The 51,764-nt window shown below is 61.1% G+C and carries 71 protein-coding genes and 3 tRNA genes (2 of these 74 running past the window's edge); 62 read left to right on the top strand and 12 right to left on the bottom strand.

The genetic code is table 11. The annotated features are described in order from the left end of the window. The 5 genes from ACO08C_RS13170 to ACO08C_RS13190 all read left to right on the top strand — a co-directional run. Positions 1 to 585: the 3' end of an amidohydrolase gene (locus ACO08C_RS13170; protein ID WP_421786223.1), read on the top strand. 741 nt of this gene lie to the left of the window's left edge; only the last 585 of its 1,326 coding nucleotides appear in the window; its start codon lies beyond the left edge, outside the window; its stop codon occupies positions 583 to 585. Between the two features lie 2 nt (positions 586 to 587). Continuing rightward, the gene (locus tag ACO08C_RS13175) at positions 588 to 986 is read left to right on the top strand and encodes a RidA family protein (protein ID WP_421786225.1); all 399 of its coding nucleotides are present in this window, start codon (positions 588 to 590) and stop codon (positions 984 to 986) included. Beyond that, positions 986 to 1,396, top strand: a complete 411-nt coding sequence (locus ACO08C_RS13180; protein WP_421786226.1) for an avidin/streptavidin family protein — start codon at positions 986 to 988, stop codon at positions 1,394 to 1,396. Before ACO08C_RS13175 ends, ACO08C_RS13180 begins: the two co-directional genes overlap by 1 nt. Before the next feature lie 33 nt (positions 1,397 to 1,429). Beyond that, positions 1,430 to 2,641, top strand: coding sequence for a DUF819 family protein (locus ACO08C_RS13185; protein WP_421786228.1), 1,212 nt, complete (start codon positions 1,430 to 1,432; stop codon positions 2,639 to 2,641). 70 nt (positions 2,642 to 2,711) lie between these two features. Continuing rightward, the gene (locus ACO08C_RS13190; protein ID WP_421786229.1) at positions 2,712 to 3,143 is read left to right on the top strand and encodes a hypothetical protein; all 432 of its coding nucleotides are present in this window, start codon (positions 2,712 to 2,714) and stop codon (positions 3,141 to 3,143) included. Here ACO08C_RS13190 and ACO08C_RS13195 read toward each other — a convergent pair. Genes ACO08C_RS13195 through ACO08C_RS13205 form a run of 3 tightly spaced genes read right to left on the bottom strand, consistent with a single transcriptional unit; the run spans position 3,140 to position 5,010 of the window. Beyond that, positions 3,140 to 3,499 carry a GFA family protein gene (locus ACO08C_RS13195; protein ID WP_421786231.1) on the bottom strand — a complete coding sequence of 120 codons (360 nt, stop codon included), beginning with the start codon at positions 3,497 to 3,499 and terminating at the stop codon, positions 3,140 to 3,142. The two genes, ACO08C_RS13190 and ACO08C_RS13195, sit on opposite strands and share 4 nt — an antisense overlap. A 2-nt stretch (positions 3,500 to 3,501) precedes the next feature. Then, entirely contained in the window at positions 3,502 to 4,167 is a 666-nt protein-coding gene (locus ACO08C_RS13200) for a Fe2+-dependent dioxygenase (protein ID WP_421788727.1), read from the bottom strand. Between the two features lie 51 nt (positions 4,168 to 4,218). Beyond that, positions 4,219 to 5,010: a TrmH family RNA methyltransferase gene (locus ACO08C_RS13205; protein ID WP_421786232.1), complete on the bottom strand. Its 792-nt coding sequence runs from the start codon at positions 5,008 to 5,010 to the stop codon at positions 4,219 to 4,221. Positions 5,011 to 5,147: 137 nt separating this feature from the next. Between ACO08C_RS13205 and ACO08C_RS13210 the strand changes: the two genes are divergently transcribed. The 31 genes from ACO08C_RS13210 to ACO08C_RS13360 all read left to right on the top strand — a co-directional run bounded on the left by ACO08C_RS13210 (position 5,148) and on the right by ACO08C_RS13360 (position 22,809). After that, positions 5,148 to 5,233 (top strand) — tRNA-Tyr (locus tag ACO08C_RS13210). Positions 5,234 to 5,633: 400 nt separating this feature from the next. Continuing rightward, positions 5,634 to 5,707 (top strand) — tRNA-Gly (locus ACO08C_RS13215). Between the two features lie 170 nt (positions 5,708 to 5,877). Then, positions 5,878 to 7,053 carry an elongation factor Tu gene (tuf, locus tag ACO08C_RS13220; RefSeq protein WP_421786234.1) on the top strand — a complete coding sequence of 392 codons (1,176 nt, stop codon included), beginning with the start codon at positions 5,878 to 5,880 and terminating at the stop codon, positions 7,051 to 7,053. Between the two features lie 300 nt (positions 7,054 to 7,353). Next, positions 7,354 to 7,668, top strand: a complete 315-nt coding sequence (gene rpsJ, locus ACO08C_RS13225) for a 30S ribosomal protein S10 (RefSeq protein ID WP_109260630.1) — start codon at positions 7,354 to 7,356, stop codon at positions 7,666 to 7,668. A 3-nt stretch (positions 7,669 to 7,671) separates the two neighbouring features. Beyond that, complete coding sequence (gene rplC, locus ACO08C_RS13230; protein ID WP_421786235.1) at positions 7,672 to 8,478, top strand: 50S ribosomal protein L3; 807 nt, start codon at positions 7,672 to 7,674, stop codon at positions 8,476 to 8,478. Continuing rightward, complete coding sequence (gene rplD, locus ACO08C_RS13235; RefSeq protein ID WP_421786236.1) at positions 8,475 to 9,113, top strand: 50S ribosomal protein L4; 639 nt, start codon at positions 8,475 to 8,477, stop codon at positions 9,111 to 9,113. Before rplC ends, rplD begins: the two co-directional genes overlap by 4 nt. After that, complete coding sequence (locus tag ACO08C_RS13240) at positions 9,113 to 9,418, top strand: 50S ribosomal protein L23 (RefSeq protein ID WP_421786237.1); 306 nt, start codon at positions 9,113 to 9,115, stop codon at positions 9,416 to 9,418. Before rplD ends, ACO08C_RS13240 begins: the two co-directional genes overlap by 1 nt. A 4-nt stretch (positions 9,419 to 9,422) precedes the next feature. Then, the gene (gene rplB, locus ACO08C_RS13245) at positions 9,423 to 10,262 is read left to right on the top strand and encodes a 50S ribosomal protein L2 (RefSeq protein WP_421786239.1); all 840 of its coding nucleotides are present in this window, start codon (positions 9,423 to 9,425) and stop codon (positions 10,260 to 10,262) included. Positions 10,263 to 10,277: 15 nt separating this feature from the next. Then, positions 10,278 to 10,556 (top strand): 30S ribosomal protein S19, encoded by a 279-nt coding sequence (gene rpsS, locus ACO08C_RS13250; protein ID WP_421786240.1) that lies wholly within the window; start codon positions 10,278 to 10,280, stop codon positions 10,554 to 10,556. Between the two features lie 2 nt (positions 10,557 to 10,558). Next, entirely contained in the window at positions 10,559 to 10,960 is a 402-nt protein-coding gene (gene rplV, locus ACO08C_RS13255) for a 50S ribosomal protein L22 (RefSeq protein ID WP_421786242.1), read from the top strand. After that, positions 10,960 to 11,670, top strand: a complete 711-nt coding sequence (rpsC, locus tag ACO08C_RS13260; protein ID WP_421786243.1) for a 30S ribosomal protein S3 — start codon at positions 10,960 to 10,962, stop codon at positions 11,668 to 11,670. Before rplV ends, rpsC begins: the two co-directional genes overlap by 1 nt. A gap of 27 nt (positions 11,671 to 11,697) precedes the next feature. Then, entirely contained in the window at positions 11,698 to 12,111 is a 414-nt protein-coding gene (rplP, locus tag ACO08C_RS13265; RefSeq protein ID WP_421786245.1) for a 50S ribosomal protein L16, read from the top strand. Positions 12,112 to 12,122: 11 nt separating this feature from the next. Then, the gene (gene rpmC / locus ACO08C_RS13270) at positions 12,123 to 12,329 is read left to right on the top strand and encodes a 50S ribosomal protein L29 (protein ID WP_420431926.1); all 207 of its coding nucleotides are present in this window, start codon (positions 12,123 to 12,125) and stop codon (positions 12,327 to 12,329) included. Between the two features lie 3 nt (positions 12,330 to 12,332). Beyond that, a complete protein-coding gene (gene rpsQ / locus ACO08C_RS13275) occupies positions 12,333 to 12,575 on the top strand; it encodes a 30S ribosomal protein S17 (RefSeq protein ID WP_421786247.1) in 243 nt (80 codons plus the stop codon). 27 nt (positions 12,576 to 12,602) lie between these two features. Continuing rightward, positions 12,603 to 12,971 carry a 50S ribosomal protein L14 gene (gene rplN, locus ACO08C_RS13280; RefSeq protein ID WP_421786248.1) on the top strand — a complete coding sequence of 123 codons (369 nt, stop codon included), beginning with the start codon at positions 12,603 to 12,605 and terminating at the stop codon, positions 12,969 to 12,971. A gap of 2 nt (positions 12,972 to 12,973) precedes the next feature. Then, complete coding sequence (rplX, locus tag ACO08C_RS13285) at positions 12,974 to 13,288, top strand: 50S ribosomal protein L24 (RefSeq protein ID WP_421786249.1); 315 nt, start codon at positions 12,974 to 12,976, stop codon at positions 13,286 to 13,288. Beyond that, positions 13,281 to 13,841: a 50S ribosomal protein L5 gene (gene rplE, locus ACO08C_RS13290; protein ID WP_421786251.1), complete on the top strand. Its 561-nt coding sequence runs from the start codon at positions 13,281 to 13,283 to the stop codon at positions 13,839 to 13,841. Before rplX ends, rplE begins: the two co-directional genes overlap by 8 nt. Before the next feature lie 49 nt (positions 13,842 to 13,890). Next, entirely contained in the window at positions 13,891 to 14,196 is a 306-nt protein-coding gene (gene rpsN / locus ACO08C_RS13295) for a 30S ribosomal protein S14 (protein ID WP_421786252.1), read from the top strand. 17 nt (positions 14,197 to 14,213) lie between these two features. Then, entirely contained in the window at positions 14,214 to 14,612 is a 399-nt protein-coding gene (gene rpsH / locus ACO08C_RS13300; RefSeq protein ID WP_421786253.1) for a 30S ribosomal protein S8, read from the top strand. Positions 14,613 to 14,624: 12 nt separating this feature from the next. Next, positions 14,625 to 15,158: a 50S ribosomal protein L6 gene (gene rplF / locus ACO08C_RS13305; RefSeq protein WP_421786254.1), complete on the top strand. Its 534-nt coding sequence runs from the start codon at positions 14,625 to 14,627 to the stop codon at positions 15,156 to 15,158. Positions 15,159 to 15,169: 11 nt separating this feature from the next. Next, positions 15,170 to 15,523, top strand: coding sequence for a 50S ribosomal protein L18 (gene rplR, locus ACO08C_RS13310; RefSeq protein WP_421786255.1), 354 nt, complete (start codon positions 15,170 to 15,172; stop codon positions 15,521 to 15,523). Positions 15,524 to 15,534: 11 nt separating this feature from the next. After that, on the top strand, positions 15,535 to 16,119 hold the full coding sequence (gene rpsE / locus ACO08C_RS13315) for a 30S ribosomal protein S5 (protein WP_421786256.1): 585 nt from the start codon (positions 15,535 to 15,537) through the stop codon (positions 16,117 to 16,119). Between the two features lie 3 nt (positions 16,120 to 16,122). After that, entirely contained in the window at positions 16,123 to 16,311 is a 189-nt protein-coding gene (rpmD, locus tag ACO08C_RS13320; RefSeq protein WP_421786257.1) for a 50S ribosomal protein L30, read from the top strand. A 34-nt stretch (positions 16,312 to 16,345) separates the two neighbouring features. Beyond that, positions 16,346 to 16,837 (top strand): 50S ribosomal protein L15, encoded by a 492-nt coding sequence (gene rplO, locus ACO08C_RS13325; protein WP_421786258.1) that lies wholly within the window; start codon positions 16,346 to 16,348, stop codon positions 16,835 to 16,837. Between the two features lie 25 nt (positions 16,838 to 16,862). Further along, positions 16,863 to 18,215: a preprotein translocase subunit SecY gene (gene secY, locus ACO08C_RS13330; protein ID WP_421786259.1), complete on the top strand. Its 1,353-nt coding sequence runs from the start codon at positions 16,863 to 16,865 to the stop codon at positions 18,213 to 18,215. Next, positions 18,212 to 18,775: an adenylate kinase gene (locus tag ACO08C_RS13335; protein ID WP_421786260.1), complete on the top strand. Its 564-nt coding sequence runs from the start codon at positions 18,212 to 18,214 to the stop codon at positions 18,773 to 18,775. The genes secY and ACO08C_RS13335 overlap by 4 nt, the downstream gene beginning before the upstream one ends. A gap of 148 nt (positions 18,776 to 18,923) precedes the next feature. Further along, positions 18,924 to 19,292, top strand: coding sequence for a 30S ribosomal protein S13 (gene rpsM / locus ACO08C_RS13340; protein ID WP_420431950.1), 369 nt, complete (start codon positions 18,924 to 18,926; stop codon positions 19,290 to 19,292). A gap of 12 nt (positions 19,293 to 19,304) precedes the next feature. Further along, positions 19,305 to 19,694 carry a 30S ribosomal protein S11 gene (gene rpsK / locus ACO08C_RS13345; protein ID WP_330197856.1) on the top strand — a complete coding sequence of 130 codons (390 nt, stop codon included), beginning with the start codon at positions 19,305 to 19,307 and terminating at the stop codon, positions 19,692 to 19,694. 87 nt (positions 19,695 to 19,781) lie between these two features. Next, positions 19,782 to 20,801 carry a DNA-directed RNA polymerase subunit alpha gene (locus ACO08C_RS13350; protein ID WP_421786263.1) on the top strand — a complete coding sequence of 340 codons (1,020 nt, stop codon included), beginning with the start codon at positions 19,782 to 19,784 and terminating at the stop codon, positions 20,799 to 20,801. A 50-nt stretch (positions 20,802 to 20,851) separates the two neighbouring features. Then, the gene (rplQ, locus tag ACO08C_RS13355; protein ID WP_421786264.1) at positions 20,852 to 21,274 is read left to right on the top strand and encodes a 50S ribosomal protein L17; all 423 of its coding nucleotides are present in this window, start codon (positions 20,852 to 20,854) and stop codon (positions 21,272 to 21,274) included. 95 nt (positions 21,275 to 21,369) lie between these two features. Next, positions 21,370 to 22,809, top strand: a complete 1,440-nt coding sequence (locus ACO08C_RS13360; protein WP_421786265.1) for a Do family serine endopeptidase — start codon at positions 21,370 to 21,372, stop codon at positions 22,807 to 22,809. Here ACO08C_RS13360 and ACO08C_RS13365 read toward each other — a convergent pair. Then, positions 22,806 to 23,213, bottom strand: a complete 408-nt coding sequence (locus tag ACO08C_RS13365; RefSeq protein WP_421786266.1) for a VOC family protein — start codon at positions 23,211 to 23,213, stop codon at positions 22,806 to 22,808. The two genes, ACO08C_RS13360 and ACO08C_RS13365, sit on opposite strands and share 4 nt — an antisense overlap. 36 nt (positions 23,214 to 23,249) lie before the next feature. Between ACO08C_RS13365 and ACO08C_RS13370 the strand changes: the two genes are divergently transcribed. Beyond that, positions 23,250 to 24,557 (top strand): replication-associated recombination protein A, encoded by a 1,308-nt coding sequence (locus ACO08C_RS13370; protein ID WP_421786267.1) that lies wholly within the window; start codon positions 23,250 to 23,252, stop codon positions 24,555 to 24,557. Here ACO08C_RS13370 and ACO08C_RS13375 read toward each other — a convergent pair. Next, the gene (locus tag ACO08C_RS13375; RefSeq protein ID WP_421786269.1) at positions 24,554 to 25,678 is read right to left on the bottom strand and encodes a DUF6624 domain-containing protein; all 1,125 of its coding nucleotides are present in this window, start codon (positions 25,676 to 25,678) and stop codon (positions 24,554 to 24,556) included. The genes ACO08C_RS13370 and ACO08C_RS13375 overlap by 4 nt on opposite strands. A 70-nt stretch (positions 25,679 to 25,748) precedes the next feature. Between ACO08C_RS13375 and ACO08C_RS13380 the strand changes: the two genes are divergently transcribed. The 7 genes from ACO08C_RS13380 to ACO08C_RS13410 all read left to right on the top strand — a co-directional run bounded on the left by ACO08C_RS13380 (position 25,749) and on the right by ACO08C_RS13410 (position 31,713). Next, complete coding sequence (locus ACO08C_RS13380; RefSeq protein ID WP_421786271.1) at positions 25,749 to 26,573, top strand: PIG-L deacetylase family protein; 825 nt, start codon at positions 25,749 to 25,751, stop codon at positions 26,571 to 26,573. A 64-nt stretch (positions 26,574 to 26,637) separates the two neighbouring features. Continuing rightward, entirely contained in the window at positions 26,638 to 27,015 is a 378-nt protein-coding gene (locus tag ACO08C_RS13385) for a TonB-dependent receptor (protein ID WP_421786272.1), read from the top strand. Between the two features lie 305 nt (positions 27,016 to 27,320). Further along, entirely contained in the window at positions 27,321 to 27,704 is a 384-nt protein-coding gene (gene crcB, locus ACO08C_RS13390) for a fluoride efflux transporter CrcB (protein WP_421786273.1), read from the top strand. Further along, a complete protein-coding gene (locus tag ACO08C_RS13395) occupies positions 27,701 to 28,684 on the top strand; it encodes an RluA family pseudouridine synthase (RefSeq protein ID WP_421786274.1) in 984 nt (327 codons plus the stop codon). Before crcB ends, ACO08C_RS13395 begins: the two co-directional genes overlap by 4 nt. Continuing rightward, complete coding sequence (locus ACO08C_RS13400; protein WP_421786275.1) at positions 28,681 to 29,367, top strand: HAD-IA family hydrolase; 687 nt, start codon at positions 28,681 to 28,683, stop codon at positions 29,365 to 29,367. The genes ACO08C_RS13395 and ACO08C_RS13400 overlap by 4 nt, the downstream gene beginning before the upstream one ends. An 8-nt stretch (positions 29,368 to 29,375) precedes the next feature. Beyond that, a complete protein-coding gene (locus ACO08C_RS13405) occupies positions 29,376 to 30,104 on the top strand; it encodes an ATP12 family chaperone protein (RefSeq protein ID WP_421786276.1) in 729 nt (242 codons plus the stop codon). Positions 30,105 to 30,180: 76 nt separating this feature from the next. Next, the gene (locus ACO08C_RS13410; protein WP_421786277.1) at positions 30,181 to 31,713 is read left to right on the top strand and encodes an acyl-CoA carboxylase subunit beta; all 1,533 of its coding nucleotides are present in this window, start codon (positions 30,181 to 30,183) and stop codon (positions 31,711 to 31,713) included. A gap of 6 nt (positions 31,714 to 31,719) precedes the next feature. Here ACO08C_RS13410 and ACO08C_RS13415 read toward each other — a convergent pair whose 3' ends face one another. From ACO08C_RS13415 to ACO08C_RS13425, 3 genes are all read right to left on the bottom strand, one after another. Beyond that, positions 31,720 to 32,067: a hypothetical protein gene (locus ACO08C_RS13415; RefSeq protein ID WP_421786279.1), complete on the bottom strand. Its 348-nt coding sequence runs from the start codon at positions 32,065 to 32,067 to the stop codon at positions 31,720 to 31,722. A 167-nt stretch (positions 32,068 to 32,234) separates the two neighbouring features. Continuing rightward, a complete protein-coding gene (locus ACO08C_RS13420) occupies positions 32,235 to 32,528 on the bottom strand; it encodes a GIY-YIG nuclease family protein (protein ID WP_421786281.1) in 294 nt (97 codons plus the stop codon). 75 nt (positions 32,529 to 32,603) lie between these two features. Further along, positions 32,604 to 33,485 (bottom strand): fatty acid desaturase family protein, encoded by an 882-nt coding sequence (locus ACO08C_RS13425; RefSeq protein ID WP_421786283.1) that lies wholly within the window; start codon positions 33,483 to 33,485, stop codon positions 32,604 to 32,606. A 111-nt stretch (positions 33,486 to 33,596) separates the two neighbouring features. On the opposite strand from ACO08C_RS13425, the gene ACO08C_RS13430 reads away from it, so the two are divergent. Further along, positions 33,597 to 34,556 carry a YncE family protein gene (locus ACO08C_RS13430; protein WP_421786284.1) on the top strand — a complete coding sequence of 320 codons (960 nt, stop codon included), beginning with the start codon at positions 33,597 to 33,599 and terminating at the stop codon, positions 34,554 to 34,556. Here ACO08C_RS13430 and ACO08C_RS13435 read toward each other — a convergent pair. Beyond that, positions 34,553 to 35,404, bottom strand: a complete 852-nt coding sequence (locus ACO08C_RS13435) for a hypothetical protein (protein ID WP_421786285.1) — start codon at positions 35,402 to 35,404, stop codon at positions 34,553 to 34,555. The two genes, ACO08C_RS13430 and ACO08C_RS13435, sit on opposite strands and share 4 nt — an antisense overlap. 70 nt (positions 35,405 to 35,474) lie before the next feature. Between ACO08C_RS13435 and ACO08C_RS13440 the strand changes: the two genes are divergently transcribed. From ACO08C_RS13440 to ACO08C_RS13460, 5 genes are all read left to right on the top strand, one after another. Beyond that, the gene (locus ACO08C_RS13440) at positions 35,475 to 35,930 is read left to right on the top strand and encodes an ion channel (RefSeq protein WP_421786286.1); all 456 of its coding nucleotides are present in this window, start codon (positions 35,475 to 35,477) and stop codon (positions 35,928 to 35,930) included. A 79-nt stretch (positions 35,931 to 36,009) separates the two neighbouring features. Further along, the gene (locus ACO08C_RS13445; RefSeq protein ID WP_421786287.1) at positions 36,010 to 38,034 is read left to right on the top strand and encodes an acetyl-CoA carboxylase biotin carboxylase subunit; all 2,025 of its coding nucleotides are present in this window, start codon (positions 36,010 to 36,012) and stop codon (positions 38,032 to 38,034) included. A 93-nt stretch (positions 38,035 to 38,127) separates the two neighbouring features. Then, positions 38,128 to 38,664: a hypothetical protein gene (locus tag ACO08C_RS13450; protein WP_421786288.1), complete on the top strand. Its 537-nt coding sequence runs from the start codon at positions 38,128 to 38,130 to the stop codon at positions 38,662 to 38,664. Positions 38,665 to 38,747: 83 nt separating this feature from the next. Continuing rightward, positions 38,748 to 39,239 carry a DUF805 domain-containing protein gene (locus ACO08C_RS13455; protein ID WP_421786289.1) on the top strand — a complete coding sequence of 164 codons (492 nt, stop codon included), beginning with the start codon at positions 38,748 to 38,750 and terminating at the stop codon, positions 39,237 to 39,239. A gap of 22 nt (positions 39,240 to 39,261) precedes the next feature. Then, positions 39,262 to 39,852 carry a DUF805 domain-containing protein gene (locus tag ACO08C_RS13460; protein WP_421786290.1) on the top strand — a complete coding sequence of 197 codons (591 nt, stop codon included), beginning with the start codon at positions 39,262 to 39,264 and terminating at the stop codon, positions 39,850 to 39,852. Here the strand turns inward: ACO08C_RS13460 and lipB are convergent. Further along, on the bottom strand, positions 39,849 to 40,541 hold the full coding sequence (gene lipB / locus ACO08C_RS13465; protein WP_421786292.1) for a lipoyl(octanoyl) transferase LipB: 693 nt from the start codon (positions 40,539 to 40,541) through the stop codon (positions 39,849 to 39,851). The genes ACO08C_RS13460 and lipB overlap by 4 nt on opposite strands. A gap of 89 nt (positions 40,542 to 40,630) precedes the next feature. On the opposite strand from lipB, the gene ACO08C_RS13470 reads away from it, so the two are divergent. Further along, positions 40,631 to 40,882, top strand: a complete 252-nt coding sequence (locus tag ACO08C_RS13470; RefSeq protein WP_421786293.1) for a FliM/FliN family flagellar motor switch protein — start codon at positions 40,631 to 40,633, stop codon at positions 40,880 to 40,882. Between the two features lie 65 nt (positions 40,883 to 40,947). Beyond that, a tRNA-Leu gene (locus ACO08C_RS13475) sits at positions 40,948 to 41,034 on the top strand. A gap of 74 nt (positions 41,035 to 41,108) precedes the next feature. Here the strand turns inward: ACO08C_RS13475 and ACO08C_RS13480 are convergent. Next, a complete protein-coding gene (locus tag ACO08C_RS13480; protein WP_421786294.1) occupies positions 41,109 to 42,083 on the bottom strand; it encodes a hypothetical protein in 975 nt (324 codons plus the stop codon). Between the two features lie 157 nt (positions 42,084 to 42,240). Here ACO08C_RS13480 and purT point away from each other — a divergent pair, with 157 nt between their 5' ends. From purT to ACO08C_RS13530, 10 genes are all read left to right on the top strand, one after another. Next, positions 42,241 to 43,422 carry a formate-dependent phosphoribosylglycinamide formyltransferase gene (purT, locus tag ACO08C_RS13485; protein ID WP_421786295.1) on the top strand — a complete coding sequence of 394 codons (1,182 nt, stop codon included), beginning with the start codon at positions 42,241 to 42,243 and terminating at the stop codon, positions 43,420 to 43,422. 72 nt (positions 43,423 to 43,494) lie between these two features. Continuing rightward, on the top strand, positions 43,495 to 44,883 hold the full coding sequence (gene mgtE, locus ACO08C_RS13490; RefSeq protein ID WP_421786297.1) for a magnesium transporter: 1,389 nt from the start codon (positions 43,495 to 43,497) through the stop codon (positions 44,881 to 44,883). Positions 44,884 to 44,928: 45 nt separating this feature from the next. Beyond that, entirely contained in the window at positions 44,929 to 45,930 is a 1,002-nt protein-coding gene (locus ACO08C_RS13495) for a Kelch repeat-containing protein (protein ID WP_421786298.1), read from the top strand. Between the two features lie 73 nt (positions 45,931 to 46,003). Next, complete coding sequence (locus tag ACO08C_RS13500; protein ID WP_421786299.1) at positions 46,004 to 47,293, top strand: lysozyme; 1,290 nt, start codon at positions 46,004 to 46,006, stop codon at positions 47,291 to 47,293. A gap of 50 nt (positions 47,294 to 47,343) precedes the next feature. Then, positions 47,344 to 48,516, top strand: a complete 1,173-nt coding sequence (locus ACO08C_RS13505) for an isovaleryl-CoA dehydrogenase (RefSeq protein WP_421786301.1) — start codon at positions 47,344 to 47,346, stop codon at positions 48,514 to 48,516. Positions 48,517 to 48,573: 57 nt separating this feature from the next. Then, positions 48,574 to 48,996, top strand: coding sequence for an AbrB/MazE/SpoVT family DNA-binding domain-containing protein (locus ACO08C_RS13510; protein WP_421786302.1), 423 nt, complete (start codon positions 48,574 to 48,576; stop codon positions 48,994 to 48,996). Then, positions 48,989 to 49,375 carry a PIN domain-containing protein gene (locus tag ACO08C_RS13515; RefSeq protein ID WP_421786303.1) on the top strand — a complete coding sequence of 129 codons (387 nt, stop codon included), beginning with the start codon at positions 48,989 to 48,991 and terminating at the stop codon, positions 49,373 to 49,375. The genes ACO08C_RS13510 and ACO08C_RS13515 overlap by 8 nt, the downstream gene beginning before the upstream one ends. A 25-nt stretch (positions 49,376 to 49,400) precedes the next feature. Beyond that, complete coding sequence (locus ACO08C_RS13520) at positions 49,401 to 49,787, top strand: VOC family protein (RefSeq protein ID WP_421786304.1); 387 nt, start codon at positions 49,401 to 49,403, stop codon at positions 49,785 to 49,787. 8 nt (positions 49,788 to 49,795) lie between these two features. Further along, positions 49,796 to 50,278, top strand: a complete 483-nt coding sequence (locus ACO08C_RS13525; RefSeq protein WP_421786305.1) for a hypothetical protein — start codon at positions 49,796 to 49,798, stop codon at positions 50,276 to 50,278. Between the two features lie 31 nt (positions 50,279 to 50,309). Continuing rightward, positions 50,310 to 51,014 (top strand): flavodoxin family protein, encoded by a 705-nt coding sequence (locus ACO08C_RS13530; RefSeq protein ID WP_421786306.1) that lies wholly within the window; start codon positions 50,310 to 50,312, stop codon positions 51,012 to 51,014. 3 nt (positions 51,015 to 51,017) lie between these two features. Here ACO08C_RS13530 and ACO08C_RS13535 read toward each other — a convergent pair whose 3' ends face one another. Continuing rightward, positions 51,018 to 51,764, bottom strand: the 3' end of a protein-coding gene (locus ACO08C_RS13535) for a patatin-like phospholipase family protein (protein WP_421786308.1). The gene runs 987 nt beyond the window's last position; the window shows 747 of its 1,734 coding nt (coding positions 988-1,734); its start codon lies beyond the right edge, outside the window; the stop codon is at positions 51,018 to 51,020.

Raw genomic sequence — 51,764 nt, forward strand, 5'->3', positions numbered from 1 at the left:
CTCCAGACTCTCGTCAGCCGCGAGATGAATCCGCTGGAATCCGGGGTCGTGACCGTCGGTGCGATCAACGGTGGAACGAAGCACAATATCATTCCGGATGAAGTGCACCTGCAGATCACGGTACGTTCCTATTCAGACGCCAACCGGGAGCTCCTGCTTTCAGGTATAGAACGCATCGCACACGGCCAGGCGGCCTCGGCAGGAATTCCCGAAGATCTGTGGCCAACGGTGGAGGTGGAAGAGCCGTATACGCCCGCCACATATAACGATCCGGAGCTGGCGGAATATGGTGCGGGTGTCCTCCGCGAGCGGTTCGGAAACGTAGCCGTGCGGGAGCTCGATCCGGTGATGGGCGGCGAGGATTTCTCGCGCTATGGCCGGACGGAACATGACATTCCGATCTTCATGTTCTGGGTCGGCGGCACCCCGGAAGACGTGCTGGTCGATTACCAATCGCGCGGCCTATCGGCACCGGGGAATCACTCCGCCCTGTTCGCGCCAGATGCCGAAACCTCGATCACCATGGCGACTGAAGGCATGACGGCTATTGCTCTGGATTACCTGCAGGCCAGTGGCGCTCAATAGCCATGGTCGAACGAATCTATTCGGGCGCGGTTTGGGAAAACCGTGTCGGCTATCGCCGCGCCATCAAGGATGGCCCGCACATCTGGGTGTCCGGCACTGTCGCCGTCGACGAAGACGGTCAAGTATACGCGCCGGGCGACATGGAAGCGCAGACAAGGCGCTGCCTGGAGATCATTGAAAAAGCTCTGGAAAAGCTAGGCGCATCGATGCGCAACGTACGCCGTACGCGCGTGTTTGTGACCGATATGAGCCCGGAGGCCCAGGCCGCCTTCGCGCGGGCTCACTCGGAGGTATTCCGCGATTTTCCGCCGGCATCGGCGCTTTATGGGATTTCGGCACTGGCGGCACCGGAATTCCTGGTCGAGATCGAGGCGGATGCCTATCTGGGCGGGGGCAAGTGATGCGGTTATTGGCGTTTATTGTTCTGGTTTTTACGACGCCCGTGGCGGCCAGCGACCTGCCGGTGCCATCGGTTTGGGAGAATCAATCCGGGTCCGTGTTGTATCTCGATAGCATCGATTCTGACGGCCGCTTTACCGGGCGCTATGTCAATGGCGCGGCGGGCTATCGTTGCCAAGGGATTGAATACGCGGTGAGCGGCCGGGCATTCGATCCGTTGATAAGTTTTACTGTGGTCTGGGCTGCCGAAGCGGAAACCTGTCATAGCATCACCAGCTGGACGGGAAGCTTCGATGGTCAGGCGATCGATAGCGAATGGTCGCTGGTGCGCTGGTCCGATACGGGAGCTGAAACCGATTCCGGCGGTTTTGCGCGCTATGCCGGCGAAAGCCGTTTTGAGCGCCGCGACTAGCCGGCAGACAGTCCAGCAATGTAAGGAAAAACAATGGATTCTCTGATACCTGCCGACAATCATTTCGCGGTCATGGGCGGATTGTTCGTCATCGCGGGACTTGGCTTTCTAGCGGAGAAGACGCGTATTGGCGCGGTATTGACCGGCGCTGTTGTCGCGATCTTCCTGGCGATCTTTTTCTCCAATTTGCCGGTGCCTCTGGCGAGTGGAAACGGTTGGCGTTGGGGAACGTTGATACCGCAATCCGGTGCTGCCTACAGCTTTGTTTTTTCGTATTTTGTACCGCTCCTGATCCCGCTCTTCCTGATGAAGGCAGACATGCGCAAAATCCTGTTCGAAACAGGCCGCATGACGGGCGCTTTTCTGCTAGCAGCTTTCGCCACCGTGGTCGGTGCGATTGTCGCTTTTACCCTGTTCGATTTCGGCGAGCTTGAGGCCGCATTGGCGGGATTGTTCACGGCCACCTATATTGGCGGTTCCGTCAATTATGCCGCTTTGGCCGACATTACGGGTCTCGCCGCAAACGAGCCGAGCCTGGTTTCGGCGGCGACTGCTGTCGACAATCTGTTTTCGGGCGTTTTCCTGGCCTTCCTGGCGGTCATGCCAGGCCTTTATTTCATCGCCTCGCGCTTCGTCGAGAAGGATCATTCCGAAGGCACTGTCGCAGAAACGGAAAAAGGGCGGGCAACGGCGTTAACCCTCACGATCACGCTCGCTTATGCGCTGGTCCTGGTTGCGATCGCTGACTTCCTGACGGGCCAGCTAGCCCTTCTGCTCGGCATGCTGGGCATTGAGGACGCCGCGCGCGCTGCCGGCAATTGGCGCTATGGTATTCTGACGATTATCACGCTGATACCCGCGACTTTCCTGTCGAAGCAAATGTCCAAACTGCATGGTGGATATGAGCTGGGGGTCGGCTTGGCCTTTGTGTTCTTCGCCGCCATTGCTGCCGGCGCCAACATTCCCTCGCTGATCAGCGAAGCCCCGCTATTGCTGGCCCTGGTTGCGGTGGTGCTCGGCGTGCACGCCATCGTTCTGTTCAGCCTGGGATCGCTGTTACGCTTCTCGCTACCCGAGCTGATCACCGCTTCCAACGCAGCTGTGCTGGGCGCCACAACCGCACCGGCGCTGGCCGCCGCGAAGGGGTGGAAAGAGCTTATCACACCGGGGGTTCTGGTCGGCGTGCTGGGCTACGTCATTGGCACGCTGATCGCTACGGCAGTTTATCAATTCTGGCCCGGCTAAGGGGCGATTCGCCGCAGAGGCGAGTTTCGGCTAATCTGACGGCTGCGAGGGGAAATTGGGGAGGTTTCCTATGCTCAAGAATATTGCCGTCATCTTGCTGATGATTATTGCCACTGTCGCGGCCGACGCCCAGCAGCGTACTGCTGTTCGGACCGCCGTCCAGGTGCAAAACGACACGCGCTTCACATCTGAATTCCAGCAGGCCATGGAATCTGGAAACTATGGCCACGCTGCGACGCTCGTCAGATCGGGCAATGCAACGCGTGGCAGCGGGCTTGCGACCGGTCGCCGGACGTATGAACCGGTCAGGGCTTCAGCGGCGACATCATCTGCCACCAGCCTCACCGCCAATACGCCACCGCCAGACACAGCCGACTATACCTGCAATGGCGGGAATTGCGCCTGCGCCGGTGCGTCGGATTGCGTGGCCATGGCGCCAATTTGCGAGGAAGGCACGATCGGCTGCAATGATTACGGTTGCACGTGCAAGGAGGCCGATTAGGGCTTCGGGCGAGCGAATGGCAATGCGTCATCGGTGAAGACGTCGCGCGTAGGCGTGAAGGCGTCGGGTACATCGAACGCACCAATCAGGATGTGGGTTTCGCCGGGCCACTTCGCGCCCTGGTAGGTGAGGGGGGACCCGCAGTCGCGACAGTATCCGTGCTCAACGCCTGCTGAACTTGCAAAATTGGATCGCTCGCCCGTCCAGACGATCTGCTCATTGCGAAACCCGATCCAAGTGGAATAAGCAGCACCGGTCGCGCGGCGGCAATCACGGCCATGACAATTGTCTACAAATCGCAGCTCGCCGGATGTTTCGAAACGAACCGCCCCGCATTGGCAGCCGCCGCGTGCCATGTTTATTCACCGTCCCACAGGCGGCGCAAATTGTTGCGCAAGTATTCGAGCCGGGTGCGATTCTCCCAGCTGACATTGAAGCCCTCTTCGGCAATCACTTCGCCCAGCTCGTAGAGAATGTCGCGCTTCACGTGGTCCTTGATCAGGCTCTCGATGAAAGCGATGGCCACAATCCGTTCGCCTTTGGTAACGGGCTTCACCTCGTGATAGGTGGTCGACGGATAAAGCACAGCGGAACCCGGCTTGCCTTTGACCGTCACTTCACCATCGCCGAGGTGTGCAACCAGTTCACCCCCCTCATACGTGTCCGGATCGGCGAGGAATATCGTGCACGAAACATCGGACCGCACGGGATGCGGCTGGACGGGTATAATGGCGGCATCCGAATGCACACCGTAATTCATGCCTGGCTTGTAGCGGGAAATCATCAGTGGCGTCATGCGTGCCGGAATCACCGCATCATTGAAGACACGATGTTGGGAAAGGGCTTGCATGAGGATGCGACTGGTTTCCTGAAACCGCGGATCGGCAAAATCAATTTGAAGGTTGTTTTTCGCTTTATTGTGTGGATTGGATGCGCGACCGTCGGCGAAGCGGGCTTCGTCCGCTATTTTCAAAATTTGCGCGACTTGTCCGCGGCTCAATAGGTCTTCGATGATGCGAAACATGGCAGGGCCCCCCAGTCTTTTAACCGAGGCGACCACAGCTGCGCGGTTGCGTCAAACCTTGCGATCGGACCGTGCAGCGAATGCGGCGTAGAGCACAATCGCGGCGGCAGTCGAGATATTGAGGCTTTCGATCGCGCCGGTCGTCGGGATCGATACCAGAAGATCGCAGTTGTCTGCGACGCGCGGGCGCAATCCCTTGTCTTCGGCGCCCATAACGATGACCAGGCCCGGGCCACCATGTTCGCGGATCGCGTCGGGCAGGGGCCTCGGGCCATCGCCTGACAACCCGATTACAAAACGGCCTGCCTTGCGCAATTCGATCAATGCGTCGGCGATATTCGTCACACGCACATGGCGGACCGTTTCGGTCGCGCCCACCGACGCCTTGGCGGTTGCACCAAACAGAGGCGGCGCCTTGCGGTCTTGTAAAATGATCGCCCGGGCACCAAATGCCGCGGCTGAACGGAAAACAGCGCCAACATTATGTGGGTCGGTGACCGAATCGAGAACGATCAGTACGCCATGTGTCGCATCCGCGACCGCTTTCAACGGCTCGGCGGCGGGTGCCGTTGTTCGGAGCGCGAAACCTTGATGGACGGCGCCATCCGGGAGAACCGCGGATATGGACGCCGGCTTCGCGTCTTCGAACGGCGTACCGGCGGGTATTTCGCGTTGGGCATTTAGCGTCAGCAAAAGCCGGCGGGATTCGCGGCGTGGATTTGCCAAAGCTGCCAGTACAGCGTGCCGTCCCCAGATCCAGCCTTCATTGGCTTCCGCAGGATTGCGTGAAGACGTTGATTTGGCTGTCCTATTTGACCGGTTGCGTGTATTGGGCTTCGTCACTATATTCCGCGCTCCCTTGACCGAGGGCTCCCTTGTCGTCGCGTGGTTACTGCAATCCGTTGCGGATTGACACAGACGGCATATTGCGTCGGCGTTTTATCTGCGGATAAGACGCGTGTCGTGCCTCGAATGCGCCTGGAGGGGTGGTCGAGTGGTTAAAGGCACCAGACTGTAAATCTGGCGACGAGAGTCTACGCTGGTTCGAATCCAGCCCCCTCCACCATTCGCACGCGGTTCGCTGCAGGCAGCCAATTTGATCCCGGGGATCAAATTTGGTTGGTCAATGTAATTCGTTCCTGAGGTTCGGACCCCGGATACCCATTCCCCGCTCTTAGCCGGACTAGCCAGCCTTCGCTGCGGGCCGGTGATCGCAATTGCCCGCCCATGCGGGTTCGGATTGCTTCCCCGGAGCGTCAGCGGAGGCGGACCTCGCGTCACAAACGTCCCTGTCTGTTACATAGTATTGAAGCCCAACCAGCTTTCGCTCGTCGTTCCGACCAGAAATCCGGTCTTGTTTTGCTGCCGCATTGCGGACAAACAACAGAGCGGGCGGAGACGCTGCATTGAGAGGTGTTAGGCCTCTCGACCTTTGTTGCAAGCCCCGCTAGATAAGCCGGCGCGGCGCGGGTATAGCTCAATGGTAGAGCAGCAGCCTTCCAAGCTGAATATGCGGGTTCGATTCCCGCTACCCGCTCCATCTCCAGCCCATGCGACAACGATGACCGAAGCGGCCAGCGGCGCTACTTGCAGTTCGCATCCGGCTGCCCCCTTGCCTTTGTTCACAGGTGAGTCTATCCCCCGCGCTCATCAATAAACGCGCTGAATTCGGGTGCGTTATTTCCGGTCATACCAAGAGGAAGTAAGAACATGGCCAAGGAGAAGTTTGAGCGGACGAAGCCGCACGCGAACATTGGCACGATTGGTCACGTTGACCACGGCAAGACGACGCTGACGGCTGCGATCACGAAGCAGTTCGGTGAGTTCAAGGCGTATGATCAGATTGATGCGGCGCCTGAGGAGAAGGCTCGCGGGATCACGATCTCGACGGCGCACGTGGAATACGAGACGGATGCGCGTCACTATGCGCACGTCGACTGCCCGGGTCACGCTGACTATGTGAAGAACATGATCACGGGTGCGGCCCAGATGGACGGGGCGATTTTGGTGGTGAACGCGGCGGACGGCCCGATGCCGCAGACGCGCGAGCACATTCTTCTGGCCCGTCAGGTTGGCGTTCCGGCTCTGGTGGTGTTCCTCAACAAGGTCGACCAGGTTGACGATGAGGAGCTTCTGGAGCTGGTGGAGATGGAGGTGCGCGAGCTTCTGTCGTCCTATGACTTCCCGGGTGACGACATTCCGATCATCGCCGGTTCGGCTCTGGCGGCGCTGGAAGGCCGGGATCCGGAGATTGGCGAGCAGAAGATCGCCGAGCTGATGGCGGCTGTGGACGAGTACATCCCGACGCCGGAGCGTCCGGTGGACCAGGACTTCCTGATGCCGATCGAGGACGTGTTCTCGATTTCGGGCCGGGGGACGGTTGTGACCGGCCGGATCGAGCGCGGTGTTGTGAAGGTCGGCGAAGAGATCGAGATCGTGGGTATCCGCGACACGGTGAAGACGACGTGCACGGGCGTTGAGATGTTCCGCAAGCTCCTGGATCAGGGCCAGGCGGGCGACAATGTCGGTGTTCTGTTGCGCGGTATCGACCGTGAGGGTGTTGAGCGCGGTCAGGTTCTGGCCAAGCCGGGTTCGATCACGCCGCACGCGAAGTTCGAGGCGGAAGCCTACATCCTGACGAAGGAAGAGGGCGGGCGTCACACGCCGTTCTTCACGAACTACCGCCCGCAATTCTACTTCCGGACGACGGATGTGACCGGTGTGGTGACCCTGAAAGAGGGCACCGAGATGGTGATGCCGGGCGACAATGCGGAGCTCAATGTCGAGCTGATCACGCCGATCGCCATGGACCAGGGCCTGCGGTTTGCTATCCGTGAGGGTGGCCGAACCGTCGGCGCCGGCGTCGTCTCCAAAATCATCGAATAGGAAGATCCCTGTTCTGACGATTGAAGGGGCGCTCTCGGGCGCCCCTTTTTCGTACGGGCCTCCGTTTGCCGGAACGGGTTGCAGAAACTGTCATGAAAAGCGGAATTTCTGTTCCGAATTACGCTTACAGGTGTTGACGGAAGCGACTCATACCGGTAGACGACGCCCCTCGTGAATGAACTGGCGGTGCCGACTGGCAGACGCAGTTCCATGAAGCGAACAAAATGGTTTCAAGCGCGCCGATCGGTGGCCGGGAGTGTCCACCTGTCTGTGCGCCTTTAATTGTGTGGACGAACTACGATGGCACAGCAGAATATTCGCATTCGCCTCAAAGCGTTCGATCACCGCGTGCTGGATACGTCCGCGCGCGAGATCGTCTCGACGGCGAAGCGCACCGGCGCCAATGTGCGCGGTCCCATCCCGCTGCCGACCCGGATGGAGCGTTTTACCGTTCTTCGTGGTCCGCACATTGACAAGAAGTCGCGCGAACAGTTCGAAATCCGGACTCACAAGCGCCTTCTCGACATCGTCGATCCCACACCGCAAACGGTTGACGCGCTGATGAAGCTCGACCTGTCGGCTGGTGTGGACGTCGAGATCAAGCTGGGAGCCTAAGTCATGCGCACGGGCCTGATTGCCAAAAAGGTCGGGATGACCCGCGTGTTTGCCGAAGACGGCGCGCACATCCCGGTGACCGTTCTCCAACTCGACAATTGCCAGGTCGTGTCGCAACGCACGGCTGATCGTGACGGCTATGTCGCGCTCCAGCTGGGTGCCGGCAAGGCGAAGGCCAAGCGCACCTCGAAGGCGATGCGCGGCCACTTCGCCAAAGCGCAAGTCGAGCCGAAAAAGCGCGTCGTCGAGTTCCGCGTATCGGAAGACAATCTGATTGAGCCGGGCTCCGAGCTGACGGCCGAGCACTTCGTGCCGGGTCAGAAAGTCGATGTGGCGGGAAAGAGCATCGGTAAGGGTTTTGCCGGCGCCATGAAACGCTGGAATTTCGGCGGTCTGCGGGCTTCGCACGGCGTTTCGATCTCGCACCGCTCGCACGGTTCGACCGGTCAGTGTCAGGACCCGGGCAAGGTATTCAAGGGCAAGAAGATGGCCGGCCATTATGGTGATGCGCGGATCACGCTGCAGAACCTGGAAGTAGTGCGCGTCGATGCCGAAGACGGTTACATCCTGGTCCGGGGTTCCGTTCCGGGTGCGTCGGGCTCTTGGGTGGAGATCCGCGACGCGGTGAAGGGCGCCGGCGATGCCGAGCTGCCGATGCCGGGCGCGATCCGCAAGGTTGAAGACAGTGAGCCGGACAATGTGCCGCCGGCGTCTCCGGAAGCCGACATGGCCGCTGAAGGCGGTTTGCCGAATGGCGATGCTCCGGAAGCCGAAGGTGCAGCCAAGGCTGATGAGGAGTCCAAATCATGAAGGTCGAGGTAAAGACCCTCGCCGCGAAGGATGCGGGCGCGCTGGACCTTGACGATGCCGTCTTTGGTATTGGCGAGGTTCGTGCCGACCTCCTGCAGCGTGTGGTGAAGTGGCAGCTGGCGCGTCGCCAGGCTGGTACCCACAAAGCGCTGGAGCGCAATGAAGTGTCCCGCACCGGCAAGAAGTACGGCCGGCAGAAGGGATCGGGCGGTGCCCGTCACGGCAATCGCCGCGCACCGATCTTCGTCGGTGGTGGCAAGGCCCACGGACCGCGGGTCCGGAGCCATGCGCACGATCTGCCGAAGAAGGTGCGGTCGCTGGCCCTGAAACATGCGCTGTCGTCGAAGGCCGGTTCGGAATCCCTCATCGTCGTTGACGAGGCCGTGCTAAAGGATGCCAAGACGAAGTCTGCCAAGGACGCGCTGGCCAAGCTGAAGCTGAGCAATGCGCTGATCATTGACGGCGAGTCGGTCAACGAGAATTTCGCTAAGGCTGCCCAGAACCTGCCGCACATTGATGTGCTGCCGGCTCAGGGCCTGAACGTTTATGACGTGCTGCGTCACGATCAGCTGGTGCTGACCAAGGCTGCCGTCGAGAAGATCCACGAGCGCTTCGCTGCGAAGGAGACGGCATAATGGCCAAGGTCAAAGCTGAATCCCGCCACTATGACGCGATCCTGGGTCCGGTCATCACCGAGAAGGCCACGCTGCTGTCGGAAGACGGCAAGGTGGTGTTCCGCGTGCCGTTGACCGCGACCAAGACGGAAATCGCCGAAGCAGTCGAAACGCTGTTCAAGGTGAAGGTGACGGCGGTGAACACGCTGCGCCTGAAAGGCAAAACCAAGCGCTTCCGCGGTCAGATCGGCCAGCGCTCGGACATGAAAAAAGCGATCGTGACGCTCGCCGAGGGCGATGCGATCGACGTGACCACGGGGCTGTAGAACCATGGCGCTCAAGACATATAATCCCACCTCTCCAGGCCGCCGCGGCCTGGTGCTGGTCGATCGCGAAGGCCTTCACAAGGGCCGTCCGGAGAAGAGCCTTGTCGAAGGCAAGACCAAGAAGGGTGGCCGCAACAATACGGGCCGTATCACCGCGCGCCGCCAAGGCGGTGGTGCCAAAACGCTGTACCGGAAAGTCGACTTCAAGCGTGCGAAGAAGGATATCGAAGCGACGGTCGTTCGCCTCGAATACGATCCGAACCGGACCGCTTTCATCGCGCTGATCGAGTATGCGGACGGCGAGAAGGCCTACATTCTGGCTCCGCAACGTCTGTCCGAGGGCGACAAGGTCGTGTCCGGTTCTGCTGGCGTTGACGTCAAGCCCGGCAATTGCATGCCGTTGAAGACCATGCCGGTCGGCACCATCGTCCACAATGTGGAAATGAAGCCGGGCAAGGGTGGTCAGATCGCGCGCTCGGCGGGTGGCTACGCACAGCTGGTTGGCCGCGACGGTGGTTATGCCCAGGTTCGTCTGAATTCGGGCGAGCTGCGCGCCATCCCTGAGATGTGCGTGGCTACGGTCGGCGCGGTATCGAACCCCGACCACATGAATCAGAATCTCGGTAAGGCCGGCCGCAAGCGCTACATGGGTAAGCGTCCGGCGGTTCGTGGTGTGGCCATGAACCCGATCGATCACCCGCATGGCGGCGGTGAAGGCCGTACGTCCGGCGGTCGTCACCCGGTGACGCCTTGGGGTCAGCCCACGAAGGGCCGCAAGACCCGCAAGAACAAGGCCACCGACAAGTTCATCATCCGCTCGCGCCATCAGCGCAAGTCACGCTAAGGGAGCGCGTTAGCTATGCCGCGTTCAGTTTGGAAAGGTCCGTTTGTCGACGGATACCTCCTCAAGAAGGCCGAAGCGTCCCACGCTGAAGGCCGCAAGAAGCCGATCAAGACCTGGTCGCGCCGCTCGACGATTATGCCGCAATTCGTGGGTCTGACCTTCCAGGTCCATAACGGCAACAAGTTCGTTCCGGTACTGGTGACCGAAGACATGGTCGGCCACAAGCTCGGTGAATTTGCGCCGTCGCGGACCTATTACGGTCACGCCGCGGACAAGAAGGCGAAGAGGGGCTAATCATGACCCAGACCCGCCAAAGAGACGAAGCCGGTAAGAATCTGCCGCGCGTGGCCGAAAACGAGGCCCGTGCCAAGCAGACGATGATCCGCATCAGCCCGCAAAAGCTGAACCTGGTTGCCCAGTCCATTCGCGGCAAGAAGGTCGAATCGGCCCGCGCCACGCTTGAATTCTCGCGCAAGCGTATCTCGAAAGATGTTTTGAAGGTTCTCGACAGCGCTATTGCCAATGCCGAGAACAATCACGGTTTGGATATCGACAGCCTGGTCGTGTCGGAAGCCTTTGTCGGCAAGAATTTGGTGATGAAGCGGTTTCGTGCGCGTGCCCGCGGCCGCGCGGCGAAAGTGCTGAAACCTTTCTCCGAGCTGACCATTGTCGTTCGTGAAGTTGAGGAGGCCGCCTGATGGGTCAGAAGGTCAATCCGATCGGGCTGCGGCTCGGCGTCAATCGCACTTGGGAATCGCGCTGGTACGCGAACACCGGCGAGTATGCCGACCTCCTGCACGAGGATCTGAAAATTCGTGAGATGCTCCGCAAGCGTCTCAAGAATGCCAGCGTGTCGCGCATAGTGATCGAGCGTCCGCACAAGAAGTGCACGGTGACGGTTTATACCGCGCGTCCAGGTGTGGTGATCGGCAAGAAGGGCGCAGATATCGAGATTCTGCGCCGCGAGCTTCAGAAGATCGTCAAGGGCGAGGTTTTCCTAAACCTTGTCGAGGTTCGTAAGCCGGAAATCGACGCCAACCTGGTCGCTGAGTCGATCGCGCAACAGCTCGAGCGCCGCGTGGCGTTCCGCCGCGCCATGAAGCGTTCGCTGCAGACCGCGATGCGTATGGGCGCCAAGGGCTGCAAGGTGATCTGCGGCGGCCGTCTGGGCGGTGCCGAAATCGCGCGCGTCGAGCAGTATCAGGAAGGTTCGGTGCCGCTGCACACGCTGCGCGCCGACATTGATTACGGAACCGCGGAAGCTGCAACGGCGATGGGCATCATCGGTATCAAGGTTTGGATCTACAAAGGTGAGATCCTCGAACACGATCCGATGGCGCAGGAACGCCGCCTGCAAGAATCCGGTGAGCAACGCGCCCGTCAGGGTAGCGGCAACCGCGCGGCATAACGGTCAGGGACGACGGAGCGAAAAACAATGCTTCAACCGAAACGCACCAAGTTCCGGAAGGCGCACAAGGGCCGCATTAAAGGCGCGGCCAAGGGCGGCTTTTCGCTAAATTTCGGTTCCTATGGCCTCAAGGCCATGGAACCCGAGCGCGTCACCGCACGCCAGATCGAAGCCACCCGCCGCGCGATCACGCGCCACATGAAGCGGGCCGGCCGGGTCTGGATCCGGATTTTCCCGGATGTGCCGGTGTCGAAGAAACCGACCGAAGTCCGGATGGGTAAAGGTAAGGGTTCGCCCGAGTTTTGGGCCGCCAAGGTCAAGCCCGGCCGGATCATGTTCGAGATTGACGGTGTGCCCGAGAGCGTCGCGCGTGAAGCGCTGTCTCTTGGCGCGGCCAAACTGCCGGTCAAGACGAAGATCGTCGCCCGGATCGGTGAATAGGAGTGAGTGTCATGGACGCTGTTGATGTGCGCGCAATGAGCGACGATCAGCTGAAGGACGAGCTCCTGAAGCTGAAAAAAGAACAATTCAACCTGCGCTTCCAGCAGGCCTCGGGCCAGTTGCAGAACACGGCCCGTGTCCGGACGGTGCGCCGCACGATTGCGCGCATCCAGACGGTTCAGGCCGAGCGGGTCGAGCAGGCCGGACAAGGGAGCTAGACGATGCCGAAACGCGTATTGCAAGGCGTCGTGGTGAGCGACAAGGGCGACAAGACCGTGGTGGTCAAGGTTGAGCGGACATTTCTTCATCCGCTGCTCCGCAAGACGGTTCGCCGCTCCAAGCGCTATCACGCGCACGATGAGGGCAATGCTCTCAAAGTGGGTGACCAGACCTTCATTCAGGAATGTGCACCCAAGTCGAAGACCAAACGGTGGGAGGTTGTGACCGCAGACGCGCAAGCGTAGCGGCCGGCCTTTTGAAGGAGGATCGATATGATCCAGATGCAATCCAATCTGGACGTCGCCGATAATTCCGGTGCCCGCCGTGTGCAGTGCATCAAGGTTCTCGGCGGTGCCAAGCGGCGTTACGCGCATGTGGGCGACATCATCGTGGTGTCGGTCAAGGAAGCGATTCCGCGCGGCCGCGTGAAAAAAGGTGAAGTGCGCCGGGCTGTCGTGGTCCGCGTGGCCAAGGACATCAAGCGCAAGGACGGATCGGTGATCCGCTTCGACACCAATGCGGCTGTCCTTGTGAACAACAATCAAGAGCCGATCGGCACCCGTATCTTCGGGCCGGTTCCGCGCGAACTTCGCGCCAAGAACCACATGAAGATCGTGTCACTGGCTCCGGAGGTTCTGTAGTCATGGCTGCCAAGATCAAAAAGGGTGACAAGGTCGTCGTCCTGTCGGGCCGCGACAAGGGCAAGACCGGCGAAGTCGTCAAGTCGATCCCGGCGGAAAACCGCGTCATCGTCCAGGGCGTGAATGTCGTGAAGCGGCATCAACGTCCGACGCAGACGTCGGCCGGCGGTATCGAGACCAAAGAAGCGCCGATCCATGTCTCCAACGTGGCGCTCGCCGATCCGAAATCGGGCGAGCCGACGCGCGTCGGCTTCAAGATGGAAGGCGACCGCAAGGTCCGCGTAGCCAAGAAATCCGGTGAGGTCATCGATGGCTGATGTGAAAGAATACGAACCGCGCCTGCGGTCCAAGTATCGCGACCAGATTCGTGATCGCCTGAAGGAGAAGTTCGGTTACTCGAACCCGATGGAGATCCCGAAGATCGAGAAGGTCGTGATCAATATGGGTGTCGGCGAGGCCGCTCAAGACTCGAAGAAGATCAACGGGGCCTATGAGGACCTGATGCGGATCGCGGGTCAGAAGCCGGTGAAGACGAAGTCGCGCAACTCGATCGCCGGCTTCAAGCTGCGCGACGGTCAGAATGTCGGTGTGAAAGTCACGCTGCGTCAGGACCGCATGTACGAATTCCTGGACCGCCTGGTGACGATTGCGCTGCCGCGCGTTCGCGACTTCCGTGGTCTGAACGGCAAGAGCTTCGACGGCCGTGGCAATTACGCCATGGGCCTGAAAGAGCACATCGTGTTTCCCGAGATCGACTATGACAAGGTCGAGAAGATCCGGGGAATGGACATTGTGGTCTGCACGACCGCGAAAACCAATGAAGAAGCGAAAGCCCTGCTGGCAGAGTTCGATTTCCCGTTTTCGAACTGACGCAGCAGGAGGGCGGAACCGAGGTGGTTCCGCACGCAGGAGGAAGTAAATGGCGAAGACAAGTGCTGTCGAGCGCAATCGCAAGCGCCAGAAATTGGCGGAACGGTATGCGGCCAAGCGGGCAGAGCTGAAAGCGATTGCCCGCGATAAGTCAAAGCCGGTTGAGGAGCGTTTTGCGGCTCAGCTGAAGCTGGCTGAACTGCCGCGCAATTCCGCGCCGAACCGCATTCGCAATCGTTGCGAAGTGACCGGCCGTCCGCGGGGGTTCTACCGCAAGCTGAAAATGTCGCGGATTGCGCTGCGCGAGCTGGCCTCGAACGGGTACATTCCCGGCATGGTCAAGTCGAGCTGGTGATCGGGAGAGATTGAAGAATGTCTATGAATGATCCTCTCGGTGATATGCTGACCCGGATCCGGAACGCGCTGATGCGTAACCGGACCTCCGTCAACACGCCGGCATCACATCTCCGCAAGCGCGTCCTGGACGTTCTCCAGGAGGAAGGCTTTATCCGGGGATATTCCGAAGTCGAGCATGCCGATGGCAAGCGCGAATTCGAAATCGAGCTCAAGTACTATGAAGGCGAGCCGGTCATCGCCGAGATCCGCCGGGTCTCGACGCCGGGCCGCCGGGTTTATTCGAAGGTCAAGGACCTGCCGCTGATCTCGAACGGTCTTGGCATCGCGATCGTCTCCACCCCGATGGGTGTGATGTCCGATGCTGCAGCCCGCGAGCAGAATGTCGGCGGCGAGATCCTCTGTCAGGTCAGCTAGGGAGCACGATCCATGTCACGTATCGGAAAACTCCCTGTGGCGGTTGCCTCTGGCGTTGATGTTCGCATCGATGGCCGTTCGCTGACGCTGAAGGGTTCGAAAGGCGAGCTGAGCCTGACCGTTGTCGAGGATGTCACCCTGTCGAAGGGCGATGACGGCATTGAGGTCAAACCGTCGAATGATAGCAAGCGCGCCCGCGCCATGTGGGGCATGACGCGCGCGCTGATTGCCAATATGATGACCGGTGTGTCGGAAGGGTTCAGCAAAACGCTGGAGCTGGAAGGCGTCGGCTACCGCGCGCAGATGCAGGGTTCCAACCTCAAGCTCTCGCTCGGTTTGAGCCATGATGTGGTTTACGAACCGCCGCAGGGCATCCAGATCCAGGCTCCCAAGCCGACGGAAATCGTCGTCACGGGCGCTGACAAGCAGCAAGTTGGCCAAGTTGCCGCGGAAATCCGCCGGTACCGTCAGCCGGAACCCTACAAGGGCAAAGGCATCCGGTATCAGGGCGAATACATCCGCCGCAAGGAAGGCAAGAAGAAGTAGGCGCGACGACCATGAAAAGCTCACGCGAAAAAATGCAGCGCCGGGCGCAGCGCAACCGGAACAAGCTCCGCAAACTGGCCAATGGCCGGCCGCGCCTGTCCGTATTCCGCTCGTCGAAGCACATCTATGCGCAGCTGATCGACGATACACAGGGCGTTACCATCGCCTCGGCCTCGACCGCCGAGACGGACACCAAGGAGTCCGGTGCGAATGTGGGCGCTGCGGCCAGTGTCGGCAAGCGCTTGGCGGAACGCGCCACCAAGGCCGGCGTCAAGGACGTCGTCTTCGATCGTGGCGGTTACATCTTTCACGGTCGCATCAAGGCTCTAGCCGATGCGGCACGTGAAGGTGGTCTGAACTTTTAGAGGAGCGGCTGATGGCTCGTAATGAAGAAAACCGCGGCCGCGGACGGCGCCGGGACCGGGATGAGGAACAGCAGGACGAGATCGTCGACAAGCTGGTCCACATCAACCGGGTCGCAAAGACCGTGAAGGGTGGCCGGAACTTCCAGTTCGCCGCTCTCGTCGTCGCCGGTGACCAAAAAGGCCGCGTCGGTTTCGGACAAGGCAAGGCACGCGAAGTGCCGGAAGCTATCCGCAAGGCAACCGAGGAAGCCAAGAAAAATCTGGTTCGCGTCCCGCTGCGCGAAGGCCGCACGCTGCACCACGATTCCCCGGGCCGTCACGGCGCCGGCAAGGTGGTCCTGCGGGCTGCGCCTCCGGGAACTGGCGTCATCGCCGGTGGTCCGATGCGCGCCGTGCTGGAAACCCTGGGCGTTCAGGATGTGGTAGCCAAGTCCACCGGCACCTCGAACCCGTACAACATGATCCGGGCAACCTTCGATGCGCTCAAGCATCAGAAGAGCCCGCGGTCGATCGCGGCCAAGCGCGGTCTGAAGGTGGGCGACCTGGTCAACCGCCGGAATGACGGTGCCTCGGCTCCGGAAGCGCTGGAGGGCTAAACCGTGGCTGCCAAGAAAACACTGAAAGTCCGTCAGACCGGCAGTGCGATCCGCCGTCCGAAGGACCAACACAAGACGCTCGTCGGCCTGGGCCTGAACAAGGTCGGTCGTGAACGGGTGCTGGAAGACACGCCAGCGATCCGCGGAATGATCCGCAAGGTGTCGCACATGGTGGAAATCGTCGAGGACTAGGCGTCCGGCCTCGTCCTTCGAAGGAGAGTTAGACATGCGTCTCAATGAATTGCGCGATAAGGCCGGTGCGACCAAGACCCGCACGCGTGTCGGACGCGGTATCGGGTCCGGCAAGGGCAAGACCGGCGGCCGCGGCGTCAAAGGTCAGAAGTCGCGTTCGGGCGTGGCCATCAAAGGCTTTGAAGGCGGTCAGATGCCGCTTCACATGCGTCTGCCGAAACGCGGCTTCAACAAGCCGAACCGTCTCGCATTCGCGGAGCTGAATATCGGCCGTCTGGAATCGGCCATTAAGGCCAAGAAGGTCGATGCCAAGAAGGCCATCGACGCCGATGTTCTCGTTGCCGCCGGTGTGATTCGCCGTGCGAAAGACGGTGTGCGCCTTCTTGCGAAGGGTGAGTTGAAGTCCAAAGTAGAGATCACGGTCGCGGGCGCGACCAAGGCTGCGATTGAAGCCGTCGAGAAAGCCGGCGGAAAAGTCACGGTCGTTGCGCCGAAAACTGCGAAATCTGACACCGCCGCGGAATAATCCGCGCATCGCGTGAGGACGGACCATGGCTTCTGCTGCTGAACAGCTTGCATCGAATATCAACTTCGCGTCCTTCGCGAGGGCGAAAGAGCTGCAGCAACGGATCCTCTTTACCCTGGCGGTCCTCGTCGCATACCGGATTGGTACTTATATTCCGGTGCCGGGGATCGATCCGCAGCAATATCAGGCGGTATTCGACAGCCAGGCCAGCGGCGTTATCGGCGTCTTCAACATCTTCTCCGGCGGTGCCGTCGAGCGGATGGCGATCTTTGCGCTAAACGTGATGCCGTACATTTCGGCGTCGATCATCATGCAATTGATGGCCGCAACCGTTCCTTCGCTTGAGAAGCTCAAGAAGGAAGGTGGCGAGCAAGGCCGCAAGCAGATCAACCAGTATTCGCGCTATTTGACGGTGCTTCTGGCGACGGTGCAGGGCGGTGCGATTGCTGTCTCGATGATGCAGCCGAGCGTCGATGGAAACACCGTCGCGCTCGATCCCGGCCTGTTTTTCCTGGTGACAACGACGCTGACCTTTGTCGGCGGTACCATGCTGCTGATGTGGATGGGCGAGCAGATCACGTCGCGCGGCGTCGGCAACGGTATTTCGCTGATCATCTTTACGGGCATTATCGCGGTCGTGCCCGGGCTTATTTACAGCCTGTTCGAACAAGCCCGTCAGGGCCAGATCACGGGCGGCGCGCTGCTGGGTATCATGGCGCTGATGCTGGCGACCTTCGTGTTCGTTGTGTTCATAGAGCGCTCGCAACGCCGCCTGCTGGTGCAATATCCCAAACGCCAGCAAGGCCAGCGCATGGTCGGCGGCGACACATCCTTCCTGCCGCTCAAGCTGAATACGGCTGGCGTCATTCCGGCCATCTTCGCCACATCGCTTCTGCTTTTGCCGACGACGGTGGCCAATATGTGGGCGACGACCGGTCCTGAATGGTTGCAGACGATCGCGGCACTGCTCGGCCGTGGCCAACCGCTCTTCATTGCCTTTTATGGTGCGATGGTGATTTTCTTCGCCTTCTTTTACACGTCTATCGTATTCAACCCGGAAGAGGTGTCGGAAAACCTCCGGAAGTATGGCGGCTTCCTGCCGGGCATTCGTCCGGGCAAGCGCACGGCGGAATATCTCGATTATGTACTGACGCGCCTGACAGTGATTGGTGCGCTTTATCTGGCGGTCGTCTGCCTGATCCCCGAAGTGCTGACCGGCGGGGCCGCCGGAGCCGTGACCTTCGCCTTGGGCGGTACTGCCATCCTCATCATCGTCTCGGTGGCGATGGATACGGTCACGCAGATACAGTCGCACTTGCTGGCGCATCAGTATGAAGGCCTGATCAAGAAACAGCGCCTGCGGGGCCGCAATCGATGAACATCGTATTGTTCGGACCACCCAACGCCGGCAAGGGAACGCAGGCGAAGACGCTCGTGGACACGCGCGGCTGGGTACAGTTGTCGACTGGCGACATGTTGCGAGCCGCGATTGCCGCCGGATCCGATCTGGGCAAGCGAGTCCAGGCAATTATGGATGCCGGCGAGCTCGTTTCGGACGATATTGTGATCGAGCTCATCGAAGAGCGTCTTCCTGAGGCGGAAGCAGCCGGCGGGGCGATCTTCGACGGATTTCCGCGAACGGTTGCACAGGCCAAGGCGCTCGACCGGTTACTCGCGGGCCGCGATTCGCAGATCGACAAGGTGATCTTGCTGGTTGTGGATCGAGACGAATTGACCAATCGGGTGGAAAAGCGCGCCACAGAGCAAGGGCGCGCCGACGACACGGTCGAAGTCTTTAACAACCGCTTTGACGTTTATGAGAATCAAACCGCGCCGCTGATCCCGTACTATGCGGGGCAGGGCAAGGTAGTAGAAGTCGATGGCATGGGGTCGATCGGGGCGGTGTCCGCTTCGATCGCGGCAGCCCTCGACGGCTAGTGAAATGCCGCAAACTGCCCGGTTGACGGGGAGTATGCGGACAATATAGATAGCGCCCTTCGCGAAAAGGGCGGCGATTTCTTGTCCGGCGCAGGCCGGCAAGGGCTCACCGTCCGTGTTTGGCGCGAATTGAGGTAAGGAGAGCATTGTGGCCCGTATCGCCGGCGTCAACATTCCGACGAACAAGCGCGTGGAAATCGCGCTTCGCTACATTCACGGGATCGGTCCCGCGAAGGCGAAAGAAATTTGCGAGAAAGTCGGCATTGCCTCTGAGCGGCGTGTCAACGAACTCTCGGACGCGGAAGTCATCCAGATCCGCGAAACGATCGATCGCGACTACATGGTGGAAGGCGACCTTCGCCGCGACGTCGCCGTCAATATCAAACGCTTGATGGACCTGGGCAATTATCGTGGCCTGCGTCACCGCCGCGGCCTTCCGGTTCGCGGTCAGCGTACACACACGAATGCCCGGACCCGCAAGGGCCCGGCCAAGCCGATTGCCGGCAAGAAGAAGTAAGGCGGCTAGACAATGGCAAAAGCTCCTGAACGCATGAAGCGCCGCGAACGCAAGAACATCACGTCTGGCGTTGCGCATGTGAACGCGTCGTTCAATAACACGCAGGTCACCATCACGGACGCGCAAGGCAATACGATTTCCTGGTCGACGGCGGGTGCAAACGGTTTCAAGGGATCGCGTAAGTCGACGCCGTACGCCGCCCAGATCGCCGCCGAAGAGGCAGCGAAAAAGGCAATGGACCACGGGATGAAGACGCTTGAAGTGAATGTATCGGGTCCCGGTTCGGGCCGTGAGTCCGCGCTTCGTGCCCTGCAGGCTGCCGGTCTGACGATCACGTCCATTCGCGACGTCACGCCGATCCCGCACAATGGCTGCCGGCCGCCCAAACGCCGCCGGGTCTGATTTCTCCCGATAGGGGGCATCAGAACAAGAATTTATATCGCGCCGCCGGTTGAGCCGGAAAGGCGCGCGAGGAAAGGGGTTTAACCCGTGATCGAGAAGAACTGGCAAGAACTCATTCGTCCGATGAAGCCGGAAGTGAAGCCGGGCCATGATCCGGAACGCAGCGCGGTCATCGTCGCCGAGCCGCTGGAGCGCGGTTTCGGCATGACGCTCGGCAATGCGCTGCGTCGCGTGTTGCTGTCCTCGCTGCAAGGCGCCGCCATTACGTCTGTCCAGATCGACGGCGTCGTTCACGAATTCTCGTCGATCCCGGGCGTCCGCGAAGACGTCACCGATATCGTGCTGAACCTGAAGGGTGTGGCGCTGCGCGTGCATTCCGAAGGCGAAAAGCGGGTCGTGCTGAAGAAGTCTGGCCCCGGCGAAGTGACCGCTGGCGACATTGAAGAGACGGCCGACGTTGAAGTGGTCAACAAGGACCATGTCATCTGCACGCTCGATGAAGGCGCGGACATCCGTTTCACGCTGACCGTCGACAGCGGCAAGGGATATGTTCCTGCCGAGCGCAACCGCCCGGAAGACGCGCCGATCGGCCTCATCGCCATCGACTCGCTCTACAGCCCGGTTAAGCGGGTTGCCTATCGTGTCGAGAACACGCGTGAAGGCCAGGTCCTGGACTATGACAAGCTGATCCTGGACATTGAGACCGACGGCACGGTCACGCCGGAAGATGCAGTGGCTTTTGCCGCACGCATTCTGCAGGACCAGTTCCAGATCTTCATCAACTTCGAAGAAGCCGTCGAAGCGCGCCCGGCCGAGGACGACCGTCCGGAGCTGGACTTCAACCCGGCGCTGCTCAAGAAAGTCGACGAGCTGGAATTGTCCGTGCGTTCGGCGAACTGCCTGAAGAACGACAACATCGTCTACATCGGTGACCTTATTCAGAAGTCCGAAGCGGAAATGCTGCGGACCCCGAATTTCGGTCGCAAATCGCTCAACGAGATCAAGGAAGTTCTCGCCCAGATGGGTCTGCACCTGGGCATGGAAGCGCCGAACTGGCCGCCGGAGAACATCGAAGATCTCGCCAAGAAATACGAGGAAAACGTCTGATCAGGGCGGCTGTGAAGCCCCTTTGATCCGGCCCTTTTGGAGATTACGCCATGCGCCACGGCATCGCACACCGCAAGCTCGGTCGCACCACTTCGCACCGCAAGGCCATGTTCGCCAACATGGCGGCGTCGCTCATTGAGCATGAGCAGATCGTCACTACGCTGCCGAAGGCGAAAGAGCTGAAGCCCTTCATGGACAAGCTGATTACGCTGGCCAAGCGGGGCGATCTACACGCTCGCCGTCAGGCGATTTCGAAAGTCCGCAATATCGAACAGGTCGGTAAGCTGTTTGAGACGCTCGGCCCGCGCTACTCCGAGCGCAATGGCGGTTACACGCGCGTGCTCAAGGCCGGTTTCCGTCACGGCGACAATGCGCCGCTCGCTGTGATCGAGCTGGTGGACCGCGACCCGGAAGCCCGCGGCGCGGCCGACCGGGCCCGCTTGGCCGAGATGGACGAATTTGCTGAAGAGTAATCTGCAATTCATCGCGAATTCAGGACAGGGCGGCTTCTTTGCGGGAGGCCGCCTTTTTCCTATCTAGAAACCAGTAAACGTGCCCGGAGGATGAGATGACCCGTTTCGCGCTTTCGGCCCTTTGCTTGGCCGCCTTCATGACGTCGGCCTGCCAGGCTCAGGATGATGTGCTCGACATGCCCGAACCGGACGTGGCGCTGCAAGCAGAAACACTCGCCGATGACAGCTTCCGCGAAGTGCCCGAGAGCCGGGCCGAAATGCAATTGTCTTTTGCGCCTGTCGTCCGTGACACTGCGCCGGCGGTAGTGAATATCTACACTACCCGCACCGTGCAGCGGAACATGGATCCGTTTTTCGAGCGCTTTTTCGGCCGCCAGGGTCCGCGTCAGCAGGGCTCGCTCGGCTCCGGCGTTATCGTTGATTCAACCGGGGTCATCGTGACCAACAACCATGTCGTGGCGGGCGCCGATCAGCTGCGGGTCGTACTCAATGATCGCCGCGAGTTCGAGGCCGAGGTATTAGTGGCCGATGAGCGCACGGATCTTGCCGTCCTGCGAATCGAAACCGACACACCGTTGCCGGCGCTGACGCTGGCCCAGCCGGGCATGGCCGAGGTCGGCGATCTGGTGCTGGCCATCGGCAATCCGTTTGGCGTCGGCCAGACGGTGACCTCCGGTATTGTCTCCGCGCTGGCACGGACCGAAGTCGGTGTCACCGATTTCGCATTCTTCATCCAGACCGACGCCGCTATTAATCCGGGCAATTCCGGCGGTGCGCTGATCGACATGGACGGCAATCTCATTGGCGTGAATTCGGCCATCTATTCGCGTTCGGGTGGGTCGAACGGGATTGGCTTTGCGATTCCGGTTGAAATGGTGCGCCGCGTTGTCGATGCCGCGCTGACCGAGGGCGAATTGGTTCAGCCCTGGCTGGGGGCTCGCTTGCAGACCGTAACCGGCGATATTGCTGCTTCGCTCGGGCTTGACCGGCCACAAGGTGCGCTAGTGGCCGATATCTATCCCGATGCTGCGGCCGATCGGGCCGGATTGGCGGCCGGCGACATCATCCTGGCGATCGACGGCGTCGAGGTGAATGATGAGCCCGGCGCGCGTTTCCGCTACGCGATCAATGCCGTAGGAGCTGAATCGCGCTTCCGCGTGCTGCGCGACGGCGACGAGATTTCTGTTGCCGTGCCGGTTTCCCAGGCGCCTGGATCGACGGACCCGCTGCGCCGTCTGATCGATGGCCGCAATCCGTTGGCCGGTGTGGAGCTCGTGGAATTGTCGCCAGCATTCAACGAGGCGGTTGGTTTCGATCCCTTCGCGCGCGGCGTTGTAGTGATGAACGTGCAGCGCGGTTCTGCTGCCGATTATTTCGGCTTCCGGCCAGGCGACCGGGTGCTCGAATTGCTAGGCGCGCGTGTGGAAGAGATCGGCGACGTTGAAAGCCTTATCGACGGGCAGGACGATCTCAAGTCCTGGCCGATCGCGATTGAACGCCGCGGCCGGCTGCTGGAGCGTACCCTTCAGCTCTAGCGTTGATGCTCGTCATTGAGCGTCACAATGCTCCAGACATGGCCGAATGGGTCGCGCAGCTTGCCGTGACGGCCATAGAATTCATCTGTTACCGGCCGGATTTCGGTCGCCCCGGCCTTGATCGCGCGCCCGAACCAGGCGTCGGCATCGTCAACCGTCAGATTGATGGTAAACGTCGTGCGCCCGCCCAGCGTATCCGGGGCGACATTGCCGGTCATGCTCTCCATTTCCGGGAATTCGTCCGCCAGCATCAAGACGTGATCGTTAATCCGCAAGGTCGCATGCCCGATCTTTCCCTCGAAATCATAACGCTCGAGTTCGTCGGCCGCGAAGGCCGCCTTGTAGAAGTCAATCGCTGCAGCACCGTTTCTGACGCTCAAATATGGCGCGACCGTTTTCTTCATGGTGCGTCCCTCCCTGTTGCGTCATAGGTTATACCCATGAGTTCATTATTCGAAGCCGCCGGTTTGGAAGACACGGCGCCGCGCCCGCTGGCTGATCGGTTGCGCCCGCGCACGCTCGACGAGGTCGTCGGGCAGGACCATTTGCTGAAAGGGGAGGGGCCGATCGCGCGGATGCGCGCGCAGAAGCGCTTTGCCTCCATTATTCTTTGGGGCCCGCCGGGCGTCGGCAAGACGACGATTGCGCGACTGCTGGCCGATGAGTCAGGGCTCGAGTTCGAACCCCTGTCGGCGGTGTTTTCCGGCGTGGCCGATCTCAAGAAAGCATTTGAACGCGCCCGGGCGCGGCGCCAGGCGGGCCGCGGCACGCTGCTCTTTGTCGACGAGATCCATCGCTTCAATCGGGCGCAGCAGGATGGCTTCCTGCCGGTCGTTGAAGAAGGGGTCATTACGCTGGTAGGGGCGACGACAGAGAATCCGAGTTTCGAGCTCAATGCCGCCCTGTTGTCGCGGGCACAGGTGCTGGTTCTGAAACGCCTGGAAGCGGAAAGTCTCGAATTGCTGGCGGCGCGCGCCGAAAAGGATGTCGGCCGGCCGCTGCCTGTTACGCCTGTGGCCAGGACAGCCCTGCTTGATCTGGCAAATGGCGATGGCCGCTACCTTCTGAACCTTGTCGAGGAGCTATTCGCGCTGACCCGGGACAAGCCGCTGGAGCCAGCGGACCTGGCCACCTACCTGCAGCGCCGCGCCCCCGTTTACGATCGTGATCGGGATGAGCATTACAATCTCATTTCCGCGCTGCACAAATCGGTGCGCGGTTCGAATCCGGATGCAGCTCTGTATTGGCTGGCGCGGATGCTGGAGGGCGGCGAAGACCCGCTCTTCCTGGCACGGCGTATCGTGCGCATGGCGAACGAGGATATCGGACTTGCCGATCCGACCGCGATCCATGCGGCGCTGGCCGCGAAGGACACGTATGACTTCCTGGGATCGCCCGAGGGTGAGCTGGCGCTGGCGCAGGCCGTCGTGCATCTTGCCTGCGCGCCGAAGTCGAATGCGGTTTATTCGGCCTACAAGGCAGCCAGGAGCGCCGCGAAGGACAGCGGCAGCCTTGCGCCGCCGAAACACATCCTGAACGCTCCCACGCGTCTGATGAAGGATGAGGGCTATGGCGCAGGCTATGAATACGATCACAATACAGAAGACGGGATTTCCGGTCAGGACTATTTCCCCGACGAGATGACGGACCGGCCGGTCTTCTACGAACCCACGGACCGGGGCCGCGAAGCGGCAATCGGCGAACGGCTGGCGAAATGGCGGGAATTGAGAGCGAGGCGGCGGGGCTAACAGTCTTCGCCGTACTGGTCGATTAAAATGGACCAGTAATCATCAAGCGGCCCCAATCCCATCTCAGCGCGACGGATATCAACAAGGCTTGGATTCTCCAGTTGATAAATTTGGCGCCGGTCGTCGATGCAAGAGTCCTGCGTGCCATAGCGTTGCGGTCGCTGTTCGGCTTCTGCGACGCGGTCATACATGAGTGCATAACGCTGGCCGTCAAACGCGCCTGATAGGGCCAAGGGCTCGATTTCTGCCAGAATCGCGCGTTGCTCTGAAAGCGTGGCGTGCTGGATGATTGAAACGATCAGCCCTGCCAAAATGGGTGCATCCGCGTGGATGGTCGCAAATCCATGCTGTTCAACAAGCGTCATCGCGACCGCTGAGTTCGCCGCGTCAATCGGGTCCATGAGCGCGCGATTGGCTTCAATGAGAGACGCCCGAACACCGGGTGAAAGATCGCTGCCGAACTGGCCGACGATCAAGCTTCGGGTCAGGAGATCGCGGCCTTCCAATCGGCCCATCAATCTAACGTTATCGATCCAGGTCGTGTAGCGAATTTCGAATGAGATAAGCGCGTCCTCATCAATCGGTCTGGTTGCGGAAGACGCCTGGTCCGCAGGGGTGGTCTGTCGCCTGTCAATCAAGCCGGCCATGACCGATTCGAACATAAGTGGATGTAATCCGCCGCGGCCGACATCCGGTGCCATGATGTCAAGCAGTTGCTCTGCTGTCTCGATACTGGCACCCCAGCGCACATATCGCGCGACAATATTTGCCGTTCCTGGGGCTCGCGTGAGAAGTTCGACTAAGTCATGTCGTTCTGCGGCATCACGCCTGTGCTGGGTCATCTCAGCATTCAGATCTACGATTCTATCCGCGAGATTAGCTGGATACGGCGGACCGTAAGCAGCAGCAATGTTGGAGATGAAAGCCCTTTCGGCTTCGCTCTCAAGGATGATCTCAGCGAATTCCTCGTACTGCCAATAAATCGCGGCAATTTCGGCGGCGAGCTGACGGCCCTCGCGCAAATTTTCAGAATGAACGACACTTTCTGGCATGCCGGAAATGTCATCGGTGCTCGCCGTCACATGCGCAAAAGCCGCGAACAGGGGAATTGCCAAAAGCAAGAGCGTTGGTCCGTTCCAAATTGCGCTATACTCAGCTCTTTAGATTATGCGTGTAATGGAGATGCGGGCAATGCGGCAGATTTTGTTCGGCTTAATCGTCTTCGCCATTGTCCTGCTCATCGGCTCCCAGGCGGCGCTCTGGTTGGGACGATCCTTGTTCGCCGAGACGGGCGTCGAGACGGTCGGCAGCGTCACCGAAACCCTGAATGCGCAGCGCGTCGTTCTCGTGTTCGCCCACCCCGATGACGAAATCACCGCCACCGAGCTGATCAGCCGGGCGGTGGCAGAGGGCGCATTCGTGGCCACGATCACGGCCACGCGCGGTGAGGCGGGCACGCAGTATCCGGAAATTGTCGCGCAAGAGCATCTCGGCCTCGTGCGTGAAGGTGAGTTACGCCAGCATGGGTTTGCCTTGGGTCTCGACGAACAGGTGGTGCTGGGTTTGCCCGATGGCGGCGTGCCGGAAGCGATGAGTGATCAGGCCCTGGCGGCACGCCTCGTTGAAGAATTCGAGCGCCTGCAGCCGGAAGCTGTCGTCGCTTTCCACCCGCCGAGCGGCGTGTCACTGCATCCCGACCACATGGCGATGGGGCGCGCTGCGCTGACAGCGACGCAGCAATATGCCTCGCGCCGGGAAGAGTCTGTGACGCTCGCCTATACCCTGAATTCGCGTCCCGGATCGCGGCGCTTCGGCGGTGAACGGTATGCGCGGGTCGCAGACTTGCAACCCGATCCCGATTTCGCGCTGGATGCCGATGCATCGCTGAAGATCCGTGCTTGGCGGATTCACGCCTCGCAGGCGGAGTATCTGCGTGAAACAACCGGCGTACCGGTTTGGCTACTTTATACGCTATGGACGCAGGAATACTACGCTGTTCGCGTCATTGAGCCGTAAATTTTCGTTTTGAAATGAGCAGTTAGGGCAGTAGGACTCTCTTCGGGATGAGGGGAGATATTCCATGAATGTTGCGAAGATTCACTTGGTGCTGGGTATTCTCTGGCTACTCGGCGGAATGGTGCTGGGCGAACAAATGGGGCGGACCGGCGATCACGGGCAGATGCCGACGCATGCGCACATCATGCTGGTTGGCGGTGTGCTACCGGTCCTGTGGGCCATCATCAACCGCGTCTGGCGCGTCGGATCCGGCCTGTTGGCTTGGATACAGCTGATCCTGCACCATGGAGGCACAGGTGTGATGGTCTACGGACTTTTCGCGCTTTACGGCGGGGGTGATGCAGAGGCGCTTGGGCCGATGCTCGGCGTTAGCGCAGGTCTTGTCATCCTGGCCACACTGCTGATGCTTTGGATGGCGCTGCGCGGCAAAGCCGAAGCCTGAATCGTAACGGGGAGCTTTCGCTCCCCGTTTTGTTCTCTATGCCAGTGTCGGCAATACGGCGGCGGCCATGCCGCCAAAAACGGCGACGACGAGGCCGAATTGCAGAACGGCGGTAAGGGTTGCGCTCAATCGATCCATAACTTTTATCCTTCTTGTTTTTGGCCGGACGGTGTGTCCGTCAGACAAGAGATGACTTAAGTCGCTCGAATGGATGCACAATTGCTATTGCGGCACGACCGCTATGCAGAAATGCATGGATGCGGTGCGCTTGCACCGTCCCGCCAACTCCCATATCCCCCGCCCCCATGAGCAACCTTCTTTTGATCGCTGCGGGCGGTGCCCTAGGCGCGGTGGGCCGTCATTTGACGGGGCAGGCTTTTCTGCGTTCCGTCGGGCCGGACTGGCCTTGGGGCACGTTTACCGTCAATGTGCTCGGCGGGCTTGTGATGGGTGGCTTTGTTGGCTGGCTTGCGCAGGCGGGTCGCGCGGATGCCAATGAATTGCGTGCCTTTTTTGCAGTTGGGCTGCTAGGCGGATTTACGACCTTCTCGGCGTTCTCGCTCGATGCGATTGTCATGGTCGAACGGCGTCAATGGCTGGACGCGCTGATTTACGTCTCTGGATCGGTTGTACTGTCGATATTGGCCCTGTTCGCCGGCATTGTGCTGGCGCGAAAGGTTTTTGCATGAGCGGCGTCCAGACCCTGACCGTGCAACCTGGCGAGGCGGGCGCGCGCCTCGACAAATGGTTCAAGCGGAAGTTTCCGCATGTTCCCAATGGCCGCCTCCAGAAAGCTCTGCGCAAGGGCGAGATCCGCATTGATGGCGGACGTGCCAAGGCGGACACACGCGTCGAGGCCGGGCAGTGTGTCCGAATTCCGCCGCTCCCGGAACCGGAGGACCGCAAGCCGGAACCAGCGGTTAATCGCGTGGATGCCGACTTCATTCGTTCTCTCGTGATCTATGAGGATGATGACATCATCGCCTTCAACAAGCCTCCCGGGCTGGCCGTTCAGGGTGGATCCAAGACGACGCGCCATGTCGACGGGCTGCTGGCCGCGTTCGGCAAGGGCGAGCGGAAGCCGAAACTCGTTCACCGGCTCGACCGCGACACGTCGGGTGTGCTGGTGACGGCGAAGACACCTGCGGCCGCCGCCAAGCTGGCCAAAGCGTTTGCGGCCCGGGAATCTGAAAAGACCTATTGGGCGATTGTCGCCGGCGTGCCGAAGCCCAAGACCGGGGAGGTCAAAGGGTTCCTCAAAAAGGATACCGGCGGGGCTCATGGCCGCGAACAGATGATGCCGGCGGATCATGGCGAGGCGGGCGCGCAGCATGCCCTGACGCGTTATACCGTGGTGGCCGAAGCGGGGCAGCGGGCGAGCTGGGTCGCCATGCGGCCGGTAACCGGCCGGACGCACCAATTGCGTGTCCATGCGGCGATCATGGGCCACGCCATTCTGGGTGACCGGAAGTATACGAGCGACCGGCCAGAGCCGGAAAACCTCTCGGGCAAGCTGCATCTGCACGCCCGCCGCTTGGTTTTGCCTGTCGGCAAGCGACCTCTGGTGCTGGAGGCGCCTTTGCCGGAGCACATGGCGAAGACGTTTAAAGCGTTGGGATTCGAACTCGGTCATGCGGATGAAGACGAGATTGCGGAGCGGCTGGCATGAGCGAATTAAAGCTCGCTCTGTTCGATTTGGACGGGACGCTAGTGGATTCCCGTCAGCTCATTGCCGTGTCGATGGACGAGGCGTTTCGCAAGAACGGGCTGGACGGGTGTACCTATGAACAGGTGCGGCAGATTGTGGGGATCGAGTTGTTCGAAGCCATCCCTATGCTGCTGCCGCCCGACTATCCGCCAGACGGCGCCGTGAAAATTGGCAATGATTTCCGGGAAATCTTCGTGCGCAATCGGGCGGACGGGACGCATACGGAGGGCCTCTATCCCGGTGCGCGGGAATTGCTCGAACAGCTGGATCGGGAAGGATGGCTTCTAGGCGTTGCGACGGGCAAGCCGCGGCGCGGACTTGATCATGTCCTGGCGGCGCACGGAATGACCGATCTGTTTGTGACGCTAAACACCAGCTGTACAGGCCCGGGCAAGCCCAACCCCCGAATGGTTCTGGACGCGATGCACGAGACTGGCACCGAGCTGCACCGGACGATCATGATCGGTGATTCCTCGCACGATATTCAAATGGCGCTGAACGCGCGCGTCCGGGCTGCGGGCGTGGCCTGGGGATTCCATACGGCGGCAGAGTTGTCGGGCGCCGGTGCGCACAGCGTACACGATGACTTCGATTGCCTGGGTCGAGAACTCAGCGCTTTTGGACGCGGCGAGGTGGCGGCGTGAGCGAAGGCATGAAAGAGGGCGTCCGCCTGCCATCACGCGAGGACAGCCTGCCGAAGCGGTTTTACAAAGCGGTCAGCGTTGTGGAAACCGACGGGGGCTGGACAGTGCAGCTTGACGGGCGCGGCATACGCACGCCGATGAAGCACGCGCTGGTCGCACCGACGCGGGAACTGGCAGAGCTGATGGCGGCGGAATGGGATGACCAGGGCGAACGGATTGACCCTTTCACCATGCCGGTCACCCGCCTGGCTCATGGCGCGATCGACAGCGCAACGGGCAATCGCGACGCCATCATTGCCGAAGTGCTGAAATATGCAGGTACGGACCTCCTCCGGCATCGCGGCGAGGATGCCGAGCTAGTCCGGCGGCAGGCCGAGATTTGGAATCCCTATCTCGACTGGGCGGAAACGGTGCTGGAGGCAAAGCTGCCGGCCGTGACCGGGATCATGCCGGCGGAAACCACGCCGCAGGCGATGAATGCGCTGAAATCCAAGGCTTTGGGCTATGACGTTTGGCGGCTCACCGCGCTCGGACAGGCGACGGCGCTGACGACGTCTGCGGTGCTGGGGTTCGCCTTGGTCGAGGGCCGGGCGTCTGCCGAGGACGTGTTTGCGGCCAGCCGGGTCGACGAGGACTTCCAAGCCGCGCACTGGGGCGAAGATGCCGAAGCTGTGGCCCGCGCGGCGCGGCTGAAGGGGGAATGCTTGGCGATCGATGCCATGCTTAAGGCTCTGTAGCCGCGCCAACAAATTGCCCTTGCCGCCGCGACGGTGCTAACTGTCGGCAATCGCGAACACGCCAAGAGGGGCTTTCATGCAGGACATTCTGGACGAGCTGGAAAACCGGCGCGAGCGTGCTCGCCAGGGCGGTGGCGCCGAACGCATCGCGAAGCAGCACGAAAAGGGCAAGCTGTCGGCGCGCGAGCGGATCGAATTGCTGCTCGATGAAGGCTCGTTTGAAGAGTGGGAAATGTTCGTCGAGCACCGCTGCACCGATTTCGGCATGGCGGACAAGAAGATCCCCGGCGATGGCGTGGTGACCGGGCATGGCACGATCAATGGTCGGTTGGTCTATCTTTTTTCCAAGGATTTCACGGTCTTCGGCGGGTCGTTGTCCGAAACGCATGCGCAGAAAATCGTCAAGATCCAGAAGGCCGCCATCCAGAATGGCGCGCCGGTGATCGGTATTTTCGATGCCGGCGGTGCGCGCATCCAGGAGGGCGTCGCCTCGCTCGCCGGCTATGCCGACATCTTCTTGCAGAACACGCTGGCCTCCGGAGTGGTGCCGCAGATCTCCGTCATCATGGGGCCGTGCGCGGGCGGCGATGTCTATTCGCCGGCGATCACCGATTTCATCTTCATGGTGCGCGACACCTCCTACATGTATGTGACCGGGCCGGACGTGGTGAAGACCGTCACGAACGAGGAAGTCAGCCATGAGGATCTCGGCGGCGCTTCGGTGCACGCCAAGAAGTCCGGCGTCGCCGACGGGGCGTTCAACAATGATCTCGAAGCGCTGGTGCAGATGCGCCGGCTGATCGACTTCTTGCCGCTGTCGAACCGCGAAAAGCCGCCCACGCGACCGACATACGACATGCCGGACCGGTCCGAGCCCAGCCTCGACACTCTAGTGCCGCCCAATCCCAACAAGCCCTATGACATTGTTGAGCTTATCGAGAAGACGGCGGACGAGGGCGATTTCTTCGAGATCGCGCCGGATTTCGGCAAGAACATCGTGGTCGGCTTCGGCCGGCTCGACGGCCAGCCGGTGGGCTTTGTCGCCAACCAGCCCATGTCGCTCGCCGGCGTGCTGGACATTGATGCCAGCCGCAAGGGCGCGCGCTTCGTGCGCTTTTGCGATGCCTTCAACATCCCGATTGTCACCTTCGTCGACGTGCCGGGCTTCCTGCCGGGGACGAAGCAGGAGTATGGCGGCCTCATCAAGCATGGCGCGAAACTGTTGTTCGCCTATGCCGAGGCGACGGTGCCCAAGCTCACCGTGATCACGCGCAAGGCTTATGGCGGCGCCTATGACGTGATGAGTTCAAAGCATCTCCGCGGCGATGTGAACTATGCCTGGCCGACGGCGGAGATCGCGGTGATGGGCGCCAAGGGCGCGGCCGAGATCATTCATCGCGGCGATCTCGGAAATGAGGAAGCGATGGCCGAGCACGTCAAAGAATACGAGGACCGCTTCGCCAACCCGTTCGTCGCAGCGGGCCGCGGCTATATCGACGACGTCATCCAGCCGCGCAATACGCGCCGCCGGCTGATCAAGGCGCTCAAGACCCTCGCCAACAAGAAGGCCGAGAATCCCTGGAAAAAGCACGATAATATTCCGCTTTAGGGATACTCAAATTGATACGCCTAGATCATCTCTCAGCGCGCTTTTAAGTGCGTTGTGAGCAACTTGCCGTTCTTTGGGCGTTTCGTTTGTGTCGACAATTGCTTGAATAGCATCCCGGACTTCGGAAGGGGAAACGAGTTCGCATCGCATTTGCCAGTAGGCAAACTCTTTGCTCGCCTCCGGCGAATTCTCGACAGCTGCCCGGTGATAAGCCTGAAGTAGGCCGATATATGCTAATTTTCGTTCTTCGAAATTTCGATCTTCAATTTTTGAGCGCCGATTTAGGTAGGTCTGAACCAGCGCTGTGACGATCGACCCCAATCCAAAGGCGGTTAGCAGAGAAATTATGTCCATGCAGAATCTATCGAATGGATGGACCCTCGGATCAAGTCCGAGGGACCCGGAATCGATTCAAGACGTTTGAACGCCTCTCGCCGGGGTGCCCGGGCTTGACCCGGGCATCCATCGATTTTGGGGTGATGGGTACCCGGCTAGAAGCCGGGCAACCCGGAAAGTGTTGATCAAACCCAGTTCTGCAATTCTTCATACCAATCGCGCCATTCTGGATTGCGTGCGTTGACGAGGTCGATCTTCCAGTCACGCTTCCATTTCTTCCAGCGGCGCTCACAGCCAATCGCCTCCTGTGTCGTGTCGAACTGCTCGAAATAAACGAGTATGAAAACCTTGTATTTCTTGCAGAAAACCGAGCCTTCGCCGTTGCGATGTTCCCAGACGCGGCGCGCAATGTCGCCGGTTGAGCCGACATAGAGCGTGCCATAGGGTTTCGACGCCAGGATGTAGGCATAGGAGGGCATGCAATCATTAGTTTATTGATGGACCTTCGGGTCAAGCCCGAAGGCCCCGGAGAGTTATCCGACCAATCAACAGCGCTATGAGCGCACCGCCTTGCGGATCACCGTCCCATAGCCCGGGCTGACGCAGTCAAACCCATCGAAATATCCCCGCGCGGACAGCGTCCGGTGGAGGTGCGGCAGATGATAGGGCGGGACGGCGGCGAACATGTGGTGTTCGAGGTGGTAGTGAACGTGATTGGGCGCGACGAGCAGGCGCTCGAGCCAGTTCGCCTTGGTGGTATGGGTGTTGCGCCGCGGCTCGGGATCGTAGCGGTCCATGGCGACGCCGTGCTCGCCGATATTGCGCAGCCGCATGATCGCCGGGAAGACGAAGATGCGCGCCGCCCACCAGAGCGAGATCGCCCAGACCGCACCGGCAAGTGCCAGCGCGCCGATCATCACCGCCTGGAATACGAGGAAGGGAAGCTTGCCGGCGAAGGTCGCGTCTTTCCAAGCGAAAGCGATTTCCTTGAGGAAGGTCTGCCCGGTGAAATCGCGGACGAATTTGCGCCGCAGACTGTCTTTTGTGACCGGATAGCCTTCGACCAGGACATGGTCGGGATCGTCCGGCGTGCCGGCATATTTGTGGTGTTTCAGGTGATAATCGCGATAGGCGAGGAAGGGCGCATCGATCGCTGCCCCACCGATCCATTTGCCGGCGAACTCGTTGAGCCAGCCCGTGCGGAAGAGCGAGCGGTGCGCGCAGTCATGCATGACGATGGCGAAGGCGAGCTGGCGTCCGGCGAGGATCAGGATCGAGAGCGGCGCGAACCAGGGCGAGAGGATCGCCAGCGCGAAAGCGGCGATGACCAGCGCGAAGTCGCCCGCGAGCATCCACACGCCGCGCACGTCGCTCGGCCGGGACAAATCCCGCAATTCCTCGCGGCTGATCGCATCGGACAGGGCCATCGTGTTCATGCGGCCAGAATACGTGATCCGCGGCAGCTGGCCAAACGGTAATCTTCAATCTCTTGCAATCGGCACCTCGCGACCACACCTGAACCGTCAACACAGACGGGGAGCACCGCCATGAAACTCACCTATGCCGGACTGGCCGCCATCGCGAGCGCGACGGGCGCTTTGGCCGACGACCAGATTGTCATTGTCAACAAGGGCGATGACACGATTTCCATCCTGGATGCCGCGTCCTACGAGCGCGCCGGCGATGTCGGCGTCGGCGGCAATCCGCATGAAGTCTATGTGTCGCCGGACGGTGCCACGGCCTACGTCTCGGACTATGGCGGCGCCCAAGGGACGACGATTTCGGTCGTCGATCTCGACAGCGCGGAACGCACCGCCGTCTGGGACCTGGCCGGCAATCGCGGGCCGCACGGGATCTGGGTATCCGCCGACGGCTCGCTCGTCTGGGCGACCACCGAGACCACCGGCACCGTTATCGAGCTGTCCACGGTGACCGGCGAGATCACGAATGTCTGGGAGACCGGCCAGCAAGTCTCGCACCAGCTCGTCCCGACACCGGACGGGGCCAAACTCTATATCGCCAATATCGGATCGGGATCTGTAACAGTAATTGATCGCGGCACGAATTCCGTGACGACCGTTCCGACCGCGGCAGGGGCCGAAGGCATAGATGTGTCGCCGGACGGCACCGAGGTCTGGGTCACCAATCGCGGCGCCGACAGCATTTCCATCATTGATGCCGGGACCGACACCGTTTTGGAGACGATACCTTCCGGCGGCGGATTCCCGATCCGCGCCAAGTTCACGCCGGATGGTTCTGAAGTCTTTGTTTCAAATGCAACCACGGGCACTGTGGCTGTGTTCCATGCGGAAAGCCGCGAATTGCTGGCCTCAATCGAAGTTGGCGCCGTGCCGATCGGCATTCTGATCTCGCCGGATGGCGAGCGCGCCTTTGTTGCCAACACGCAAGACGATTTCGTCACGGTGATCGATGTGGCGTCGCGTACGGTGATCGATAGGATCGAGACAGGCGACGAGCCCGACGGCATGGCCTGGGCCGGCCGCTAGGCGGTCTCCGATTTCTGCAGCGTGATATTGCGGCCGGCAAGGCTGGCCGCGAGCACCGCCCAAATGCCGAGGGCGCCGGTCAATCCGGCCTGGCCGCCGAGCAGGCTTGCCAGCCCGCCGAAGAGGATCATAGCCATGCCGAGCTGGACGCGGCGCCGGTCGCAGGGCGATCCGAGCACGTCCATATTGGAGCGGATATCCTCGGTGTTGGGAATGTTGATGGCGACCAGAATGGTGATCACCACGACCGCCACGACCCAGCCGCGGATCAGGGTGCCGAGCGCCTCAAATCCGCCATAACCGCCTGAAATAAATATGATAATACCTGTTGCCGCCAACGCCGGAATGGCCAGGCGCTGGATCAGGGTGCCGCGTTCGAAGACCTCGTCGATGACCAGGGCAAGCGCCCCAAGCAACGGTATCCACCAGGCGTTATCCACGATGGCCGCACCCAGGCTCAACAAGACCAGCGCCACCAGATCGCCGATTTTGGCGGGCGGACCGACGGTGCGGCTGATCACCCGCACCGCGAACAACAGCGCGGCCAGGCTCAAGAGGTCGAGCGAATACCCCAGCGCGACCGCAAGGACCGTCAGCGCCATCGCGATGAACGCGGTCGCATTGTGGTCGGGATCCATTTCGCGGCCGAGCGCCCAGCTCAAAAATGCGCCGAGCATGCCGAGCAATGCCGCCGTTCCAGCGTCGACCATATCCGCGCCAGTCAGCGCCAGCCAGAGGAACAGGCTAACGGCAATCACCGGCAGGAGGATTATGACTGCGAGATTTGACGGGTATTGCGGTTCGACGGGCCGCGCGAGCGAGGAGTATTTGTGGACCGGATGAGACATGGAGCTTCCCTGATTTGCGCGTCAACTTATCCCTATCGGGGAAGATGGGAAGCGGTCTAAGCTGCTTTCGATGCTGGAATCGCTCTTGGTTGCCATTGTTCTGATTACGCTCACCGTGGCCATCCACATGGTCGGCCTGTTGGCGCTGATGTCCTTTCTGCAAGCGCGTTCCCGGCGAATCCGGCCATTCAGATCACGTGTCAGGCAGGGTGTCTTTACCCTGATCATCGTGCTCGGTCTGGTGGTCATTCACGGTGTCGAAATCCTGATCTACGGGGTCAGCTACCGGCTGCTCGATGTTTTTCCGACCATGGAGGCCGCGCTCTACTACTCGACCTCGGCTTTCACGACCGTCGGATTCGGCGATGTCGCGATCGAGAATGAATGGCGGTTGCTCGGCGCGCTTGAGGGTCTCAACGGATTTTTGCTGATCGGCTGGTCGACGGCCTTCCTGGTGGCGGTCATCGGCCGCATGCGTTCGATGGAGATGGACTGGCTTGACCGCATGCGCGACGGTGCCGACTAGCCTGCGTCCTTGCTCCTTGCGCACCAAGCACGGTAAACGGAACAAAAGCCTTTCTCTGGGGCAAGGATAAAGGGCCTTCATGTTCGACAAGATACTGATCGCCAACCGCGGCGAGATCGCGGTGCGCGTCATCAAGACCTGCCAGCGGCTGGGCATTCAGACCGTCGCCGTCTATTCCGAGGCCGATGCCGGATCGAAGGCCGTCGACATGGCTGACGAGGCGGTGTTCATCGGACCGCCGGCGCCCGGCGAGAGTTATCTGCGGATCGACAAGATCATTGCGGCGGCCAAAGAAACCGGCGCCGAGGCGGTGCACCCCGGTTTCGGCTTTCTCTCGGAGAATCCGAATTTCCCGATCGCTCTGAAGGAGGCGGGCGTTGAGTGGATCGGGCCGAATGCCCACGCGATTGAGGCGATGGGCGACAAGATCACGTCGAAGAAATTCGCCGCCGAAGCCGACGTCAACACGGTGCCTGGCCATTTGGGGCTGATCGAGGATGCCGACGAGGCGGTGAAAATCTCCTCGGAAATCGGCTATCCGGTGATGATCAAGGCGTCTGCTGGCGGTGGTGGCAAGGGCATGCGGATTGCCTATTCCGACAGCGAATCGCGGGACGGGTTTCAGTCGGCGCGCAATGAGGCGCGCTCGTCCTTCGGCGATGAGCGCATTTTCATCGAGAAGTTTGTCGAGCGGCCGCGCCATATCGAAATCCAGGTGCTCGGTGACCGGCATGGCAATGTGGTTCATTTCAATGAGCGCGAATGCTCGGTGCAACGGCGCAATCAAAAAGTCCTGGAAGAGGCGCCGTCGCCCTTCCTCGACAAGGCAACCCGCGAGGCCATGGGTGCGCAAGCCGTCGCTTTGGCCAAAGCGGTTGATTATGACAGTGCCGGCACGGTCGAATTCATCGTCGACGAGGACAAGCATTTCTACTTTCTGGAGATGAATACGCGGCTGCAGGTCGAACACCCGGTGACCGAGCTGACGCACGGTATCGACCTGGTCGAGCAAATGATCCGGATCGCCGCCGGCGAGCCGCTGGAATTGCGCCAGCGTGACATCAAGATCAGTGGCTGGGCGGTTGAGGCGCGGCTTTATGCCGAGGATCCGTATCGCGGCTTTCTGCCGTCCATCGGGCGGCTGAAATGCTATACGGAGCCGGCGGAAGGACCGCTGGGCGAGGGTGTCTTGCGGATCGATTCCGGCGTGCGCGAGGGCGATGAAATCTCGCTTTTCTACGATCCGATGATCGCCAAGGTTATTGCTCACGGAAAAACCCGTGAAATCGCCATTGAAACGCTGCTGGAAGGGCTGGACCGCTATCACGTTGAAGGCCTGCAGCCGAATACGCCCTTTCTTGCAGCCTGTCTGGAGGAAGAGGATTTCCGTAAAGGCGAGATTCACACCGGTTATATCGCCGAGAAGTTTCCAGACGGGTTTACCGGGACCGAGCCGACGGACTTCCAGACCAAGGTTGTCGCGGGCACGGCGGCTTTTATCCATACCGTCTATACTCGCCGCGCGGGGCGCACGAGCGGGCGCCTGACGCCGGCGCCGCGAGTCCATGCCGAGGAGTGGGACGTGCTGATGGAAGGCGAGCGGATCGCGGTCGAGATGGACCTGCCGGATGCCGCGATCGGCGGCGGCACCCCGGCCAAAGTCTGGATGCCGGAACTTGGCGGCAAGGCGGCGGAGTTCGAGAGCGCCTGGCATCCTGGCGAGCACGTCTTCGAGGGCATGATCGATGGCGAGCATTTTGCCGTCGAATTCAAGAACCTGACCGAGGGATACCGGCTTCGTCACCGCGGTTTCACGACAACGGCCATCGTTGCCACCCATCGTTCGGCCGAGTTGCACGCCCTGCTGCCGGAAAAGGATGTCGGCGCTTCGGCGAAGCAGGTGACCAGCCCGATGCCGGGGCTGGTGGTCAAGCTGGAGGCCGAAGCCGGGCAGGATGTGAAGGCCGGCGAACCCCTGGTCGTGGTCGAAGCCATGAAGATGGAGAATGTGATCCGTGCCGAGATGGACGGTGTGATCAAAACCATTGCGGTCGAAGCGGGACAGTCGGTTTCGGCGGACGAATTGCTGGTGGAATTCGAATAGGCGGGAAAAACCGTGGTACGGTCCCGCTACCCATGAGGCGTCACGCTCCTTAAGGCAGCACCAGGACACCAATTTGAGACAGGGGAATCCTTCATGAATCCACTCGCCATTATTACGCCCGTCGCGCGTGCCACGCCGATGGCATTCCTGACCGGTCTGTTGCTGCTGGCCGTGCTGGACGCGGCCAAGACCTGGTACGGTCTGACGCTGGATCCGAGCGGGGCAGGGGAGACCTTCGGCTACATTTCGATGGCGCTTTCCGCCGCGATGATCGTCTTCGTCTCCTTCCTGTTCATCAATCGCCGCCGCGATGCCGGCGAAGGCGTGATGCTGTTCCTCTTGCCAGTGATTCTGGCCGTGGTGGTCAGCGGGATCGGCTTTTTCGTTCTGTTGATGATCGGTTCGTTTGGCCTGATGGGCGAATACGCCGAGAGCGTCGGCCGGGATTTCCAGACGGTCGCTCAGGACCCCAGCTTCCAGGCTGAATTCCAGGCGTGGATCGAGGAGCGTCCGGAAATGGCCCTGGATATGGTCCGGCCGGCCGTTTGGGGCGGGTTTGCCGGTTTCTGGATCGTCACCGGGCTGTTCAGCCTATGGTTCATGTCAATGAAGGCGGAACCGGCTGAATAGATTTTCTCCTGATAAGTGATTGACAGGCTTGCGTCTCCCCTTTCAGGTTAACGACCTCATCTCTGGCAGGGGAGGCCAAGTCCATGGATACCGCTAGACTTCAAAATCTACTTCTGACGTTCGAGGGCCGGATCGGGCCGATGTCGCTGATGCAGGGGACCCTCATCATCTTCATCGTGAACGCCATCCTCCAGCTGTTGACGCTGGCCATACCGTTTATCGGTATCCTCGCCCTGGCGCTGCTCTATCCGATGTTTTGCATCTATGCGAAGCGGTTTCATGATGGCGGCAAGCCGGCCATCTGGACGCTGGCCGTGCTCGGCGGCATGATCGTCGCCAACCTGGTATTGGCCGCGCTGATGCTGCCGTTCCTGATGGGATCCGCCATGTCGGCATCGGCCAATGGCATGGCGACGTCGGTGACCTTCACCTCTGTTCTGGCGGGAATCATCATTGCCGCCATCGTCCAGTTCGGTGCTGCTTTCATCGTGAACCAGGTGGTGAAGTCGGATCCGGCACCGAATTCTTATGGCGCACCCGTCGCTGACGCCGCATCCATAAATCCGCTCAACTGATCATCTGCAGGGGGACGCAAGTATGAATTTGACGCATGTGCTTTTCAGCCCGAATGGCCGAATCGGCCAGCAGGAGTACTGGATCGGAATCCTGATCATTGTCGGCGCCAATCTGCTGCTGACCTGGTTGCCTTTCATCGGAACGATCATCTGGCTGGGCCTGATCTATGTCGGGATATGCGTTTACGGAAAACGCCTGCACGACGCCGGCAAGACCGCCTGGATTCACGGCCTCGTCTGGCTGATGCAGTTCGGGCTGGGCATCATCGGATTCATCCTGGCGGGGGGTGCAATCCTGGCCGCGATCAGCGCGGGCGGCAGTAGTGGTGAGCCCAATATTGCGGCGATCCTGGGGGCGTCCGGCAGCCTGATTCTGGTCGCCGGTCTCGGCTTCCTGATCTGGATTGTCTACACGATCTGGGTCGGTATTTCGGCCGGCGATCCGGGCGCCAACCGCTTCGGTCCGCCGCCGGGTGTGGTAGAATCGCCGACCGCGGCCGAGACGGTCACGCCGGCTGCGCCCGCTGCGCCGTCACCGGCACCCAAACCGGCACCGGAGCCGGAACCGGGAAATGCGGACGGTCCGGAGAATCCGCCGAGCGATAAAACCTAGCCGTTTGACGGCAGGCGAGGTGGCTCGACCGTCCGGACGGGCCCGAATACCCGCTCGAATGATGTACGGAAAGCCTGGTCGGTCTCGGCCAGGCTTTTCTCTTTGCCAAGATCGGCGAGGCTGGTGACGCCATAGCGCGGATCGGCAATGCCGCATGGTGTAATGCCGTCGAAATGGGTGAGATCGGGCGCGACGTTGAAGGCGATGCCGTGAAACGACACCCAACGCCGCAGGCGCACGCCAATGGCGGCAATCTTGTCTTCATGGCCGTCGCCCTTGTCGGGGCGCTCGACCCAGACGCCGACGCGTTCGCAGCGGCGGTCACCTTCGATCCCGAACTCGCCCAGCGCGCCAATGATCCAGTCTTCAAGTCCGCGCACAAACTTCCGGGCATCGCGGCCGCGCTTCGTCAGATCGAGCATAACATAGCCGACGCGCTGGCCGGGGCCGTGATAAGTGTATTCGCCGCCGCGGCCGGTTTTAAATACCGGAAACCGGTCGGGATCCTTCAGATCTTCGTGTTTGGAACTGGTGCCGGCCGTGTAGAGCGGCGGATGCTCGAGCATCCAAACCAGCTCGTCGGCTTGGCCGGCGGCAATCGCCGCGGCCCGATCCTCCATGAAGGCCACGGCTTGCGGATAGGGTACAGGCCCCTCGGAAACCGCCCATTCTGTGAGAATTCGGCTCATCTTTTCATCGTCCTTAACCCGCCGGAAAGGCGCATGACTCACCATCGGGCGCGGGCTTGGATGTTTCAAGCGCGGACAGGAGTAAAGCCTTGAGTCAGTTGGGGTCGGTGAAGGTCGAACTTTCGGTGGTGCTGGGGCAGTCCGCCATGCCGATCGCGCAATTCCTGCGCATGGGCCGCGGTGCCGTGATTCCGCTGCACTGCAAGGAAGAGGAACCGGTCTGGATTCTGGCCAATGGCCACCCGATCGCGCGCGGCGAGATCGTCATCGAGGGCGACCGCGTGACCGTTACCATTCTCGGACCGGCCGACGTCAACGACTTCGTCCCCAAAGCGGCCTGATATTCCCGCACAAGGCGGCTTCACATTTCCAGTCGGGCCTGCTATCCCGCGCGCCTTCCAGGGATGCGGCCGTGGCGGAACTGGTAGACGCGCAGCGTTGAGGTCGCTGTGGGGTAAAACCCGTGGAAGTTCGAGTCTTCTCGGCCGCACCATCCCTGTTACTTCAGGACAGGGCACCGATCAGCATGATCGAACCGCACGCTGTACCAGAGGCAAGCTCGGGGAGTCAGCACAAGACCCAGGGCTGGCTTTCCGGCGGGCATTCGCCATTGCCATCCCAAACGCTGGTCCCGCCACCGCTGGCATTGCTGGCATCACCGTCGCCGCCGCCTTCTTCACCGCCCTCGTCACCGCCGCCATCGCCTTCAATGGCCGCGCCCAATCCGATGAGCCCGCCGATTATGGCGCCGGCCGCAGTCAGCGGACCCGGAACGCCGGCCTCAAGCGCCGTGCCCAGAGTGGCGCCAGCTGCCGCACCGCCCAGAACGTAGTAGGCGGTATTCCAAGGGTCGCTTTTCTGCAGTGACCTCAAGGGCTTCTCGTCTCGAGGCGGCCGCCGGACGGCAGAGCCGGCTTGCGTGAAATGGACAACGATGCCTTGGCGGGCCGAACGCACCGAGCCCGTCACTTCGCCGTCGAAGTCGATATTCGCGCCACGAGTCAGCTGGACCCGTCCATCCGTGATTGTGGACAGTGAGTTCACGATATCCTGCCAAATAATGCCCGATGCCGTTCCGACTGCCGCGTAGGCCCAAACGGTGGTCAGCGTAAAATGCTCGTTGCCGTGTACGAGGACATCGGTGAGTTCACGCGCAAGGCTGCGGTCCGCGTGTTGCGGAAACCATCGCTGAAACGATCTGCGGGCACGGCGGTGCTCGAACACTGCATTGGCGATGCCACGTACCCATTCCGGGTTATCCGCATTGTCTCGCGCGGCGATGCGTTGGCGAAGGACGGCTTCGCCGTCATCGACGGATTGTACTGCGCGCTCGATGATTTCACGCCGTTGCGTGCCAGGGGCCGACGCCGCTTCGGCCAGCGCCTGGCTCAGGCCGCTCTGGAACCGGAATTGATAAGGTCCCTGTACGGATGTCAGCACACGTGGTGGTTGTCCGCGCTGTACGTCTTGCGCCCAAAGCGGAACAGATGACACCGCCGCCAGGCCGGCGGCGGTGCCGCATAGAAATTTCCTGCGGTCCATGGTTCTCTCCCCTGATCAAATCGCCTGGCGATCGTGTCAGGCGAATTCTCACTCCACCCGTCGCCAGAATAGCGAATTTTGACGAATTACGGTAGGTGGGTTGATATTTGTCAATTTGGTCAATGGTTTGACCCGGAAATCCAACGATGAGGCGCTCATGACCACGCTCGGCACACCGCTTTCGCCATCCGCGACGAAAGTCCTGTTTCTCGGCGCCGGGGAGCTCGGCAAGGAGGTGGTGATCGAGCTGCAGCGTCTCGGTGTCGAGGTGATCGCTTGCGACCGCTATGCGAATGCGCCGGGCATGCAGGTCGCGCACCGCTCCCACGTTCTGGACATGACCGATGCCGCCGCGGTGCGCAAAGTCATCGAAGCCGAACAGCCGGACCTGATCGTGCCCGAGATCGAGGCGATTGCGACCGACGAGCTGGGCCGGATCGAGGCCGATGGGTTGGCTGCCGTTATTCCCACGGCGCGGGCCACGCAATTGACGATGAATCGCGAGGGGATACGCCGGCTGGCGGCCGAGGAGCTGGGTCTGCCAACCAGCGCTTATGCTTTCGCCAGCGATGGCGAGACGCTGGCGCGTGAAGCCGGACGCATGGGTTATCCGGTGTTCGTCAAACCGGTTATGTCGTCCTCCGGCAAGGGGCAGAGCTTTGTTAAGTCAGCCGACGATATCGCTGCGGCGTGGGATCATGCGCTGACCGCGGGGCGAACCAATCAGGTCCGCGTGATCGTCGAAGGCGCGGTTGACTTCGATTATGAGATCACGCTGCTGACTGTCCGCCATGCCGCCGGCACGGATTTCTGTGCGCCCATCGGCCACCGCCAGGAGAGCGGCGATTATGTCGAAAGCTGGCAGCCGCAGGCGATGAGCGAGGCCGCGCTCAAGCGCGCCCAGGATATGGCGCGGAAAGTGACCGATGCGCTGGGCGGTCGCGGCCTGTTCGGTGTGGAGCTGTTCGTGAAGGGCGATGAGGTCTGGTTTTCCGAAGTCAGCCCGCGGCCGCACGATACCGGGCTGGTGACGCTGGGCACCCAGGACCAGAGCGAGTTCGCGCTGCATGCGCGCGCCATTCTCGGTCTTCCGGTCGATACCGCGCTTTCACGCCCGGGTGCGAGCGCGGTGATTTATGGCGGGATGGATGCCGAGGGCGTCCGCTTTTCGGGGATCGACGATGCGCTGAAAATCCCCGGAAGCCAGCTGCGCCTGTTCGGCAAGCCGGTGTCTTACGTCCGGCGGCGGATGGGCGTTGCGATTGCCCATGGCGACACCGTGGAAAATGCCCGTGAACGTGCGCGAAAATGTGCCGCCTCTGTAAAAGTCGCCGGCTAGCGCGTTCTGATGGATGATCTTTTCAAGCGAGTGTGATTATGCTCGCGGGCCGCTGTGCAATCGAGGCCCGCCATGACCGACGTCGCTCCCGAACTTGAACCCGAAGAGGCGCCAAACGCCGCCGATACCGATGTCGCTGCCGTCGCGCGCCTGGCGGACGCGATTGCCGACCGTGACGGGGCGGCGATCCGCGCGATTATCGAGGATCTGCACCCCGCCGATGCGGCCGATATTCTGGAGCAGCTGACGATCGAACAGGTGCGTCAGGCGGCGAAACTGGCGCCGGAAGCGTTCACCGGCGAATTGTTGTCCGAGCTGCAGTGGGATTTGCGCGACGACATCACCGATGTGCTCGAACCGCAGCAACTGGCCGAGGCGATCAAGGATCTCGATTCGGACGACGCCGCGCTGGTGCTCGAGGAGCTTGATGACCATGTCCGCGAAGCGGTGCTCTCGGAAGTGCCGGACGAAGACCGGACGCTGCTCGAATCGCAATTCGCGCACGAAGAGGAGACCGCCGGCCGCCTGATGCAGCGCGACTTCGTCGCGGCGCCGGAGCATTGGACGGTGGGCGATGCGATCGATCACATGCGCGCGGCCGGCGAGGACTTGCCGGATGTGTTCTTCGATGTCTACGTCGTCGACGCGGCGTTCGCGCCGAAAGGGGCGGTGCCCGTCAGCCAGTTGATGCGGTCGAGGCGCGCCACGAAGCTGACCGATCTGATGAGCGATCTGCGGGTCACGATCGCGCCGGATGTCGACCAGGAAGAGGCCGCTTATCTGTTCGAGAAATACCACCTGTTCTCGGCGCCGGTGGTCGATGAGGGCGGCCGGCTGACCGGTATGCTGACGATCGACGACATGGTCGACGTCATCCAGGAGGAGAACAAGGAAGACCTGCTGGCGCTGGCCGGGGTGAACGATGCCGGCCTGTCGGACGGGGTTATCGACTCGGTACGCTCGCGCGCACCCTGGCTGCTGGTCAATCTGGCGACCGCCATTCTTGCCTCGGGGGTGATCGCCCTGTTCGAAGACGCGCTGGCGGCGATCGTCGCACTGGCCGTTCTGATGCCGATTGTTGCGTCAATGGGCGGCAATGCCGGCACCCAGTCGCTGGCGGTAGCGGTGCGGGCGATCGCCTCGCGCGATCTGACCTCGGCCAATGCGCGCCGGGTGATCGTTCGCGAGATTCTGACCGGGATCGTCAATGGCGTGATCTTCGCCATTGTCATGGCGCTTGTGGCGGCGGTCTGGTTCCAGAACTGGACGCTGGCCGGGGTGATCGCACTGGCGATGGTGATCAATCTCGCTTTTGCGGGCCTGGCCGGCATTGCCGTCCCGCTGGCGCTGCGCCGGTTCGGCGCCGACCCGGCGGTCTCGTCCTCTGTCTTCGTGACCACTGTCACCGATGTGATCGGCTTCTTTGCGTTTCTCGGATTGGCTGCCATCATCCTGCTATGAATCCAGTTCAGACGTGTGCGGCGGGGCGGAAGCAGGAGTGGAACCATGATCAGGCGTGCCATCAGTGTGCTGTTGCTTGGAACGTTGAGCGCGGCGGCCGCTTTCGCCGATGGATACTGGCGGCCCTCGGCCAACTTGCCCGATCCGCGCGCCGGACTGGCGGCAGCCGAGCTGAACGGCCGGGTCTATGCCGCGGGCGGTTCGGGGCTGACGGAACCCAATAATACGGTCGAAGTGTTCGATCCCTCGACAATGCAATGGCGCGAGTTGAGCGGCCTGCCGCGCGGGCTCGAGCGTTTTGGCTTCGCGGCCCTCAATGGACGTCTCTATGCCGCTGGCGGATATGCGCTGGGCGATCCCGGCGAAAACCGCGGCAATGAGTTTGCGCAATCGCCCGATTTCGTGCGCTTCGATGTCGATCCGCTGGGTCCGCGCAACGAGATGTGGTCGATGGATCCGACCGATGGCAGCTGGCTGCGCGAAACCTCCATGCCGGGGCCGAAGGCGTCTTTCCAACTCCTGGCGCTGGACGGCCGCCTCTACGCCGTCGGCGGCGAGGATGGGCTGGACGGCGTGTTCGTCTTCAATCCCGAGAACCGGCTCTGGGACATACTGCCGGCTCCGGCCGAGATTGCCCGCCGCGGCGCGGCCTCGGTCGTGCTCAACGGGCGCATCTACATGATCGGCGGTGTCGACGATGGCGCGACCACCGGCCGGGTCGATATTTTCGATCCGGCAAGCGGCGATTGGACGATCGGTCCGGCCCTGCCGGCGCCGCGCGCAGGTCATGCTGCCGCTGTCCTTGATGGCGAGATCCATGTCATGGGCGGGCGCAGCGAGGGTCTCAACGCGACGCTTGCCAGTCATCTGCGGCTCGATACGGATCGCGGAAGCTGGATTGAGGATGCGCCGCTGCAAACGCCGCGCACGGATGCCGCAGCGGTCAGCCTGAATGGCGAGCTGATGATTATTGGCGGTGGTGCCGGCGGCGGATTCTTCGCGCCGTTCACGGCTATTGGCGCCACGGAAATCTATTCGCCGGAATAGGCCGCGCGTTTCGGCGTCACATTTGCAGAGGGTCTGTCAGCTAGTCTGTGGACCGTCTTGAAATGGAACAGTGATGAAGCCGCGTTTGAAGTCCACGCCCGCCGCCCGCGAGCTGATCAAAGCTCATGAGCCGTTTCTCGGCAGCGCCCGTCGGCAAAGCGATGGCAGCTGGATTGTCGGCTATGGCCACCGTGCCGCCGCCAAAGCCGGGGTCAATGTCTCGGCGGACGAAGCCGAACTCCTTTTGGTCTATGATGTGTTGCGGGCGGAACAGGCAATCGATGAGTCGCTTGGCGGCGATATGGGCGCCCCGCAACGCGATGCGCTGGTCTCGTTCGCCCACGGGATCGGCCTGACCGCGTTCCGCAACAGCGCGGTGGTGCGGTTGATCCGCAAGAAGCGCTGGCTCGACGCTGCGGACGCGATCGCAGCCTGGGAGGGCGGCGCGTCCGCGCGGCACAAGGCTGAACGCGACCTCTTCCTGAAGGACCTGCCGGAAGAGGCGAGCCGCGCGCCGGTCGAACTGGTCATAGAGTTCGATCATCCCGACGACGACAATGACACGGCTGCCCCCGCCGCGGCGGCCGAACCCGGACCGACCCCCGACGCACCGGAGACCGCCGAGAAAGCGGTTGATGACGCCTCCGCCGAGGAGGATACAGCCGAGGACCAGCCGGTCGCAGAACACGCATCCAGCGCGCCCGCGGAACCGGTATTGCGCGATGCCACGCCGCGGCGGTCGGAACTCGCCGAACGGGTCATTTTGCGGATGCGGGCGCAATTGTCAGGACCGATCCGCGATGTCGGCTATGCCGAGACGGAGCCTGAGACCGAAGCGCCGCCCGAAGAAAAGGTGGAATTCACCGGACCGCTGGGATTTGCCTATACGCAATCGCATGACTTCGACCGCAGCGCCGGAGAGGCGACACCCACGTCCAACACCGCCGAAGCCCCGCCCATCGTTGGTGCTGCCAAGGTGAATGCCGATGGCGCAGCCGGTGAGGTGGCCGGTTCACGCGAGGCGGCCGATCCTGAAGACAGCGAAGCGGATGAGGCTGACGATCTGCCTGATCCGTCCGAGATCGATGCGGATTTCACCGAAGACGAGACCGGCGAAACAACCAATGGCTGGACAAATGGCGATGCGCGGCCGGCACCCGGCAAGAATGGCGGCCATCTCGGCGAGATCATCTTGCTTGTCCTGGGCCTGATCCTGCTGGCGGGTGGCATCTGGGATCTCTGGATGCGCGTCGGGTCCGGCGAGGAACAGCCGAGTCTTTTCTACGGCGTTGCGGCACTGGTCGTCGGCTTCATTTTCGCTGCGGGCGCTGCGATTTGGCTGCTCGGCGGGCGACGGAAATAGGCACGGGCGATTGCTTGACCTGACCCGGGGTTTGCGCCAAATCCCGGCTCATGATCCCGAACCAATACCCTTCCATGAATTTCGACCTTGGCGACACGGCCGAAATGATCCGCGATACCGTCCGCAGCTTCGCGTCCGATGAATTGGCGCCTCGCGCCGCGGAAATCGACGCAACCGACACCTTCCCGACCGATCTCTGGCAGAAGATGGGCGCGCTGGGCTTGCTGGGCATTACGGTGGAAGAAGAATGGGGCGGCACCGGTCTCGGCTATGTCGAGCACTGCATCGCAATGGAAGAGATTTCGCGGGCTTCGGCATCTGTGGGCCTTTCCTACGGCGCGCATTCCAATCTTTGCGTGAATCAGGTGCGTCGCTGGGCTAATGACGAGCAGAAGGCGCGTTACCTGCCGAAGCTGATTTCCGGCGAGCATGTCGGCGCGCTGGCCATGTCCGAACCCGGGGCCGGTTCCGATGTCGTCTCCATGCGGCTGAAAGCCGAGAAGAAAGGCGACCATTACGTTCTCAACGGATCGAAGATGTGGATCACCAACGGCCCGTCAGCCGATGTCATGGTGGTTTATGCCAAGACCGATTCCGAGGCCGGTTCGCGGGGCATCACGGCCTTTCTGATCGAGAAGGACATGAAGGGTTTTTCGGTGGCGCAAAAGCTCGACAAGCTGGGCATGCGCGGATCGGAAACCGGCGAGCTGGTCTTCGAAGACTGCGAAGTGCCCGAGGACAACATCATGGGTCCGCTGAACGGCGGTGTCACCGTGTTGATGAGCGGGCTCGACTATGAGCGCGCCGTATTGGCCGCCGGACCGCTGGGCATCATGCAGGCCTGCCTGGATACGGTGCTTCCCTATGTGCACGAGCGCAAACAGTTCGACCGCGAGATCGGCTCTTTCCAGCTAGTGCAGGGCAAGCTGGCGGACATGTATGTGCGCATGAATGCGGCGCGGGCCTACACCTACGAGGTCGCCAAGATTTGCGATCGGGGCGAAAGGGCGCGCAAGGATGCCGCCGGGGCCATCTTGTTCTCGGCCGAGGCCGCCACCCAGACCGCGCTGGATGCCATCCAGCTCCTCGGCGGCAATGGCTATATCAACGAGTATCCGACGGGGCGCCTGCTGCGCGACGCTAAACTCTACGAGATCGGTGCCGGCACGAGCGAAATCCGCCGATGGCTGATCGGGCGCGAGCTGTTCGAGGAATCTGCATAGTATAAATAATATTGACAAAATAATTGGTATTTGGCACCTCCTCCATGGAGGTAAGCCATGGACCGCTCAGACCTCCTTCGATCCGTCGAAGGATTGCCAACAAAATCCGCGAAAATCAGGGCGTTGAATGCCAAGGGTATCGCCCGAGTGGACATCGCCAGACTTCTCGGTATCCGGTATCAGTTTGTGCGGAATGTTCTCGTTGCCGACGATGCCAAGTCGAAGACGGCAAAAGACGTGGTTACAGCACGCTTGGACTCGGCAGGCCGAGTTCTGATTCCGGCCGATATCCGAAAAGCTTTAGGTGTAAGCGAGGGCGATCAGGTGAAGCTCGAATTGGATGATGACGGACTTCGCATAATCTCGCGGAAAGCCGCCATCCGAAAAGCGCAGGATGTTTTCCGAAAGTATGCACCGGACGGTGTGTCATTGCGCGATGAACTGATCGCAGAACGCCGGCAAGCCGCGAAGAATGAGTGATCGGTCTCTTCTTGATTCGTCGGTCATTCTCTCGATCCTGGGACAGGAAGACGGCTATGAAGCCGCCATCCCGTTTCTCGACAACGCGTCGATCTCAAGCGTCAACTATGCGGAAATCGTTGCAAAGCTGAGCGAGCGGCGTTTTCCGGATGCAGCGATTGATTTGATGCTCGACCAGTTTCAACTGCGCATTCTGCCGTTTGATGCCGCCGCGGCGCGGCGCGCCGGATTGCTGCGGTCGCTGACCTTGGACGCTGGCTTGTCGCTGGGAGATCGGGCCTGTCTTGCGGTGGCGATTGAATCCGGTCTGCGGGTTGTTACAGCGGACCGGGCATGGGCGGCCGTCGATTGCGGTGTGGACATCCGGGTCATCCGCTAGCACTCTTCGTGTCGGGGAGGGTGCTATGGCAAAAATCACCGGACTGGGCGGCGTCTTCCATGTTGTGAAAGACCCTGCGGCCACCCGCGCCTGGTATCAGGAAAATCTCGGCATTGGCGGCGAATACGGCCCGATCCTGAAATGGTCGGAGGAAGCCGGCAAGGATCCCTACAGCCTGATCGGGCCGTTTACGACGAACGAGTATTTTCAGCCGAGCGGGAAGGATTTCATGATCAATCTCCGCGTCGACAATATTGACGGCATGGTGGCGCAATTGCGCGACAAGGGCATTGAAATCCTCGGCGAGAGCGATGAAGGCTATGGCAAGTTTGCCTGGTTCCTCGATTGCGACGGCGTGAAAATCGAGCTGTGGCAGCAAATCGAAGGGCCTGATGCGGCGAGTAACGAATAGGGGATAGCATGAACCGGGTATTCCTGATGTGTGCCGCCTTGTTGGTTGCATCCTGCAACCAGGAGGCAGAGCGAACCCATGTCGACGATGTCGAGGCGGTCAATGGCGAGTATGAAACAGGCCATACGGACGATTCCGACGGCGCCATACAGGATGACGACATGGCGTTCGATGAAGCCGTCGATGCGCGGTCGATCGACGGGCGTTGGGGGATCCAGTACGAAGCCTGCAGCGACGGCAATGACAGCGGTGACGGTGTCATCCTGATCTCCCGATATGACGTAATCATGGGCATGGATGCCTGTTCCATCGCCGGCGTCACCGAAACGGACGGCGTCTACGAGATCGACGGCCTGTGCGAGGGCCCTGAAGGCGCGTACGACTACACCTTCTATTTCTCGTCACCGCAGGATGGGGTTCTGCGCTGGGACAATCGCGAGCTCGACCGGGTCGAGGACTATGTCAGTTGCGATGGCGGCGCGATGCACTAGCTGTTCTCCCGGATCAGCAATGGATGCCGACATGACCGAGTTCTCCGATCTCAAGGCGCTGTTCGTGAACTGCACGCTGAAGCGGTCGCCCGGTACCTCTCACACCGACGGGCTGATGAAAGTGCCCCGGCAGATCATGGAAAAGCAGGGCGTTCGCGTTGAACAGATCCGGCTGGTCGACCATGACGTCGCGACTGGCGTCTATCCCGACATGCGCGAGCATGGCTGGGAGAGGGATGCCTGGCCGGAGATCTGGCCGAAAGTCGAAACTGCCGACATTCTTGTGGTCGGCACGCCGATCTGGCTCGGAGAGGAAAGCTCGGTGTGCCGGGTTCTGATCGAACGGCTCTATGCGATGTCCGGCGAGATGAACGACAAGGGCCAATACATTTTCTACGGCAAGACCGGCGGCTGCGTGGTGACCGGCAATGAGGACGGCATCAAGCACGTGTCCATGACGGTGCTCTATGCCTTGCAGCATCTCGGCTACACGATTCCGCCGCAAGCCGATTGCGGCTGGATCGGTGAAGCCGGGCCGGGCCCGTCCTATCTGGACGAGGACTCTGGCGGCCCGGACAACCGCTTCACGCAGCGCAACACGACCTTCATGACGTGGAATTTGCTGCATTTGGCGCGAATGCTGAAAGACGCCGGCGGGCTGCCGGCCTACGGAAACTCGCGGAAAGACTGGGATGAGGGCGCGCGCTTCGGCCATCCCAATCCGGAATACCGATGACCGCTAGGCGATGCCGAAAAGATTGGCTTCGTCCCGGCTGAGCTCCGAGATCGCGAATTCCGCGGCGCGCCGGCCGGAATCGATGGTCTCCTCGAAGCGTTTCCACTGCCGCAAATCGGTATCGGAATCCGGCAGGACAAGCAGGTCTACCGCTTCGCGATAGGCTTGGTGCTTGCCGACCATGACGCCGGCGGTCGCCGAGCGCATCAGCAGCGAGGCGATCGGCGGCAGCTCGCCGAGCCCGTTCCGCCGCACCCAACCGAAGAAGTTCGGCGCGTCGATGAAATCCTTCGGATTAACGCCTTGTGCCCGGGTGACATCGACCCCAGCGCTGACGCCGCGGTGAAACGCCTTCATCTGCTCGGACGGGAAGTTGGTGAAAACGGCGCCATCGACGAGCACATGTTCGCCCTCGATGACCGGCGGCAAGATGCCGGGAATGGCGATCGAGGCGCGCAGCGCATCGCGCAGCCGCCCGCTGCGGTGAATAAAGGGGCGGCCATTCGACAGGTTCGAGGAGACGCAGAAATAGGGGCGGGCGAGGTCGGCGATATCGACATCGCCGAAATGCGTCTCAAGGCGCTCGTCGACGCGCTTGCCCCGCGCCAGCGAAATCACCGGCAGGCGCCAGTCACCCAGCGGATTGGAATCGACAAACGCTTCGCGCACGCGGCTGATCAGCTCGTCCTGCGTCCATTCCAGCGCCAGCCCCGCGGCGATGATCGCCCCCATCGAGGCGCCGCCGATGAA

It is taken from the genome of Hyphobacterium sp., from assembly GCF_965229905.1.
Taxonomy (GTDB): domain Bacteria; phylum Pseudomonadota; class Alphaproteobacteria; order Caulobacterales; family Maricaulaceae; genus Hyphobacterium.

What these genes read in the sequence shown, in the direction of transcription:
- ACO08C_RS13180 (WP_421786226.1), top strand. Translation starts at nt 986, where the DNA reads ATGCGGTTATTGGCGTTTATTGTTCTGGTTTTTACGACGCCCGTGGCG.
- ACO08C_RS13410 (WP_421786277.1), top strand. Translation starts at nt 30,181, where the DNA reads ATGCAGGACATTCTGGACGAGCTGGAAAACCGGCGCGAGCGTGCTCGC.
- tuf (WP_421786234.1), top strand. Translation starts at nt 5,878, where the DNA reads ATGGCCAAGGAGAAGTTTGAGCGGACGAAGCCGCACGCGAACATTGGC.
- ACO08C_RS13510 (WP_421786302.1), top strand. Translation starts at nt 48,574, where the DNA reads ATGGACCGCTCAGACCTCCTTCGATCCGTCGAAGGATTGCCAACAAAA.
- ACO08C_RS13415 (WP_421786279.1), bottom strand. Translation starts at nt 32,067, where the DNA reads ATGGACATAATTTCTCTGCTAACCGCCTTTGGATTGGGGTCGATCGTC.
- rplV (WP_421786242.1), top strand. Translation starts at nt 10,559, where the DNA reads ATGACCCAGACCCGCCAAAGAGACGAAGCCGGTAAGAATCTGCCGCGC.
- rplD (WP_421786236.1), top strand. Translation starts at nt 8,475, where the DNA reads ATGAAGGTCGAGGTAAAGACCCTCGCCGCGAAGGATGCGGGCGCGCTG.
- ACO08C_RS13430 (WP_421786284.1), top strand. Translation starts at nt 33,597, where the DNA reads ATGAAACTCACCTATGCCGGACTGGCCGCCATCGCGAGCGCGACGGGC.
- ACO08C_RS13380 (WP_421786271.1), top strand. Translation starts at nt 25,749, where the DNA reads ATGCGGCAGATTTTGTTCGGCTTAATCGTCTTCGCCATTGTCCTGCTC.
- rplF (WP_421786254.1), top strand. Translation starts at nt 14,625, where the DNA reads ATGTCACGTATCGGAAAACTCCCTGTGGCGGTTGCCTCTGGCGTTGAT.
- ACO08C_RS13370 (WP_421786267.1), top strand. Translation starts at nt 23,250, where the DNA reads ATGAGTTCATTATTCGAAGCCGCCGGTTTGGAAGACACGGCGCCGCGC.
- rplC (WP_421786235.1), top strand. Translation starts at nt 7,672, where the DNA reads ATGCGCACGGGCCTGATTGCCAAAAAGGTCGGGATGACCCGCGTGTTT.
- ACO08C_RS13505 (WP_421786301.1), top strand. Translation starts at nt 47,344, where the DNA reads ATGATCCCGAACCAATACCCTTCCATGAATTTCGACCTTGGCGACACG.
- rplO (WP_421786258.1), top strand. Translation starts at nt 16,346, where the DNA reads ATGCGTCTCAATGAATTGCGCGATAAGGCCGGTGCGACCAAGACCCGC.
- purT (WP_421786295.1), top strand. Translation starts at nt 42,241, where the DNA reads ATGACCACGCTCGGCACACCGCTTTCGCCATCCGCGACGAAAGTCCTG.
- ACO08C_RS13440 (WP_421786286.1), top strand. Translation starts at nt 35,475, where the DNA reads ATGCTGGAATCGCTCTTGGTTGCCATTGTTCTGATTACGCTCACCGTG.
- ACO08C_RS13495 (WP_421786298.1), top strand. Translation starts at nt 44,929, where the DNA reads ATGATCAGGCGTGCCATCAGTGTGCTGTTGCTTGGAACGTTGAGCGCG.
- ACO08C_RS13195 (WP_421786231.1), bottom strand. Translation starts at nt 3,499, where the DNA reads ATGGCACGCGGCGGCTGCCAATGCGGGGCGGTTCGTTTCGAAACATCC.
- ACO08C_RS13455 (WP_421786289.1), top strand. Translation starts at nt 38,748, where the DNA reads ATGGATACCGCTAGACTTCAAAATCTACTTCTGACGTTCGAGGGCCGG.
- mgtE (WP_421786297.1), top strand. Translation starts at nt 43,495, where the DNA reads ATGACCGACGTCGCTCCCGAACTTGAACCCGAAGAGGCGCCAAACGCC.
- lipB (WP_421786292.1), bottom strand. Translation starts at nt 40,541, where the DNA reads ATGAGCCGAATTCTCACAGAATGGGCGGTTTCCGAGGGGCCTGTACCC.
- secY (WP_421786259.1), top strand. Translation starts at nt 16,863, where the DNA reads ATGGCTTCTGCTGCTGAACAGCTTGCATCGAATATCAACTTCGCGTCC.
- ACO08C_RS13480 (WP_421786294.1), bottom strand. Translation starts at nt 42,083, where the DNA reads ATGGACCGCAGGAAATTTCTATGCGGCACCGCCGCCGGCCTGGCGGCG.
- ACO08C_RS13365 (WP_421786266.1), bottom strand. Translation starts at nt 23,213, where the DNA reads ATGAAGAAAACGGTCGCGCCATATTTGAGCGTCAGAAACGGTGCTGCA.
- ACO08C_RS13530 (WP_421786306.1), top strand. Translation starts at nt 50,310, where the DNA reads ATGACCGAGTTCTCCGATCTCAAGGCGCTGTTCGTGAACTGCACGCTG.
- ACO08C_RS13435 (WP_421786285.1), bottom strand. Translation starts at nt 35,404, where the DNA reads ATGTCTCATCCGGTCCACAAATACTCCTCGCTCGCGCGGCCCGTCGAA.
- ACO08C_RS13500 (WP_421786299.1), top strand. Translation starts at nt 46,004, where the DNA reads ATGAAGCCGCGTTTGAAGTCCACGCCCGCCGCCCGCGAGCTGATCAAA.
- ACO08C_RS13515 (WP_421786303.1), top strand. Translation starts at nt 48,989, where the DNA reads ATGAGTGATCGGTCTCTTCTTGATTCGTCGGTCATTCTCTCGATCCTG.
- rpsJ (WP_109260630.1), top strand. Translation starts at nt 7,354, where the DNA reads ATGGCACAGCAGAATATTCGCATTCGCCTCAAAGCGTTCGATCACCGC.
- ACO08C_RS13525 (WP_421786305.1), top strand. Translation starts at nt 49,796, where the DNA reads ATGAACCGGGTATTCCTGATGTGTGCCGCCTTGTTGGTTGCATCCTGC.
- ACO08C_RS13460 (WP_421786290.1), top strand. Translation starts at nt 39,262, where the DNA reads ATGAATTTGACGCATGTGCTTTTCAGCCCGAATGGCCGAATCGGCCAG.
- rplB (WP_421786239.1), top strand. Translation starts at nt 9,423, where the DNA reads ATGGCGCTCAAGACATATAATCCCACCTCTCCAGGCCGCCGCGGCCTG.
- rplR (WP_421786255.1), top strand. Translation starts at nt 15,170, where the DNA reads ATGAAAAGCTCACGCGAAAAAATGCAGCGCCGGGCGCAGCGCAACCGG.
- rplP (WP_421786245.1), top strand. Translation starts at nt 11,698, where the DNA reads ATGCTTCAACCGAAACGCACCAAGTTCCGGAAGGCGCACAAGGGCCGC.
- rpsE (WP_421786256.1), top strand. Translation starts at nt 15,535, where the DNA reads ATGGCTCGTAATGAAGAAAACCGCGGCCGCGGACGGCGCCGGGACCGG.
- ACO08C_RS13445 (WP_421786287.1), top strand. Translation starts at nt 36,010, where the DNA reads ATGTTCGACAAGATACTGATCGCCAACCGCGGCGAGATCGCGGTGCGC.
- rpsC (WP_421786243.1), top strand. Translation starts at nt 10,960, where the DNA reads ATGGGTCAGAAGGTCAATCCGATCGGGCTGCGGCTCGGCGTCAATCGC.
- ACO08C_RS13200 (WP_421788727.1), bottom strand. Translation starts at nt 4,167, where the DNA reads ATGTTTCGCATCATCGAAGACCTATTGAGCCGCGGACAAGTCGCGCAA.
- ACO08C_RS13450 (WP_421786288.1), top strand. Translation starts at nt 38,128, where the DNA reads ATGAATCCACTCGCCATTATTACGCCCGTCGCGCGTGCCACGCCGATG.
- ACO08C_RS13185 (WP_421786228.1), top strand. Translation starts at nt 1,430, where the DNA reads ATGGATTCTCTGATACCTGCCGACAATCATTTCGCGGTCATGGGCGGA.
- ACO08C_RS13335 (WP_421786260.1), top strand. Translation starts at nt 18,212, where the DNA reads ATGAACATCGTATTGTTCGGACCACCCAACGCCGGCAAGGGAACGCAG.
- ACO08C_RS13420 (WP_421786281.1), bottom strand. Translation starts at nt 32,528, where the DNA reads ATGCCCTCCTATGCCTACATCCTGGCGTCGAAACCCTATGGCACGCTC.
- rplE (WP_421786251.1), top strand. Translation starts at nt 13,281, where the DNA reads ATGGCTGATGTGAAAGAATACGAACCGCGCCTGCGGTCCAAGTATCGC.
- ACO08C_RS13190 (WP_421786229.1), top strand. Translation starts at nt 2,712, where the DNA reads ATGCTCAAGAATATTGCCGTCATCTTGCTGATGATTATTGCCACTGTC.
- rpsS (WP_421786240.1), top strand. Translation starts at nt 10,278, where the DNA reads ATGCCGCGTTCAGTTTGGAAAGGTCCGTTTGTCGACGGATACCTCCTC.
- ACO08C_RS13240 (WP_421786237.1), top strand. Translation starts at nt 9,113, where the DNA reads ATGGCCAAGGTCAAAGCTGAATCCCGCCACTATGACGCGATCCTGGGT.
- crcB (WP_421786273.1), top strand. Translation starts at nt 27,321, where the DNA reads ATGAGCAACCTTCTTTTGATCGCTGCGGGCGGTGCCCTAGGCGCGGTG.
- ACO08C_RS13385 (WP_421786272.1), top strand. Translation starts at nt 26,638, where the DNA reads ATGAATGTTGCGAAGATTCACTTGGTGCTGGGTATTCTCTGGCTACTC.
- ACO08C_RS13395 (WP_421786274.1), top strand. Translation starts at nt 27,701, where the DNA reads ATGAGCGGCGTCCAGACCCTGACCGTGCAACCTGGCGAGGCGGGCGCG.
- ACO08C_RS13360 (WP_421786265.1), top strand. Translation starts at nt 21,370, where the DNA reads ATGACCCGTTTCGCGCTTTCGGCCCTTTGCTTGGCCGCCTTCATGACG.
- ACO08C_RS13405 (WP_421786276.1), top strand. Translation starts at nt 29,376, where the DNA reads ATGAAAGAGGGCGTCCGCCTGCCATCACGCGAGGACAGCCTGCCGAAG.
- ACO08C_RS13520 (WP_421786304.1), top strand. Translation starts at nt 49,401, where the DNA reads ATGGCAAAAATCACCGGACTGGGCGGCGTCTTCCATGTTGTGAAAGAC.
- ACO08C_RS13400 (WP_421786275.1), top strand. Translation starts at nt 28,681, where the DNA reads ATGAGCGAATTAAAGCTCGCTCTGTTCGATTTGGACGGGACGCTAGTG.
- rpmC (WP_420431926.1), top strand. Translation starts at nt 12,123, where the DNA reads ATGGACGCTGTTGATGTGCGCGCAATGAGCGACGATCAGCTGAAGGAC.
- rpsQ (WP_421786247.1), top strand. Translation starts at nt 12,333, where the DNA reads ATGCCGAAACGCGTATTGCAAGGCGTCGTGGTGAGCGACAAGGGCGAC.
- rpsN (WP_421786252.1), top strand. Translation starts at nt 13,891, where the DNA reads ATGGCGAAGACAAGTGCTGTCGAGCGCAATCGCAAGCGCCAGAAATTG.
- ACO08C_RS13425 (WP_421786283.1), bottom strand. Translation starts at nt 33,485, where the DNA reads ATGAACACGATGGCCCTGTCCGATGCGATCAGCCGCGAGGAATTGCGG.
- ACO08C_RS13175 (WP_421786225.1), top strand. Translation starts at nt 588, where the DNA reads ATGGTCGAACGAATCTATTCGGGCGCGGTTTGGGAAAACCGTGTCGGC.
- rplN (WP_421786248.1), top strand. Translation starts at nt 12,603, where the DNA reads ATGATCCAGATGCAATCCAATCTGGACGTCGCCGATAATTCCGGTGCC.
- rpsH (WP_421786253.1), top strand. Translation starts at nt 14,214, where the DNA reads ATGTCTATGAATGATCCTCTCGGTGATATGCTGACCCGGATCCGGAAC.
- rplQ (WP_421786264.1), top strand. Translation starts at nt 20,852, where the DNA reads ATGCGCCACGGCATCGCACACCGCAAGCTCGGTCGCACCACTTCGCAC.
- rpsK (WP_330197856.1), top strand. Translation starts at nt 19,305, where the DNA reads ATGGCAAAAGCTCCTGAACGCATGAAGCGCCGCGAACGCAAGAACATC.
- rplX (WP_421786249.1), top strand. Translation starts at nt 12,974, where the DNA reads ATGGCTGCCAAGATCAAAAAGGGTGACAAGGTCGTCGTCCTGTCGGGC.